General features: G+C 60.4%; 60 protein-coding genes and 2 tRNA genes (1 of these 62 running past the window's edge). 17 read left to right on the forward strand and 45 right to left on the reverse strand.

What is annotated here, in order from left to right; translation table 11 throughout:
* A protein-coding gene (gene hpsG / locus AB6M95_RS01305) for a (2S)-3-sulfopropanediol dehydratase (protein WP_371384923.1) crosses the window boundary here: on the forward strand, positions 1-1,090 show its final stretch. 1,382 nt of this gene lie to the left of the window's left edge; 1,090 of the gene's 2,472 nt are visible here — the last part of the coding sequence; the start codon falls outside the window, past its left edge; the stop codon is at positions 1,088-1,090.
* A gap of 87 nt (positions 1,091-1,177) precedes the next feature.
* The gene (hpsH, locus tag AB6M95_RS01310; RefSeq protein WP_371384924.1) at positions 1,178-2,101 is read left to right on the forward strand and encodes a (2S)-3-sulfopropanediol dehydratase activating enzyme; all 924 of its coding nucleotides are present in this window, start codon (positions 1,178-1,180) and stop codon (positions 2,099-2,101) included.
* A gap of 104 nt (positions 2,102-2,205) precedes the next feature.
* Here hpsH and AB6M95_RS01315 read toward each other — a convergent pair whose 3' ends face one another.
* On the reverse strand, positions 2,206-3,579 hold the full coding sequence (locus tag AB6M95_RS01315; RefSeq protein WP_371384925.1) for a sigma-54 interaction domain-containing protein: 1,374 nt from the start codon (positions 3,577-3,579) through the stop codon (positions 2,206-2,208).
* Between the two features lie 154 nt (positions 3,580-3,733).
* Between AB6M95_RS01315 and AB6M95_RS01320 the strand changes: the two genes are divergently transcribed.
* On the forward strand, positions 3,734-4,459 hold the full coding sequence (locus tag AB6M95_RS01320; protein ID WP_371384926.1) for a sulfite exporter TauE/SafE family protein: 726 nt from the start codon (positions 3,734-3,736) through the stop codon (positions 4,457-4,459).
* A 1,164-nt stretch (positions 4,460-5,623) separates the two neighbouring features.
* Here the strand turns inward: AB6M95_RS01320 and AB6M95_RS01325 are convergent.
* Together AB6M95_RS01325 and AB6M95_RS01330 are read right to left on the reverse strand one after the other, a co-directional pair.
* A complete protein-coding gene (locus AB6M95_RS01325) occupies positions 5,624-6,364 on the reverse strand; it encodes a hypothetical protein (protein WP_371384927.1) in 741 nt (246 codons plus the stop codon).
* Positions 6,365-6,367: 3 nt separating this feature from the next.
* Positions 6,368-7,447, reverse strand: a complete 1,080-nt coding sequence (locus AB6M95_RS01330) for a DUF4145 domain-containing protein (RefSeq protein ID WP_371384928.1) — start codon at positions 7,445-7,447, stop codon at positions 6,368-6,370.
* A 371-nt stretch (positions 7,448-7,818) separates the two neighbouring features.
* On the opposite strand from AB6M95_RS01330, the gene AB6M95_RS01335 reads away from it, so the two are divergent.
* Positions 7,819-8,373: a recombinase family protein gene (locus AB6M95_RS01335; protein WP_371384929.1), complete on the forward strand. Its 555-nt coding sequence runs from the start codon at positions 7,819-7,821 to the stop codon at positions 8,371-8,373.
* A gap of 158 nt (positions 8,374-8,531) precedes the next feature.
* Here the strand turns inward: AB6M95_RS01335 and AB6M95_RS01340 are convergent, their stop codons facing one another.
* On the reverse strand, positions 8,532-8,732 hold the full coding sequence (locus AB6M95_RS01340; RefSeq protein WP_371384930.1) for a helix-turn-helix domain-containing protein: 201 nt from the start codon (positions 8,730-8,732) through the stop codon (positions 8,532-8,534).
* 97 nt (positions 8,733-8,829) lie between these two features.
* Here AB6M95_RS01340 and AB6M95_RS01345 point away from each other — a divergent pair, with 97 nt between their 5' ends.
* Positions 8,830-9,180 (forward strand): hypothetical protein, encoded by a 351-nt coding sequence (locus AB6M95_RS01345; RefSeq protein WP_371384931.1) that lies wholly within the window; start codon positions 8,830-8,832, stop codon positions 9,178-9,180.
* A gap of 215 nt (positions 9,181-9,395) precedes the next feature.
* On the opposite strand, the gene AB6M95_RS01350 is transcribed toward AB6M95_RS01345, so the two are convergent.
* From AB6M95_RS01350 to AB6M95_RS01360, 3 genes are all read right to left on the reverse strand, one after another.
* Complete coding sequence (locus AB6M95_RS01350) at positions 9,396-9,731, reverse strand: hypothetical protein (RefSeq protein ID WP_371384932.1); 336 nt, start codon at positions 9,729-9,731, stop codon at positions 9,396-9,398.
* Positions 9,732-9,845: 114 nt separating this feature from the next.
* Positions 9,846-10,739 carry a DUF6602 domain-containing protein gene (locus tag AB6M95_RS01355; RefSeq protein ID WP_371384933.1) on the reverse strand — a complete coding sequence of 298 codons (894 nt, stop codon included), beginning with the start codon at positions 10,737-10,739 and terminating at the stop codon, positions 9,846-9,848.
* Between the two features lie 178 nt (positions 10,740-10,917).
* Positions 10,918-11,009: transfer RNA gene (locus tag AB6M95_RS01360), tRNA-Ser, on the reverse strand.
* 199 nt (positions 11,010-11,208) lie between these two features.
* Between AB6M95_RS01360 and AB6M95_RS01365 the strand changes: the two genes are divergently transcribed.
* Positions 11,209-11,640 carry a Fur family transcriptional regulator gene (locus AB6M95_RS01365; protein ID WP_371384934.1) on the forward strand — a complete coding sequence of 144 codons (432 nt, stop codon included), beginning with the start codon at positions 11,209-11,211 and terminating at the stop codon, positions 11,638-11,640.
* On the opposite strand, the gene AB6M95_RS01370 is transcribed toward AB6M95_RS01365, so the two are convergent.
* Positions 11,641-12,624, reverse strand: coding sequence for a PilZ domain-containing protein (locus tag AB6M95_RS01370; RefSeq protein WP_371384935.1), 984 nt, complete (start codon positions 12,622-12,624; stop codon positions 11,641-11,643).
* Positions 12,625-13,027: 403 nt separating this feature from the next.
* Here AB6M95_RS01370 and phnF point away from each other — a divergent pair, with 403 nt between their 5' ends.
* Complete coding sequence (phnF, locus tag AB6M95_RS01375; protein ID WP_371384936.1) at positions 13,028-13,801, forward strand: phosphonate metabolism transcriptional regulator PhnF; 774 nt, start codon at positions 13,028-13,030, stop codon at positions 13,799-13,801.
* On the opposite strand, the gene phnE is transcribed toward phnF, so the two are convergent.
* From phnE to AB6M95_RS01390, 3 genes are read right to left on the reverse strand one after another with little or no spacing between them, the layout of a single operon-like run.
* On the reverse strand, positions 13,802-14,641 hold the full coding sequence (phnE, locus tag AB6M95_RS01380; RefSeq protein ID WP_371384937.1) for a phosphonate ABC transporter, permease protein PhnE: 840 nt from the start codon (positions 14,639-14,641) through the stop codon (positions 13,802-13,804).
* Positions 14,634-15,428: a phosphonate ABC transporter ATP-binding protein gene (locus tag AB6M95_RS01385; RefSeq protein ID WP_371384938.1), complete on the reverse strand. Its 795-nt coding sequence runs from the start codon at positions 15,426-15,428 to the stop codon at positions 14,634-14,636. The genes phnE and AB6M95_RS01385 overlap by 8 nt, the downstream gene beginning before the upstream one ends.
* On the reverse strand, positions 15,428-16,309 hold the full coding sequence (locus AB6M95_RS01390) for a phosphate/phosphite/phosphonate ABC transporter substrate-binding protein (RefSeq protein WP_371384939.1): 882 nt from the start codon (positions 16,307-16,309) through the stop codon (positions 15,428-15,430). The genes AB6M95_RS01385 and AB6M95_RS01390 overlap by 1 nt, the downstream gene beginning before the upstream one ends.
* 303 nt (positions 16,310-16,612) lie before the next feature.
* Between AB6M95_RS01390 and AB6M95_RS01395 the strand changes: the two genes are divergently transcribed.
* A complete protein-coding gene (locus AB6M95_RS01395; protein WP_371384940.1) occupies positions 16,613-17,773 on the forward strand; it encodes an alpha-D-ribose 1-methylphosphonate 5-triphosphate diphosphatase in 1,161 nt (386 codons plus the stop codon).
* A gap of 31 nt (positions 17,774-17,804) precedes the next feature.
* On the opposite strand, the gene AB6M95_RS01400 is transcribed toward AB6M95_RS01395, so the two are convergent.
* The 10 genes from AB6M95_RS01400 to AB6M95_RS01445 all read right to left on the reverse strand — a co-directional run bounded on the left by AB6M95_RS01400 (position 17,805) and on the right by AB6M95_RS01445 (position 26,062).
* On the reverse strand, positions 17,805-18,146 hold the full coding sequence (locus AB6M95_RS01400; RefSeq protein WP_371384941.1) for a DsrE family protein: 342 nt from the start codon (positions 18,144-18,146) through the stop codon (positions 17,805-17,807).
* Between the two features lie 367 nt (positions 18,147-18,513).
* Positions 18,514-18,828, reverse strand: a complete 315-nt coding sequence (locus tag AB6M95_RS01405; RefSeq protein ID WP_371384942.1) for a hypothetical protein — start codon at positions 18,826-18,828, stop codon at positions 18,514-18,516.
* 1 nt (position 18,829) lies between these two features.
* Positions 18,830-20,188 (reverse strand): hypothetical protein, encoded by a 1,359-nt coding sequence (locus AB6M95_RS01410; protein WP_371384943.1) that lies wholly within the window; start codon positions 20,186-20,188, stop codon positions 18,830-18,832.
* Positions 20,185-20,526 carry a hypothetical protein gene (locus AB6M95_RS01415; RefSeq protein ID WP_371384944.1) on the reverse strand — a complete coding sequence of 114 codons (342 nt, stop codon included), beginning with the start codon at positions 20,524-20,526 and terminating at the stop codon, positions 20,185-20,187. The genes AB6M95_RS01410 and AB6M95_RS01415 overlap by 4 nt, the downstream gene beginning before the upstream one ends.
* Positions 20,526-20,804: a hypothetical protein gene (locus tag AB6M95_RS01420; RefSeq protein ID WP_371384945.1), complete on the reverse strand. Its 279-nt coding sequence runs from the start codon at positions 20,802-20,804 to the stop codon at positions 20,526-20,528. Before AB6M95_RS01420 ends, AB6M95_RS01415 begins: the two co-directional genes overlap by 1 nt.
* 9 nt (positions 20,805-20,813) lie before the next feature.
* Complete coding sequence (locus tag AB6M95_RS01425) at positions 20,814-21,245, reverse strand: hypothetical protein (RefSeq protein ID WP_371384946.1); 432 nt, start codon at positions 21,243-21,245, stop codon at positions 20,814-20,816.
* 27 nt (positions 21,246-21,272) lie between these two features.
* Entirely contained in the window at positions 21,273-22,202 is a 930-nt protein-coding gene (locus AB6M95_RS01430; protein ID WP_371384947.1) for a hypothetical protein, read from the reverse strand.
* Positions 22,202-24,163 carry a hypothetical protein gene (locus tag AB6M95_RS01435; protein WP_371384948.1) on the reverse strand — a complete coding sequence of 654 codons (1,962 nt, stop codon included), beginning with the start codon at positions 24,161-24,163 and terminating at the stop codon, positions 22,202-22,204. Before AB6M95_RS01435 ends, AB6M95_RS01430 begins: the two co-directional genes overlap by 1 nt.
* On the reverse strand, positions 24,163-25,215 hold the full coding sequence (locus AB6M95_RS01440) for a hypothetical protein (RefSeq protein WP_371384949.1): 1,053 nt from the start codon (positions 25,213-25,215) through the stop codon (positions 24,163-24,165). Before AB6M95_RS01440 ends, AB6M95_RS01435 begins: the two co-directional genes overlap by 1 nt.
* Before the next feature lie 10 nt (positions 25,216-25,225).
* A complete protein-coding gene (locus AB6M95_RS01445) occupies positions 25,226-26,062 on the reverse strand; it encodes a hypothetical protein (RefSeq protein ID WP_371384950.1) in 837 nt (278 codons plus the stop codon).
* A gap of 95 nt (positions 26,063-26,157) precedes the next feature.
* Here AB6M95_RS01445 and AB6M95_RS01450 point away from each other — a divergent pair, with 95 nt between their 5' ends.
* Positions 26,158-26,379, forward strand: coding sequence for a hypothetical protein (locus AB6M95_RS01450; protein ID WP_371384951.1), 222 nt, complete (start codon positions 26,158-26,160; stop codon positions 26,377-26,379).
* 6 nt (positions 26,380-26,385) lie between these two features.
* Here the strand turns inward: AB6M95_RS01450 and AB6M95_RS01455 are convergent, their stop codons facing one another.
* The 24 genes from AB6M95_RS01455 to AB6M95_RS01570 all read right to left on the reverse strand — a co-directional run bounded on the left by AB6M95_RS01455 (position 26,386) and on the right by AB6M95_RS01570 (position 43,566).
* Positions 26,386-27,426: a hypothetical protein gene (locus tag AB6M95_RS01455; protein WP_371384952.1), complete on the reverse strand. Its 1,041-nt coding sequence runs from the start codon at positions 27,424-27,426 to the stop codon at positions 26,386-26,388.
* A gap of 2 nt (positions 27,427-27,428) precedes the next feature.
* On the reverse strand, positions 27,429-28,949 hold the full coding sequence (locus AB6M95_RS01460) for a hypothetical protein (protein WP_371384953.1): 1,521 nt from the start codon (positions 28,947-28,949) through the stop codon (positions 27,429-27,431).
* A gap of 150 nt (positions 28,950-29,099) precedes the next feature.
* Entirely contained in the window at positions 29,100-29,723 is a 624-nt protein-coding gene (locus AB6M95_RS01465) for a hypothetical protein (RefSeq protein WP_371384954.1), read from the reverse strand.
* 2 nt (positions 29,724-29,725) lie between these two features.
* Positions 29,726-30,352, reverse strand: a complete 627-nt coding sequence (locus AB6M95_RS01470) for a phage adaptor protein (protein ID WP_371384955.1) — start codon at positions 30,350-30,352, stop codon at positions 29,726-29,728.
* Between the two features lie 10 nt (positions 30,353-30,362).
* Entirely contained in the window at positions 30,363-30,719 is a 357-nt protein-coding gene (locus AB6M95_RS01475; protein WP_371384956.1) for a hypothetical protein, read from the reverse strand.
* Positions 30,720-30,768: 49 nt separating this feature from the next.
* Positions 30,769-31,734, reverse strand: a complete 966-nt coding sequence (locus AB6M95_RS01480; protein WP_371384957.1) for an SU10 major capsid protein — start codon at positions 31,732-31,734, stop codon at positions 30,769-30,771.
* 12 nt (positions 31,735-31,746) lie between these two features.
* A complete protein-coding gene (locus AB6M95_RS01485; RefSeq protein ID WP_371384958.1) occupies positions 31,747-32,772 on the reverse strand; it encodes a hypothetical protein in 1,026 nt (341 codons plus the stop codon).
* A 159-nt stretch (positions 32,773-32,931) separates the two neighbouring features.
* Positions 32,932-34,956: a portal protein gene (locus AB6M95_RS01490; protein ID WP_371384959.1), complete on the reverse strand. Its 2,025-nt coding sequence runs from the start codon at positions 34,954-34,956 to the stop codon at positions 32,932-32,934.
* The gene (locus tag AB6M95_RS01495) at positions 34,953-36,521 is read right to left on the reverse strand and encodes a terminase large subunit (RefSeq protein ID WP_371384960.1); all 1,569 of its coding nucleotides are present in this window, start codon (positions 36,519-36,521) and stop codon (positions 34,953-34,955) included. The genes AB6M95_RS01490 and AB6M95_RS01495 overlap by 4 nt, the downstream gene beginning before the upstream one ends.
* Positions 36,514-36,912 carry a terminase small subunit-like protein gene (locus tag AB6M95_RS01500; RefSeq protein WP_371384961.1) on the reverse strand — a complete coding sequence of 133 codons (399 nt, stop codon included), beginning with the start codon at positions 36,910-36,912 and terminating at the stop codon, positions 36,514-36,516. Before AB6M95_RS01500 ends, AB6M95_RS01495 begins: the two co-directional genes overlap by 8 nt.
* A 3-nt stretch (positions 36,913-36,915) precedes the next feature.
* A complete protein-coding gene (locus AB6M95_RS01505) occupies positions 36,916-37,170 on the reverse strand; it encodes a hypothetical protein (RefSeq protein ID WP_371384962.1) in 255 nt (84 codons plus the stop codon).
* Positions 37,171-37,204: 34 nt separating this feature from the next.
* Positions 37,205-37,621, reverse strand: a complete 417-nt coding sequence (locus tag AB6M95_RS01510; protein ID WP_371384963.1) for a M15 family metallopeptidase domain-containing protein — start codon at positions 37,619-37,621, stop codon at positions 37,205-37,207.
* The gene (locus AB6M95_RS01515) at positions 37,621-38,067 is read right to left on the reverse strand and encodes a hypothetical protein (protein WP_371384964.1); all 447 of its coding nucleotides are present in this window, start codon (positions 38,065-38,067) and stop codon (positions 37,621-37,623) included. The genes AB6M95_RS01510 and AB6M95_RS01515 overlap by 1 nt, the downstream gene beginning before the upstream one ends.
* A gap of 405 nt (positions 38,068-38,472) precedes the next feature.
* Positions 38,473-38,697, reverse strand: a complete 225-nt coding sequence (locus AB6M95_RS01520) for a hypothetical protein (RefSeq protein ID WP_371384965.1) — start codon at positions 38,695-38,697, stop codon at positions 38,473-38,475.
* Positions 38,694-39,884 (reverse strand): hypothetical protein, encoded by a 1,191-nt coding sequence (locus AB6M95_RS01525; RefSeq protein WP_371384966.1) that lies wholly within the window; start codon positions 39,882-39,884, stop codon positions 38,694-38,696. The genes AB6M95_RS01520 and AB6M95_RS01525 overlap by 4 nt, the downstream gene beginning before the upstream one ends.
* Positions 39,881-40,114 carry a hypothetical protein gene (locus AB6M95_RS01530; protein ID WP_371384967.1) on the reverse strand — a complete coding sequence of 78 codons (234 nt, stop codon included), beginning with the start codon at positions 40,112-40,114 and terminating at the stop codon, positions 39,881-39,883. The genes AB6M95_RS01525 and AB6M95_RS01530 overlap by 4 nt, the downstream gene beginning before the upstream one ends.
* Positions 40,115-40,124: 10 nt before the next feature.
* Positions 40,125-40,201: transfer RNA gene (locus AB6M95_RS01535), tRNA-Pro, on the reverse strand.
* A 13-nt stretch (positions 40,202-40,214) separates the two neighbouring features.
* Entirely contained in the window at positions 40,215-40,619 is a 405-nt protein-coding gene (locus AB6M95_RS01540) for a RusA family crossover junction endodeoxyribonuclease (protein ID WP_371384968.1), read from the reverse strand.
* 286 nt (positions 40,620-40,905) lie between these two features.
* Positions 40,906-41,109: a hypothetical protein gene (locus AB6M95_RS01545; RefSeq protein ID WP_371384969.1), complete on the reverse strand. Its 204-nt coding sequence runs from the start codon at positions 41,107-41,109 to the stop codon at positions 40,906-40,908.
* Positions 41,109-41,381, reverse strand: a complete 273-nt coding sequence (locus AB6M95_RS01550; protein ID WP_371384970.1) for a hypothetical protein — start codon at positions 41,379-41,381, stop codon at positions 41,109-41,111. Before AB6M95_RS01550 ends, AB6M95_RS01545 begins: the two co-directional genes overlap by 1 nt.
* A gap of 53 nt (positions 41,382-41,434) precedes the next feature.
* Complete coding sequence (locus AB6M95_RS01555) at positions 41,435-42,043, reverse strand: DUF6475 domain-containing protein (RefSeq protein ID WP_371384971.1); 609 nt, start codon at positions 42,041-42,043, stop codon at positions 41,435-41,437.
* A gap of 5 nt (positions 42,044-42,048) precedes the next feature.
* Entirely contained in the window at positions 42,049-42,882 is an 834-nt protein-coding gene (locus AB6M95_RS01560; protein ID WP_371384972.1) for a hypothetical protein, read from the reverse strand.
* A 1-nt stretch (position 42,883) separates the two neighbouring features.
* On the reverse strand, positions 42,884-43,120 hold the full coding sequence (locus AB6M95_RS01565) for a hypothetical protein (RefSeq protein WP_371384973.1): 237 nt from the start codon (positions 43,118-43,120) through the stop codon (positions 42,884-42,886).
* Positions 43,121-43,131: 11 nt separating this feature from the next.
* Complete coding sequence (locus AB6M95_RS01570; RefSeq protein ID WP_371384974.1) at positions 43,132-43,566, reverse strand: phage regulatory CII family protein; 435 nt, start codon at positions 43,564-43,566, stop codon at positions 43,132-43,134.
* Between the two features lie 62 nt (positions 43,567-43,628).
* On the opposite strand from AB6M95_RS01570, the gene AB6M95_RS01575 reads away from it, so the two are divergent.
* The 8 genes from AB6M95_RS01575 (at position 43,629) to AB6M95_RS01610 (ending at position 49,080) form a co-directional block, all read left to right on the forward strand.
* Positions 43,629-43,898 (forward strand): hypothetical protein, encoded by a 270-nt coding sequence (locus tag AB6M95_RS01575; protein ID WP_371384975.1) that lies wholly within the window; start codon positions 43,629-43,631, stop codon positions 43,896-43,898.
* A 315-nt stretch (positions 43,899-44,213) separates the two neighbouring features.
* On the forward strand, positions 44,214-44,468 hold the full coding sequence (locus tag AB6M95_RS01580; RefSeq protein WP_371384976.1) for a hypothetical protein: 255 nt from the start codon (positions 44,214-44,216) through the stop codon (positions 44,466-44,468).
* Positions 44,469-44,919: 451 nt separating this feature from the next.
* Positions 44,920-45,201: a hypothetical protein gene (locus AB6M95_RS01585; RefSeq protein WP_371384977.1), complete on the forward strand. Its 282-nt coding sequence runs from the start codon at positions 44,920-44,922 to the stop codon at positions 45,199-45,201.
* 177 nt (positions 45,202-45,378) lie between these two features.
* Positions 45,379-45,642: a hypothetical protein gene (locus AB6M95_RS01590; RefSeq protein WP_371384978.1), complete on the forward strand. Its 264-nt coding sequence runs from the start codon at positions 45,379-45,381 to the stop codon at positions 45,640-45,642.
* 10 nt (positions 45,643-45,652) lie between these two features.
* On the forward strand, positions 45,653-46,282 hold the full coding sequence (locus AB6M95_RS01595) for a lambda-exonuclease family protein (RefSeq protein ID WP_371384983.1): 630 nt from the start codon (positions 45,653-45,655) through the stop codon (positions 46,280-46,282).
* 12 nt (positions 46,283-46,294) lie between these two features.
* A complete protein-coding gene (locus AB6M95_RS01600; protein ID WP_371384979.1) occupies positions 46,295-47,206 on the forward strand; it encodes a DUF1351 domain-containing protein in 912 nt (303 codons plus the stop codon).
* 70 nt (positions 47,207-47,276) lie between these two features.
* Positions 47,277-48,275, forward strand: a complete 999-nt coding sequence (locus AB6M95_RS01605) for a hypothetical protein (RefSeq protein WP_371384980.1) — start codon at positions 47,277-47,279, stop codon at positions 48,273-48,275.
* Between the two features lie 76 nt (positions 48,276-48,351).
* Entirely contained in the window at positions 48,352-49,080 is a 729-nt protein-coding gene (locus AB6M95_RS01610; protein WP_371384981.1) for a DUF5131 family protein, read from the forward strand.
* The last annotated feature ends 116 nt before the right edge of the window (positions 49,081-49,196 follow it).

Genomic DNA, 49,196 nt, shown 5'->3' on the forward strand with positions numbered 1-49,196 from the left:
CACCGAAGCCCGCATGCCCAACATCGAGACCTACACCTCCGGTTGCGTCTACATCAACTTCGCCACGGCCATGGAAATGACCATGCATAACGGCCGCATGCTCAAGTACGGCGATCAGGTCGTCGGCCTCGAGACCGGCGACGTGACCAAGATGCAGACCTGGGACGAGTTCTACGACGCCTACATCAAGCAGCACAACAATCTGCTCGTGAAGGCCTTCCGCCAGCAGTACATCGTCGACTGCCTGCGTCCCGAGCACTTCGCCACCCCGCTGGCTTCCGTCCTGCACGACCTGTGCATGAAGGAAGGCCTGGACCTGCAGAATCAGCACATCCCCGGCGGCCTGGAATACTCCTACTTCGAATTCCTGGGCTACGGCACCGTGGTCGATTGTCTGTCCGCCATCAAGAAGATCGTCTTCGAAGACAAGAAGCTGACCATGGATGAAGTGCTCAAGGCCATCTCCGCCAACTTCGAAGGCTACGAGGATGTCCGCGCCATCCTGCGTTCGGCACCCAGCTACGGCAACAACGACCCGTACGCCGACGCCATCGCCAAGGAAATCGACGCCGTCTGCCAGCGCTACGCCCAGAAGTACTCCGAAGAACGCGGCGTGAACCTGGATGTCCGTTACGTGCCCATCACTTCCCACGTACCCTTCGGCAAGGTGGTGTCCGCCCTGCCCAACGGCCGCGCAGCCTGGACCGCCCTTTCCGACGGTTCCTCCGCTTCCCACGGCGCCGACCACATGGGGCCGACCGCCGTCCTGATGTCCAACTACCACTCCAAGAACCGTGGCATGAAGAACCGTGCTTCCCGCCTGCTGAACGTCAAGCTCTCCCCGAAGGTCGTCGAGGGCGAGGCCGGCACCCAGAAGCTGGTGGACATGATCCGCACCTGGTGCGACCTGCACCTGTGGCACCTGCAGTTCAACATCATCAACAAGCAGACCTTGGTGGCGGCACAGAAGGATCCCGACAAGTACCGCAGCCTGCTCGTTCGCATCGCCGGATACTCCGCATACTTCTGCGACCTGTCCCGCGACCTGCAGAATGACATCATCAACCGTACCGAACACGAACAGATGTAGTTTGTGAAACCAAAGCGGGGGACGGCCCTTGCCCGTCCCCCGCTTTTTCTACGGAAAGACCAGCCACACCCTCAAAGGACCCAAGCAATGAGCGCCAACGAAGGCATCGTTTTCAATATCCAAAATTTTTCAGTCCACGACGGCTCCGGCATTCGCACCATCGTCTTCCTGAAGGGATGTCCCCTCCGTTGCGCATGGTGCAGCAATCCCGAATCGCAGCTTATGAAACCGCAGCTGGCCTTCAACCCGATGAAATGCCTGACCACCGAGAAATGTACCCGCTGCATCGACAACTGTCCCCAGGGGGCAATTACCCCCTCCGAGGACAAGCTCATTGCCATGGACCCGGCAAAATGCATCCAGTGCCACACCTGCGCCGAACACTGTGCGGCCAACGCGCTGAACGTCTATGGCAAGTTGAGAACCGTGAAGGAAGTCATCCGCGAGGTGGAAAAGGAAGCCGCCTTTTACGCCAGGTCCGGCGGCGGCATGACCCTGAGCGGCGGCGAAGCCATGTCCCAGCCGGGATTTTCCGTGGCCCTGCTCAAGGAAGCCAAGAGGCACCGCATCAAAACGGCCATGGAGACCTGCGCCTATGCGCACTATGACGATCTCAAGGCGGCCTGCGAGAACCTTGACGAGCTGATCATGGACATCAAGGCCATCGATGACGAGAAACACAAGAAGGGCACCGGGGTCAGCAACAAACGCATCCTCGAGAACATCCGGTGCGTGATCGACGAATTTCCCAACCTGCCCATCCTGATCCGCACCCCGGTCATCCCCGGGTTCAACGACACCGAAGTGGAAATCCGCAGTATCGTGGACTTCATTCCGGTACGGCCCAACATCACCTATGAGCTGTTGCCCTATCACCGCATGGGCCAGCCCAAATACGAATACCTCGGCATGGAGTTCCCCTACGCGGGCAAGGCCCTCGAAGAGGGCGTCATGGAAAGGCTGCGCGTCATCGAGCGGGAAGCCATCGAACGATTCAAGAAAGCACAATAACCGGTCGGCTGCGACCGCAGACGACCAGCCTCCTCCCCTAATAGACATGCCCCCGGTCATTGGACAGACCGGGGGCACGTCGGTTTCCAAGGTTCTTGCCGAAATTATTCGGCTTCGTATTTCTTGAGCTTGCGAAAGACCGTGGTCCGGTCCAGATTCAGTTCATCAGCCAGCTTGGCGATGTTGCCCACGCGTTTCATGCCGGTCTGGATAACGGCTTTCTCCACCTCCGCCAGAATCTCCTTCATGGACTTTCCGGAGACATCCAGGCCTCCGAGCCCGTCTCCGCCCGCCACGCGAATCTCGGCCGAAGGGGTAAAGGGCAGGTCCGTCACCTCGATCACGTTTTTCTTTGAGGTGACCACGCACCCGAGCACAAGATTCTCCAGCTCACGGACATTGCCGGGCCAGGAATGCTTGAGCAGGGCGTTTTCGGCCGCCTGGGAAAAGGTCACGTCGCGCCGGTACTTCTGGCAGAAAAATTTCAGGAAGACCCTGACCAGTGACAGGATGTCCGCCTTGCGTTTCCTGAGCGGCGGAATGTCGATCACCGCGACCTTGAGCCGGTAGTAGAGATCGCTGCGGAACCGGCCCGCCTCGACCTCCTTTTCCAGCTTCTTGTTGGTGGCGGCCACGATGCGCACGTTCACCTTCTGGGGGGCCGTGGCTCCTACCCGGACGATCTCACGGTCCTGCAACAGGCGCAGCAGCTTGGTCTGCATGAGCAGAGGCAGCTCGCCAATTTCATCCAGAAACAGCGTCCCACCCGAGGCGGCTTCGATGAGGCCCATCTTGCCGCCCTTGTTGCCACCGGAAAAGGTGCCGGGGGCATAACCGAACAGCTCGGTTTCAATGAGATTCTTGGGCATGCTTCCGCAATCGGCCTTGATGAACGGCCTGTCTGCATGGGGACTGAGCTTGTGCAGCCGCCGCGCGAACACATCCTTGCCCACCCCGGTCTCGCCCAGAAGCAGCACCGTTGCATCGGTTTCCGCGATAATGCTCAACTGGCCGAAGAGCTGCTTCATGGTCTTGCTCTGGACCATGGTCGGCATCTGGTCCACGGTCAGGTCCAGGCTCTGCATCTTCTGGTAGGCCTTGAGCAGTTCCTGTTGGGAAGCCAGTTGCTCGCGCAGCTCCGAGAGCTTGGTGACATCGCGGAGATAGGTGATCACCAGAGCGACATTGCCATCCTCGTCAAAGACGGGATGCCCGTCCAGGACCAGTTTCTGGCCGCTCCCCAGCTCCTGCACCTGGGTCTCAGGTTGTTTGCTGCGGAGGATGCCCGGATTCAGGACAACGTCGAACAGCCCCCGCCGGACAAGCTCATGCACGGACTTGCCCATGAGTTCGTTGCCGGGGATGCCGGTCAACTCCTCATGCCGTTTGTTCGAATACAGGATGATGCCGTCAGGATCGCTGATGGAAACAGCCTCGTCAAATGTCTCGATGATCTGAGACCAATATTTTTCAATCATAACAACCCTGATTTCTAAAGGGACGTTACAAAACGTCGCATAGACACGCTAACGTTCTTCAACAATTGGGGCCAACCTCGCACAAACCGTACACAGGGGCAAGCGGGCAATTTTCCCATATGGACTTTGGCAAAGTTATTGCTTAGCCGCGTCCATGCACGACTCCCTCTATTTCTTCCTCGCATGGTTTCTGGGCGGCCTCGTGAACAACCTCACCGGCTTTGGCGCGGCCCTGGTGGCGATACCCCTCATGGCAAATTCCGTACCACTCGAGACGGCCATTCCGGCATCCACACTGATTGTTCTGACCGTGAACCTGCAAATGGGCTGGAAATACCGCCACTACATGCATTGGCAGCGGATGGTATACCTGCTTGTCGGCGGCGTGGCGGGCACCGTGATCGGCATCCTGTTGCATACGGTGGCGGGCAACGGTGCTCTCAAATTGAGCATGGGTGTTTTCATTGCCGCCTACGCCGTCTACAGCCTCATGATGAAGCCCCACGCCCCCCGCGACCTGGGGCCGGGCTGGGGCGTGGGAGCCGGGTTTGCCTCCACGGCCCTCGGCGCGATCTTCGGGTTCAACGGACCGCCTCTGGCGCTTTATGTGTCCAAGGCGGGCTGGGCTCAGGAAGAGGCCAAGGGGCTGCTCGGGGCCTGCTTCATCATGACCGGCGCCATGATCTTCGCCGGTCAGCTCATGTCGGGCATGCATAACGCCCAGACCCTCGCCGGCTATCTGTTGGGATGCCCCGGAGCGCTTCTCGGGGGAACGCTGGGCCTTTTCCTTTCGCGGTTTCTCTCACAAAAAGCATATCAAAAAGGAGTCCTGATTCTGGTCTTCGGATCCGGCATGTACATCGTGTTATCCAGCCTCTAATCCGCCTGCCCACCCTGTAAGAACCGAGCTTCCCGTGCTTTTCCACCCTATCCGCTCAAATAAAGTTCAGTCCCTTTGGACAGACACTATGGATTACCGTCTTTTTTTCATATCATATTGAGTGACTTCAGACAGTTGCGCCTTCGCCCTGGAGGCGGACAAAAGCAATGAACTTGCCCAAACGGAAACAGCTAACTCGGCCATGATGGATGACAATGCGGTGTCTTCGGACCAGGGGGTCACCCCATCCATGCGGAACCTGCTGCTCAGCACCCCGGGCAACCTTGGCCTCACAGTGAAAGACGTCAAACGAATCATGATGACGACTCCGGGCATGCTCGCTCCGTTGAACGCAAATGACATTCAGAGGGTTGAACGCCAGACTCTGCCAGCTCCATAAGCCAGAAAACATATAACCGGCTGAAGAGGGTTTGCTTTGTTGGACCACTGAGCGACGGTTTTAAGGGGAACAGATGCACAGGCTATTTGAGTTTTGGAGTTTTGCGCGGCTTCCCCCCTCGGCCATCCCTTGAGCCGGAGTCGATTCTGCCATCCCTCTCGTCATCGCCTGTCGAAGTCACGACGCAAGCAAAGTCGTCGGGGCAAGGCCGGACCGCGAAGCGTCCGCCCGAAGGGCTTGGCCTTTCCCCGGAGGCTGCTCACGTCTCCCTCGCGGGGAAATCGGCGGGAGGTGTCGAAACGCCCCGGCCCTCTGTACCTCAATCCATGGAGAATCCCCATGAACCAAGATTCGCACAAGCTTACCGTACCCTATGGAGAGACGCCACTTTTCATCCACGGTCTGAGCGACCAGCCATTTGAGTACTCTCATATCCAGGCAGCCTGCTTGTCCTTCGCCTTGGCTGCCTTGACACAAGACCAACAAAAAAGCCCTCATTTTGAGGGCTTATGACACTTCTTGATAGGAAGTGATTCTTTAAACTGGCGGAGAGGGAGGGACACCCACCCATAAGCCCGACAACAGAACATAGGAATACACTTAACATGTTAAAATATAAGTAGATTTGCAACACATAAGATATAAAAAAATAAACCATGTTCGACTATGAAATGTCCCAATTATGTCCCAGTTGCGACGACAGGCATGCCTCAAATTCAATCCATCTTCAGAAGTTGGAATATGACGGCTAAACCGAAATCGAGTTACCTTTCCTCCAAAGAAGGCATGACGTATCCGCCATCTATGATGTCGACACCAATCCGCCAGCCCTCCCCCTTCTCCCTGAGTCGGGCATTGACCCAATCGGTTGGCACAGGGTCGATCCCTGCTTGAATAAAGATGACGTCATCCGGGAACATCGCCATATACTCACTGCGAATTTCTGTCAGAACCGAAAGCCTTCGGTCATATTCAGGGGCATTTGCCCCTCTTCCACCACAACCATATTTCCACATGTCAGTTGAACTGCCAATGCGTTGTGCTGGGCTTATGGCCCTACGACCACCACGCCCATCTGGCTGCCCAGCATTTCCACCATCGCCGCCAACTGCGATAGCATTGTCCCCAACAACCTCTGCGCTTCCTCCAGTACCTCCTTTCCCTTCACCAACACCGCCTTCTCCGCCTCTGCCACCGATTGCTACTGCATTATTACCAGTGACCTTTGCATTGCCTCCACGTCCGCCAGTGGCGACGTTGTGGAGGATTTCTTCGGTCTTGGACGGCCAGAAGGAAAGACCAACCATAAGCACTAATGACACCATCAAGATGATACCACTCACACCTGTTATGGCTTTCCAGCACCAGCTTGGCACGGGAGCTGGATCGAAGATGGCAGCGAGCAGTTTGGGGGCAGATACTGAGAGAGCTGCAAGGGCGATAGCGGTTATGACCCCGAATACCGTTAACAACTTTTCTGGTGTCATGATGTACCTCAGAGTCATCCATTATTTCGTTTTGGGGAACCGGGGAGGTGTGACCTTCTTCACTTCAGCAGCGGCAGCGGGCAGAATGTACTCTCGATAAACCATTGCTTCAATTGCAGACAACACCGTTTCTACCGTTTCCATTTTGGGTTTGAAACCACGGTGCGCAGAAGCACTCCCAACGTCGGTCAAGGTTAGGACAGTGTCTTTTTCGTCTGCACCGAGCTTTCCAGCCTTGATCATGGCCTTTACTTTGCCTTCAAAGCCTCCCGAAACGTCTCCAACCGCATGGGCCATGGTCCAGTCCAGCAGTGTTCTGGTCCCGATCATGGCAAGGATCAGATTGCCACTGTTGAGTGATGAATAAACTTCCTCGAATATCGAACGCAGCACATCATCGCTTAACGAGTATAGCCATTCTGGTGCGTCGTGTGAGCTTGGCGGTGGCCATGTTGTCACCTTGATCCCCGGAATCATGATTGTTTCACCCGTGACAGGGTCATAATCATAATCATCCCACTCAGAGAACCATAATTCGTGCCGAAAGCTTACGCCTTCACAGCCTTGGCATTGCACAATGGAGTATGTGTCCTGCCATGAAATAACGTCATCAGAGCCAGTGACTTTGAATTTGCCTCGAATGATCGAGTTTCGATCGCCACCACAGTTCTCGCAGTGACATTTAATAACGTCAGGTTCCTCTTTCTTTGGTGAGGCCATTTCAGTCTGCTCTTGTTTATGTTCAGAGGATATTTGTTCCCAGCCGTCTGGTGTCAAACTCAAGGAGTCCAAGGTTCCGTCCAAGTATCCTTGTTTCTTGACCTGACCAATCAAATTGCCAACACGACTGCCGTCCACAGCTCCAACAAATCCTGCCAGATGGTTGAGGTTGGGGAGGGGGACTGAGCCGAGGAAATCTTCACCTAGCGAATTAGCTACCCATGTTAAGAGAAGTTTGGTTTGGGACCGCACTCCCGGTAAAGGGGCAGCAAGAAGCTGATCAAGATTAGCACTTGTGACGAGTGGCCACTCAGATTCTTTTCGGGTGGATGTTCGCAATGCGTGGCTTAGTCTTGCCGCATTAAGTTTGTCGGCCTTCAACCGGCTTTCCAGCATTGTGACAGCTGTACGAGTGATCTCGTATTCTCCACACCGAGGACAATCCAATTGAATCCGTTCTCCTCGATCTCCACGTCCGTGATCAACAACATCACTCTGACAAATCGGACACTTCACTTGATTTCCTCGTGTGGTTGTTTGTTTAATCGTTTTTTATATCTTCACTCTATTCTGATGTCCACTGGCGAAATCCTTAACAGAAGTTCCAGATGGACACCCGGGTATACCCTATCTTAACACACTGAATCATATGCATTTAGCGTCAAGATAGGGTATTAAAACTTTTTTCTTGACATATTGTCAACCAAAGCCTAGGCTCTATCTTAACAAGATGCCAAACGGAGGTTGACACCATGGCAGGACAGGACATCGCCTATATCCGAGTGAGCACCCTGGAACAGAACACGGCCCGCCAACTCGACGGGATGACGTTCGACAAGACCTTTACCGACAAGGCCAGCGCCAAGAACACCAACCGCCCGGCTCTGCGTGACTGCCTGGAGTTCGTGCGCGAAGGTGATACCCTCCATATTCACTCCATAGATCGCCTCTGCCGCAATCTGCGCGATTGCCAGGAACTCCTGGACTCCCTGCTTGCCAAGGGTGTGTCGGTGCACTTCCACCGTGAGAACTTGATATTCACCGGCCAGGATGATTCCATGTCGAAGCTCATGCTCCAGATGATGGGAGCCTTTGCCGAGTTCGAGCGCAACTTACTGCGAGAACGCCAGGCCGAAGGGATAGCCAAGGCCAAGGCCGCCGGGAAGTACAAGGGCCGGAAGCGGGCGCTGGGAGCGGATCAGGTCGAAGAAATCAAGACACGCCTGGGCAAGGGTGAAAGCAAGGCTGCATTGGCCGCAGAGTTCGGCGTGAGTCGGCAAACGCTGTATGCGGCCCTGAGCCGCTGAACACCGCCGCAGAAGAAAAAGGCCTAAAATCGGGCAACCACTTCAAGACAAAACGCTCTTGATTCAAAGTGGTTGCCTCAACTTGTGGGCGCGCTGCGGGCAACCGGCGATACAACCAATGGGCAACCGAGGATAAGACCGCTGGGCCCAGATCGACCCTACTCCTGCGAAAACAAATCCTTCACCCTCACCCCAAGAACGTCCGCAATTCGCTCCAGGGTGTTGAGGGTACATTTCTCTATCAACTTCCCCCTGGCTCGATGAAGGGTGCCGGAAGAAAGGCCGGTTTCCTGGACCATTTTTCGGATTGAAATCCCTTTTTCATCCATCAACTCTTTGACTTTGCTTGTCATCACCATACGTTTCGTCCTTATGAGTTAATATATTGACACACAATCTGACAAATTGATATGAGTTAATATATTAAGTCATTGTGTGTTTAACTTAGGAGGATTCATGCAAGACGGATTAGCTACCTACAGTCTAAAACCGAGGGAAGCAGGCTGCATCCACTTAGACTCACTTTCTTGCCTGCTTAAGTATGTAAACGGCCAAGCCATTGAAGAAATGGATTCACCATTGATCGGGATCACGGAAGCCGCTTTGGCTCTTCTCGACAAAATACGAGAAGAGATTGCCGAGGAAATGGCTCCCCTCAGCGGCCTGAGCATTGTCCGCTACAATCGATCGGAAGAGAACATTCAAGCGGGCGTTGCCGACAAGTTCGTCAACTTTGAGGTCCGAGATGATGCCAATTTCCAGATCACAATGAAAAAGAGAGGCCATCAATGTTGGACACTGACTTAATCTCCGAACTGTACTCAATCCGGCAAGCTCTTCGCGCTCTCGGGGAGCATTTGGAGGAAAAGGACCAAGGCGGGGAAGCGTATACCGCCCTACTCATCAGCGAATCCATCCAGCGCATTGCCGAGAAGATGGATAACGAAGACTGGCGCGGGAAGGAGCGACACCCCCCTGACGTTCAGACAATCAACTAACAAGCAAGGCGGCCTAGGCCGCCTTTATTTATCTCCAAGAAGACGCTTGTAATAGTTGTCCACCTGTATGGCCAGGTTGCGGCGCTGGACCTCGGCCTCTTCCATAGTCTCCCAAGCATCAAATAGAATCTGTGGGTTTTCCCTTGGCAGCTCCTCATGGACGGAATCAGTTAGCAGCACAGGGAATCCCCAAAGAGGGATCTCGCTGCCATCGTCCTTCACCTCTTTTCCCATGCCGAGGAGGACTCCACCGATAATTTTAATATGGGCAATCGGCACCAAAGCACCACCAAGATTAATTAGATACTCAAGCTCAGGACAGTCTTCGTTTATACCCCATGGCTCAAATTTTGTTTCCATGACAGCCTCCTAAGGAGGCCATAGCATGAAGGACGATGAAGTAGTGAGGGGAAAAAAGGGGATGGATTTCCTACTAGCAACAAAGAAGAGAACAGAATTATTATATTTGAATGACTACTTATCTGGAATCAAGACCCCTTTAAGGTCTTCAACGTCCGAAAAATAGAACTCGGCAAACGTTTGAAAATTATATGGCATATACGACCTAATATCAAATGCCGGATGAATCCTGTGCCCATGTAAACGAACCCACAATTTCTCCAGGAAAAAAGTCAACACTTTTGCGGGATCAACCAATTCAATACCCCCTGGATATTTCACCACTACGCTACGACCATCTTCAAGCTGGCCGGTCTGAGAATGGTAAACATAGCTATCACCTCTATCAAAGAAAAGCCCAAAGTCTAGTAGGCAGGAAAGCAAAGAACCACCAATGTCTCTCGGGTCTTTTGCATGCTCATTGAACCAATCACACATTGTCGCCAAATTGTTCGTTTTAGAAGCATAGGCGAATAAACAACATTCTGGAGGTGTTGACTTAATTCCTTTTTCTTTCACTTGATTCTGCCAATAATAAGTCAACTCCGGAATATAATCCAAGGCATGAATACTCTTTGCATTCTCTATAGCCTCACCAAGAGTCGCTTTATTCAATGTTGTCTTCACTTCGATCGTTGCGTAGACTGTCTCTATTGGAAAAATCTTGTGGAAATACTTCGGATATTCCTTTGAATAAATCACGATATCAACTTGGCGGCTCATTTTACCGTGTCGGTCAACAAGCATCGAGTCGGTATCGACACCAAACTTTGCAGGCAAAAATTCTCTGATTACCCCAGCTAAGGCCTTTTCGTTTTCGGTCCCTCTGGTCCCTGAATGCTTGATGGCTTTCTTATGGAAAAGATAGTCCGACTGAAGCTTTTCATAAACGCTTACGAAATAGTCTTGCACATGCTCAACACCTATAAAGACATCGTCTTTCTTGGATTCCTCAGACGGTTGTGACATCGACTCTCTCCCAGCTTCATCGTTTTACCTCAAGGCCAAAACAAAACGCATACACAATACGCCTTCCCTCTATTCCGACAAGCTAAACAAAGTATTGTGTGGGGACTATTGTGGGGACAAAGGTTTTCATATAGACGGAAAAGGGCTTGTCTTTTGCGAGACAAGCCCTTGATATTACTGGCGGAGAGGGAGGGATTCGAACCCCCGGACGAGTTGCCCCGTCTCTGGTTTTCAAGACCAGCGCATTAAACCGAGCTCTGCCACCTCTCCGTTTGGGGTCGGCGCGGATTTCGGCGCCGATTTGCAGGAAACCGTTTGTAGAAAACCGTACCCTGGAATGTCAAGAAACAAAAGGGTATCGGACCGACGACGGGTATTCCCCGCCACTTTCATTCCTGTTTGACACCTTCTTTTGCTTCCCGTATGAAAAGAATTGACTGAAATTCAAACAAAACGACGGGATATCCCAATGAAAGCCCCGCAAGAAGTCTTTGCCGAATATCTGGCCCACGAGAACCTGAAGATGACGCCCCAGCGGCGGGTCATCCTCGATACCCTGCTCAAGAAGAACGACCACCTCTCCTCGGAGGAACTCTACGCGCTGGTCAAGAAACGGGACGCCTCCATCGGCCAGGCCACGGTCTACAGGACCCTCAAGCTCCTCAGCGATTCCGGGCTGATAGAGCCCCTGGACTTTGCGGACGGGGTGACCCGCTACGAGCCCTGCTACGGCAAGGACCACCACGACCACCTCATCTGCGAGAAATGCGGCAAGAATATCGAGATCGTCGACGAAGTCATCGAGCGCCGCCAGGAGCAGCTGGCCAAGGAGCACGGCTTCACCCTGATCCGCCACAAGATGTATCTCTACGGGCTGTGCCCGGAGTGCCGCAAGAAGTAGCTATTCCTCTATTTCGGCCAGGAACTGCGCCAGGGCCGGAATCTCGCCGTGCACGGAATGCCACGTGTAGCGGTCCTTCACCTTTTCTCCCTCGGCCGTGAACTGGATGCCCAGCCCGATGGCCCCGCCCCGGCCCGAAAACCGGCTGCGCACGGTGCCCATGGCCGTGAAGAACGAATACTTGCGCGTCTTGGGGCTCCAGATGCTGACCCGCAGGACCAGCTGGCTGCCGGGGTCCAGCGGGGGCATGCCGCCCTTGGGGTTGACGATGTACAGGCGCAGGCCGCCCGCCGAGATGTTCTCCACGGCCAGGCGGGTGCGAGCGTCGTAGCGGGCCGGATTGTTCACGGTCTGGAGGTCCGGCCGGAACATCCAGAAGGTCCGCGCCTTGCGGCCGCTCCACGCCTTGACCCGGACCGCCCCCTCGCGGGCGACCCGCTGGCGGGAGTGCCGCCGCCGCAGGATGAAGCGGTAGCGCACCGGCGTGAGCAGGCTCAGCTCCTTGATGACCACGCCCCGTTTCTCCACGTGCGCCACCAGGGTGGTGAAAGCGTTGATGCGCTTGCCCGAATAGGCGAACGGCCGGGTGAAGCAAATGACCTGCTGATGCTTGAGATGACTGAAGGTGGAGGTGGCGTCGAGCAGTTGGAGCTGCATCTTTCCCCCGGCCACGCTGGCCACGCGCGCGTTGCAGAGCTTCCGCCCGACCACGCCCCCGGAGTACAGGCAGACCTCGAGGACCACGGCCCTGGAGACCAGGTAGTTCTCCACGGCCCGGCGCTTGCGCCGACGCAGCAGGCGGGACGCCCAGCGCCCGACCACGTGCAGGATGAGCAGCCGGTAGCGCCACAGGACGTAGACCACGGCCATGGGAACGGCCACGGACAACGTCCGGGACAGCAGTTCCATGACGTCGAGGTGGCCGCCGCCGAAGGTGCGCTGCACCTCGCGCAGATAATTGGACTGGGCCAGGAATCGGACCATCTTCCCACCGGTTGCGGTTCAAGAGGTTGACGCTCGTTGCCTCTGTTGCGGACCCGCTGCAATTTCAATACCTTCCGGCATAACCGGAATCCGAACCGGGCGCGCCGCACTGCGGATCGCGTTCTCCCGGCGTGGCATCGGCACCTGCAACAAGCTTGAATATAACGGAATAGCGGTCTCGCTCCGAACGGGCCGGACAGACCTGCTCAAGCAACCACTTACTATCGTTTACCTTCATGCGCAAGTCAGGACGCCGGGACGCGCCGGCGCGGGGAATGGGGCCGGGGCCGGAAAAAGCCGGCTGCGCACGCCGGGGACAACGCCCCTGCGCCCGGCCCGTTGAGCGGTAAATCTTAACCTCCCCGATACAGACAAGAACGGGGTTTGCTGGCATTGCCAGTCCATGAGCGCACTCAATCCCCATGTGGACGATTCGGACAGGCGGTTCCTGCTGGACAGAAGCCAGCGCTCCCCGCTGTGGCGGCAGATCGCCTCTGCCCTGGAGCGGGAGATCGTCCGGGGGCATTTTTCGCAGGGCGAGCGGCTGCCGACCGAGAGCACGCTGGCCAAGTGGTACAGCGTCAACCGGCACACCGTGCGCCGCGCGCTGTCCCATCTCCAGGAGCGGGCCCTGGTCCGGTCCGAAAAGGGACGGGGAACCTTTGTCAGCGAGCACGTGGTGGAATACATGGTCTCGCGGCGCACCCGGTTCAGCGACAACCTGAACCGGCAGAACTATTCCCACGACGGCGTACTCATCGACCACCGGGTGGTGGAGGCGGGCGAAGCGGTGTCCCGGGCGCTCCAGATCCAGCCCACAGCGCAGGTCTCCATGCTCGAAATCCTGCGTAAGGCCGAAGGCCGCCCCCTGTCCCTGACCACCCACTACTTTCCCCGGCCGCGCTTCGCCGGGCTGCACGAGACCTTCCTCAAGACCGGCTCCATCACCCAATGCCTCAGCGCCCACGGCGTGGCCGACTACTTCCGCGAGGAAACGAGAATCCTCACCCGGCAGCCGACCACGGAAGAGGCGCGCCTGCTCGGCCTGACCAGGTACCGGCCGGTCCTGGAGACCCGCTCGGTCAACGTGGACGAGCTCGGCGTGCCCGTGGACTTCGGCATCACCCGCTACGGCGGGGGCAAGATCGAGCTGGTCATCAAGACCTTCCTGGACTGATCAGATGATCCGTCTCCTGAGGCGGGACGAAAGCTGCTCCACCAGCAGGACCAGGCAAAAGATCAGCAGGATGATGGTCGAGGCCTCGGAATACATGAACATGTCCATGGAGACCTTGAGCTCGATGCCGATGCCCCCCGCCCCGACCAGGCCGAGCACCACCGAGGAGCGCGTGGCCTTTTCCAGGCTGAACAGGGCCGTGTTCACGAAGGACGGCAGCGCGGCCGGGATCACGGCGCAGATGATCGTGCCCAACCGGCTCGCCCCGAGGGCCTCCAGCGCCTCCTGCGGCCCCTTGTCCACCTCCTCCATGGCCTCGGCGAAGAACCGGCCGCAGAACCCCATGGTGTCGACCATGATCGCCAGGGTGCCCGCGAACGGCCCCAACCCGACCATGACCACGAAGAACAGGGCCCAGATCAGGTCGGGCACGGTCCGGAACAGGGCGATGAGGTTTCTGGACAGGTAGTACAGGGCCCTGTTGGGCGTCTGGCTCTTGCTCGCCAGGATGCCCAGCACCAGGCTGAAGACCACCCCGAACACCGTGCCCACCAGGGCCATCTGCAACGTCTCGAGCAGGGACAGGGCCACCGCGTCCACGCGGCGAAAGGACGGCGGGAACATCTCGGAGACCAGGTCCACTATATACGGGAAGCCGCGCACGAATTCACTCAAGGAAAAGTTGATGTTGCGCATGGAAACGATGAAAAAGGCCAGCCCGGCCGCGTAGATGGCGAACGACAGCGCGCTCGGCCGGGGGAACCGGATGGGCAGCAGCGCCGGGTCCGTGGCCTGGCCGTCGAAGACGAATCGGTTTCCTTGGCGGGTCCGGTCAGCCATAGATCCTCCGCAGGGTTTCCTCGTTCAGGTCCGTGGACGCGCTGTCCATCTCGATGCGCCCGTCGCGCAGGCCGATGACCCGATCCGAGTACTCCAGGGCGTGGCGCACCGAGTGCGAGGTGTAGACCAGGGTCAGCCCCCGGCTGCGGATGAGCTCCACGAAGAGGCGCATGACCTCCTCACCCGCGTTGGGGTCGAGGCTGGCCACGGGCTCGTCCGCGAACATGATCCGGGGCCGCTGCATGAGCGCGCGGGCGATGGCCACCCGCTGGGACTGGCCGCCCGAGAGCTGGTCCACCCGCTGCTCGGCCACGTGGGACAGGCCGACCAGCTGCAGGCAGCGCATGGCCTCCTGGCGCTCGCCGTCCGTGGCCAGCATGTGCCACCAGACCCTCGGGCCGCGCTTGCGGCTCTGGGCCCCATGCAGGACGTTGGTCAGGGCGGTCAGGCGCGGCACCAGATTGTGCTTCTGGAAGACGAAACCGACCTGGCTGCGCAGCTTGCGCAGGCCGGACCGGTTCAGGGACAGGACGTCCGCCCCGCCCATCTCCACGACGCCCCCGGACGGCTCGATGAGCCGCAGCAGGCAGCGCAGGAAGGTGGACTTGCCCGCGCCGTTGGACCCCACCAGGGCCACGGCCTCGCCCTTGTCCACGGCCAGGTCCACGCCGTTCAGGATGGTCGTCCGGCCGAAGGACTTGACCAGCCCCTCGACACGGATCTCCCTGTGGTCACCGGAAAAAACCGCCGGGGAGATATCCCCGGCGGACGTATTGATCTTCAGCATCAGTCACCCACGAATTCCGAGTACTGGGGATAGCCGATGGTAGCGTACATGGCGCGCACGTAGTTGTAGTCCGCGTCCTTGACCTGCGGCAGGAAGACCATGCCCTTGTACTTCTGGTTGTCCTCTCCGGTCAGGATGGCGGCGATCATCTCGTCGGAATGGTCGGCAAAGGCGGCGCGCACCTTGGCGACCACGTCCTTGGGCACGTGGGGGCCGACCACGAGCACGTCATTGGGCAGGTCCGGGCCGCGCGCGATGACCTTGAAGGCCCCGGCGGGCAGCTGCTTGTCCCTGTTGCGCATCTTCAGGAACTTGTCGTTGGTGGTGGCGAAGGCGGCCACGTCGCCGCGCTTGAGGGCCTCGAAGCCGACCTTGTAGTCCACGTGCAGGGTCTTGACGTCCTTGAGGGGATCGAGCCCGTTGTCCTTGAGGATCTGCATGGGGGCCAGGTGCTTGGAGGTGGAGCCGACGTCGCCCATGGCCACCTTCCCGCCCTTGAGGTCGGGCACGGAGTTGACCCCGCTGGAGGCCAGGACGATGATCGAGCCGAAGTAGTCGGGCCGGGAGAAGCCGACCACGGGGTCGGCGTTGACGCGCTTCTTGAAGACCACGTACTCGGCCGGGCCGGTCAGGACGAAGTCCACGCGCTTGGACTTGAGGGCCTCCACGGCGGCGGTGCGGTTGTTGACGGGAAAGAACTCGAAATCATAGCCGGTCAGGCTGCCCAGCTTCTCCTTGAACACGCCGAACTCCCGCTGGAGCTCCTCCATGCCTTCCAAATCGGTGACGGCCAGCCGGACGGTCTCGGCGGCCAGGGCCCAGGCGCCCATGGCGCAGACCATGAGCAGGGCCATGAACAGGGTGACGATCGAACGTTTCATTGCTTCTCTCCATGATTTCCGGTTGCGCCGGCCCTTGCCGACGATCGATTGGGTCACAGAGTATGTCCGTCCGGTTACGCGCAGATTGCGGTTGAACGTACATAAGACGAACTTCCCATAGACAAATCAGCGACCTGTCTACTGCTTTACTTTTCCCGCCCACCTCGCCGAACATGGCCTCCGATCGGGGAAACTTGATGCGCCATTCCGGCAGGATAGCGCCTCGGGCGAACCATGCCGCGCGGCCGTCGCCAAAAGGCCGCGCGACCTTCATGCAGTCAAGACGACAAAGAGGAACGATACATGGATATGCGCATACGAAACGGACGCGTGCTGCTCCCGGACGGAGACGTGCGGCAGACGGACATCATGGTGGCCGACGGGACCATTCAAGAGATCGGCGGCTCCCGGAACGGGGGCCAAAGCGGGGAGAAGACCCTCGACGTCGGGGGCAGGCTGGTCCTGCCCGGTATCGTGGACCTGCACGGCGACGGCTTCGAGCGGCACATCATGCCGCGCGCGGGCGTCTCCTTCAGCCGCGCCCTGGGGCTGCTGGACACGGACCGGACCATGACGGCCAACGGCATCACCACCGCCTTCCACGGGCTGACCTGCTCCTGGGAGCCGGGGCTCAGAAGCCGCGAGGCCGCCCGCGCCTTCCTGGCCGACTTCAAGGCCGTGCGCGGCAGGCTCGGCTGCGACACCCGCCTGCACCTGCGCTTCGAGACCTACAACCTCCCGGCCCTGGACGAGGTCGAGGCCTGGATACTCGACGGGACCGTGGACATGCTCGCCTTCAACGACCATATCGACGCCATGTTCGGCAACCTGGACCGCTATTCCAAGATGTCCGGCTACCTGGACCGCACCGGCCTGAACCGGGAGGCGTTCATCAGCCTGATCACCGAGATCAAGGAACGCGCCGCGGCCGTGCCCGAGGGCATCCGCAAGCTGGCCGGGGCGGCGGCCGAGCGAAACATCCCCATGGCCTCCCACGACGACCCGGACCCGGACACGCGGTCCTGGTACGACGGACTGGGCTGCGCCATCTCCGAATTCCCCCTGGACGAGGACACGGCCCGCAGCGCGCGTGCCCTCGGCGGCGCGGTCATCCTGGGCGCGCCCAACGCGCTCAGGGGCAAGAGCCACATCGACCGGCTCATGGCCCGCGACGCCATCCGTATGGACCTGTGCGACGCCCTGACCTCGGACTACTTCTACCCTTCCCTGCTCCAGGCCGCCTTCGCCCTGGCCGGGGACAAGGTCTGCCCCTTCCCGGACGCCTGGCGGCTGGTCTCCGAAGGCCCGGCCCGCGCGGCAAAGCAGAGCGACCGAGGCGTGATCGAACCCGGCAGGCGCGCCGACCTGGTCATCGTGGACGACTCGGACCCGGCCCTGCCCTTCGCCGCCATGACCCTGCGCCAGGGAACCCCGGTCTTCAGCGCCAACGGCCTGGGCATGTAGCCCGCCAGTCACGCGCTGAAACAGGGCCCCCCTAGGGCTTCACGTAGGCGAAGCCCCTGCGCTGCAGCTCCACGATCTCCACCACCCCGGCGGGGACCACCTCGCAGCCGGGGCAGAGCCGTTCGGGGGCGATGTTGAAGTGCGTGAGCGCGTTGTTGCACACCTTGACCGCCGCGCCGAGGGCGAGCACCTCGTTCAGCTGCGCCGCGTGCTCGCCGTCCCGGTCCAGCAGGCGCACGCCCGGCCCGTTGACCACCAGGACCACGGCGGGTTTCTCACCGGGAAAGGCGTTCAGGTAGTTCTTGATGTTGCTGATGGCGATATCCAGGGCCTGGCTCTCATGATCGAAATGGAACAATACATCGTAATTCATATCTGTCGCCTCTTGCAGCCTTTCGGCCGCATTGTGGGTTGAGGGAATGTTGCCGGTCTTGCGTCTTTTTATCCCAAAGAGATGTCCTTGCAAAGACGCGCCCGCCGTGCGCAGGACGCAAAAAAGGGGTTACGTGAAATTCACGTAACCCCTTTGCATTCTGGCGGAGAAGGAGGGATTTGAACCCTCGTATGAGCTTTACACCCATAACACGCTTAGCAGGCGTGAACCATGCTTTTTGTAGGCATTAAAACACAGTGAGTTACAGAGTTTTTTGAACCTACTTTCGCCTCGTGCCCCCTTGTTTTCTCTTCATGCCCCCATCAAAGGGGGCACAAAAGGGGGCACAAGTTTCACAGTCTTCCCCCTAGTCCACACTCGCCGGTTCGATCAAAATATACCCGCCGTAGGTCGAGACGTTACCGAGCGCGTCGGTCACCTCAAGCTCGTGGTAGTACCTGCCAGGAGCAAGGGCGGTGTCGGACGACGAAAGCGAAACGGTTATTTCCGTCCCGCTGGTAACTGTCCCGGTCCTGTCCGCGCCGACAGTACCCGCCCCGGGGTAGGCGGCTATGCCGTGTGTCCATGAGGCCCCGGAGATATCGGTTGCGACTCCTCCCGTGGTCACGGTGAAAACCAAGTTGCGGGTATCCCCGGAGCGTATGGTTGCGTCGTAGCTCATTTTATCCCCCAAGTTCAAAAATTATAGCGGTGTCCACGGTCCTGTCGAATACGATGCCAGTTGAGATTGTCCTGTCGAACGTGATTGCGCTGGATGAAGATATTTCGGTGATGCCGTCGGGGTAGATTGTGACAGCGACAGCCCCGGTCAAATCGTCCAGCTGGGCAGAGATGACGGCGGAAGCCGGATTGAGCACACCTATGGAAACGTCCCCGGAGATATCCCCGAGGTACCCGGAGAACACCGCCGAAGCGTGGTTGTCCACCTCGACGGCTACTGCGCCGACAATGTCTGCCAGTCCTCCAGACAGAGCCACCGCACTGTCGTCCGATGAGTCCACGGCAACGCTTCCGCTGACATCCTCCAGTTGGCCGGAGACAAATGCGGAGACGGGGTTGGATACCTGCGCCGTGACGGCCCCGTCGATATCTCCGAGAGCCCCGGCGATGGCGGCGGCGGCATCCGGCTCTCCCCCGGCCACCACATACTCGTCGATGCCGATGTCCGGCGTGGTCGACCGCGCGTCGCCGTCCACGTCCGTCAGGCACTCGTATGCCTGGCCTGTAGTGTCCGCACCGGCATCGATCAGATCGGTGCTCGTGGCGTCGAGGTGGTAATCGTCATTGGCCGCGTCGACAAAAACAACCGTTGCGTTGGCGATGTGGCCGGACCCCGCGCCAGGGACGCTGGCATCGTCGGATGCGCAGTTGAGGCTGGCCGCGCTAAACGTGCCGGAATAATTGTAGGTGCTGCTCACGGACAGGCAGTTGACGGCCGCCGTTCCACCGCCCCTAAAACCGTAGTAGCATCCAGCGGCAGTGCATTGGACAGTATAACCAGCGCCGCCCAGGGCGAGCCCTGCAGAACCGTTTGCCGAGTAGCCTACGGCGAGACAATTGGAAACGCGATGTGTACCGCCACCAGCAAACCCACGTGCATAGGCGGCTGATGCCTCGCTCCATGTCGCGCACCGGTCGGCGTCTAGGCCACTGGGTGCCCATACAGCGTGACAATCAATCGCAGCGGCCAGCGATTTGATTTGGAGCCCGACGAGCCATACATTGGGCCGCACAATCAGGCCGAACGCATTGGTCGGCGTCGAGATGGTCACGTTGGTGACCAGGATGATCCCACGGAACTCGTGCGCCGTGTCTGCCCGGATAATCAGCGGAGATGTCTCCGATACAGTCAGCGTGGAAAAATCGACGGTCCCGGCCAGGGTCTCCGAGTCGTATACCGTGGCATCGATCCCGCCCGGGATGCTGGTGAGGTCGTCGCCATAGGTCGACGTCAGCCAAGCACGAAATGCCGGCAGGTCGACATGATCCTGACCTGCTCCGATGGTCCTGTAGACAGTCATCGCGCCACCACCTGGCTGGCGTCGATCTCGGGCACAGTCCACTCGCTGGCCCGGATGGCGTCGAGGTCGATGCCAAGGATGTCGAGGTCAACGCCGTGGGAATGGCGCAGGACCGTCCTCGCCCCCCGGCCGTCGTATGTGCCATCCGGCAGATAGACGTCGTAGTACTCCATCACAGGCTGGCTCCACATCCGCGCAGTGTCCAGATCGATGTCAACAGCCACGATCAGCAGGCCGTCCAGATAGTCTGCCCTGCCCCACTCCTGCACGGCCGGGTCGATGGTTGTCACTATGCCGCCACGTTCCGGGCCTGTCATCATGATCGCGATTTCAACCATCACGCTCTCCCGGTCATAAATCGTTTGGGGCGCGTCCTGCCGTCACCGATTCGCTCCCACTCCATGGACCGCGCACCCAGGCCGTGGATCAGCCGCACCGCCTCGCGCCGGTATTCCCGCCGCCACTGCCCCAGCATGCCCGACAGATGGGCCACGTGGCCACGGATCAGCACCGTGGCCACGACCTCGAACGGATCGCCGTACCGGGAGTGCTCAGGCCCGGCACGCAGAATGGCCACGACCGGGTCGGCGCAGATGGGCGTCAAGGTGACCGACATGGGCAGCCCCTAAGCGTTAGGCATCGTCAGCGTGGCCGAAGACAACGAGACAGTGGCTCCGGCCGCGATGGACGTGCCTCCACCGGAGATGGTCACCACGACCTCCTCGCCGTTATCAGTTGCCGTGGACAGGCGGGCGTCTAAATCGGCGATGTAGGTCCCGTCGCTATCCTCGAGTACGGCGAAGGTCGGCACGCCGGCATTCCCGGCAGTCACGCTGGACACCGCGGAGGCCGTCCAGATGCCGGACGCCGAGGAACCCGCAATCGGGTCAGCCATGATGAAATCCGCCAGGACATCACCGGACGGGGCTGTGCCTTTGGTGGCTGGTTTGGTGCCGCTGTAAATTTTGAGATGCGCGGCAGCGGTTCCGGCGTCAGCCAGGGTGGTGATTGCATCGCCAAGGGCGTTGCGCAGGATGGTGGAAACGCGAATGGTCATGGTCTATTCTCCTTTGTGATGCGCGTTTTATTGGTAGGCGTAGACGGCCGATACCCCGGTGACACCGGTCACATTGAGCGATACCGTAGTCGCGGTCGGGATCAAGATGGCCACGTTCGATGTATCCTGGCTGTCACCACTGCTCTGGGACGAGATGGTCCAGAAAGCGCCGCCGCCGAATGAGGACCCGGAAGTAACTGAAAATACCATTTGCGGATTCGTCCCGCTAACTCCGATGAACAAAGGCTTGCCGATCGTGAGGTCGGGTATTGTCCATGTCCCGGTTGCCGGAGTAGGCGACGATACAAGAGACACGACGCCATCGCCCTTGTCCACCCACGCGGGCACGCCGCCAGACGTTCCCAGCACCTTCGTGTCGTCAACAGGGGCTGCGAGCCGCGTGGGAACTCCGCCAGTCTCACCATAGGCGATATCCCCTTTGGTGGTGATCACATTTCCCGGCACACTGGTCAGGTCTTCCGCGCTCAGGGCAGGGAGCTTGCCGCCCGTCTGCACGGCGATCACGTCGCCATCTGCAGTGCCGATGTCGCTGTCCTTGAGCACCGTGCTCAGGTCCGGGATGGCGTCGGCGGCGTCCTGTGCGGACTGCGCCGACGCCGCGGCCTTAATGGCGTGGTGCTTGGCCGAATAAGCTCCCGTCTCGACGGCCACGTCCTCGGGGTTGTCGGCCCATTCCTGGGACTTGTCCCTGGCCGCCTCGGCAGCGGCCTGCGCAGTCTGTGCGGCGGTGGCGGCAGCGCTCACGTCACCGACCGCATCAAGGGCTTCGTCTATCTCGACATGCGACCGGCCGTCCTCGTTGTTGGCGTGGGCGTTCAGAGCAGTGAACAGGTCGTTGATGGCCACGTTGTTCTGCTCGGCCACACCTTCGCGGACGCTGGAGCCGCCCACGGAATCGTCGGGGATGGTCTGGGGGTTACGCGCGTATGCGGTCATTATTTCACCTCTACTTTTTTGACTTTGCCGTCTTGGTCCGTGATCCTGGTCACATCATTCCCTGTCCGAGTAAGGTACCAGACTAAATCGTTGGTCCTTTCCTTGTCCTTGGATGTTGACGCACGCTGAATAGCAATCGCGGCCAATCGGCCAAGGGCCTCTTTACCAGTGGTCGATCCGGATGCAACCTTCGTGGTGCTCCCGGCCAGCCACTTGACGAATTCAGGGTCCGTCATGAGTCTGGCTACCCGCCTGTTCACGGCAATTTTTGCGGCGACTGCGGACCCACCCCCGGCAGCGCCAAGAATAGTCGAGGAGAGGCTCATTCCGCCAACTCCTCCACCGAGTGCGCCCTTCCCGGCCCAGTCCAATATCGGCTTCCACAGATCGTCCCAGGCCGCGTTAACCGCAGTCTGGGAACTGTTGGCGTACTTCGACAAGCTCTTGAAAAACTCTGCGCTGTTGATCAGCTTGTCCAAATCCTTCCGGGCCGGACCGAATAGGATATCGGACATCCCGGGGGCATCCTGCTGCATCCTGGCATACCGGGTCAGGAACGTGGAGAAACTGAATCCCGATCCATCGGCGTTGGCCGCGCCAGGTGTGGGCATGGCCATTTCCCGGTATGCGCGCGCACGGAGAGCGGCCTGCGTTTCGGACGAAAGCATGTTCATGACCTTCATCATCCGTTCCGCAGCGGGCTTGCCGCCGCCGACTATCTGCCGATAGATTTTCTCCGGCTCGGGGTTCTTGATGATCTCGGCAGCCTCATCAAGCAGGCCGATCTCACCGAGTTTTTTGTCCCCCATGCCCCGTTTATACCAATCCTTTGCGGCGGCCCGCGCCTGCTTCGCGGCCTCCCCTCCGGCCTCCTCGGCGGCCGTACCGAGATCGCGGTCTGCTGCCCGCTCGAAAGTCATGCGCAAACGGTCGATATCATCCGCCTCATGGGCCAGTTTCTTGTACGACCCCCTGGCCGCCTTCTTGATCGAGTCAAGGGCCGATTTGCTGATATTGCCGTTCTCGTCCACGGATTTGAGGATCAACTTTGCCTCGCGTACCGCAGGGGCCATGGCGTTTTCTGCATAAGGGCTCTGCTTTGCGACAAAAAGGACCTTCTGTGCTTCGGAGACAATGTTTTTTGCTGGTATAGCCCCGCCTTCCGGGACGAAATCGCCGACCTTGTTCCACAGGTCGTCGCTGACATCTTTCCATTGCGTTCTGGCCGCGATGGCATCACGCTTCATCAACTGACCGATGTCGTATGGAGTCATGTCCGGCCCGAGAGATTCGGCGATACGGTTGCTCATCATCTCGCCTTGGGCCAGGTTGTGGGCATCAACCTCGCCGAATATTGACCCTGTACCGGGCTTCCCTCGCATCGACTGCGAGTAGGCGGCAGCCTCGGGATTCCCGAGCATACCGGCTTCCGGCTTGAATCCGTACTGTTCCAGCTTGGCGATGTCGTGCGAAGACACGGTGGCACCACCAAGGCGGCGTTTTACCATGCCTTTGATCGGGGCAAATGCTGGCTTGGCCATATCCAGGGCCTTGCCCACAATGGCGCCGCCGCCGAGGTCAACCGCCGCATCCGTAGCTGACCTTGCAGCCGATTCCCCGACAGAGGGCATCGTCTGCGGATACATCAGCCCGCGGATGTAGTCGTAAGTTTGCCCGCCAATGGCATTGCCGAGCGCGGCCCCGGCGGGCACGGTGACGACCTCCTCCGGGGTAAACGCCTGAGGACCAAGCTGTCCGCCGACAAAGGCTGCCCCGCCACCGAGCACCGATCCGGTTGCCTGAAAAACGCCCCGCAGCCAATCGCCATCGTCGTCTGGTCTTTTAGGTGTCTGCGGCGCTGCCCCCTGCCCCTGTCCGTACCGCTTGATGTAGGACCCGATCTCCGCCTCCGGGACACCAGCCTGCACCATGCGCTTTACGTTCTCCTTGAGGTCAGCCATCACTTGCCCCCATATTTGGTGATGAGCCTGTCTGCCTCAGAGTCGGCATTGGGCTGCCCGTCTCGGCCTCCGGAGAAATCGTAGGTGATCCGCTCCGGGGACATCCCGTATTGCGAAGCAAGACCGGAATAGAAGTCTTTCTTCCTGGAGAACGATTCAGCCTGATCCTGATAAATCCTTTGAGCTGTGCCAACGAAGTCCGCCCGCTGCTCAGGGGTCAGCCGTTCGCCACTGATGAGTTTGTTGTATTGTGCCCTGACCCGAGCGGGCACACCTGCCGCGTTCTGTGCCACGGCGAACTCCCCCTCGCGCACGACGCTGCCTGGGTCGAACATCTTCATGATGGAGAACACAAGCCCAATATCTCCGGCGGCCGACGGTTCCCGAGCGATGGATCTGATGGTGTCGAAGCTGCTCTGGATTTGCTTGAAATAGTTAGTCTCGGCGGAAAACTCTTTCCTCAGGTCGCGCTCTGCGTTGATGTCGATGCCGCCACCTTCGCCTCCGCCCATAAACCTGGGGGGAGCGCTCGGATCGGCCGGGTTGATCGCATAGATCCCGGGCCGTCCGTCAACGGTCATTTTCTTGAATTCGAAGTTCGGCCGCTTTTCCTGACCCGGATACATCGAATCAATCTGTTTTTTCGCCCCATACAGGCCCATCGCATCCTGCAACTTCTGCCTCGGGGTTTGGTAATCAGCCGCCCACCTGTACGCCTCCGGGCTCGCCGCCGTCAGGTCCGGGCCGCCGCCGAAGCCCCGCGCCCAGTTGTCGCCGGACGCGGCCATCATGCCGCCCACTGCCTGCGGGTGCTGGTACAGATAGCTGTCGGCCGTCCGCTGCCTGTCGAGCTGCGCAAGCTTTGACTGCTGCATCGCCTGGTTCTGCTGGGCGATGTCCATTTGCATCCGCGTGAACTGCTCCGCCAGGGCGTCCCTCTGCGCCTGCCGCTGGTCCAGCTCTTCCTGGCGCTTGCGCTCCCGAACCTTGTCCAGACCAGTCACCGCGCCGCCGAGGAACCCGGCAAGTCCGCTGCTCGTCATCATGCCCATATCGTGCCTCCTAGAAGATGGAGTCCCACAGGTTATCCATCAGGCCGCTGGTCGCCGACGAGGCGAGGTTCCCGATGGACCCCCAGATGGCCGCGTTGTTCTGTGCGTTTGCCTGGTCCTGGGCTGCCTGCAACTGCGAAGAGGCCACGGCCCCGGAGTTGCCCTGCCCGGCCAGTTGCATGGCCCGCTGGAAATTCTGCTCGTCGATGGTGTTCTGCCAGTTGAGTTCGTTGAGCGCCTGGTTGTAGTCCTGCTCAAGCAGCGAGTTGTTCCACTGCGCCTGCTGGTTCTGCTGGTCCAGGTTGTATTGCAGGGCGTTCTGGTTGTAGGCGTTCTGGTCCTGGGCGTTCGCCAGCCCGGCGGCCCACTGCGCTTTGTTCTGGTCGATCTGCTGCGCCTGGTCTTGGAGCCGGAGCCCGTACCCGGTGGCCACGGCGTTGGACAGGGCGTTCTGGGTGGCCTCGTTCTGCGCGCCCTGCGCCTGGCTCATCATGCCGCCTCCGGTGGACCCGTACAGGTCGCGCGCCGAATACTGGTCGTTGATCCCGGCCATGGCCTTGTTGTGCTGCGAGTAGATGGGCTGTTGCAGGCTCTGCGTCAGCTTGGCGTAGTCGCCGCCTTCCAGGCCGGAAACGGTGTTCATCTGCCCCGGCGCGGTGTAGTCGTAGTAGTTTGCCTGGGCCGGTCCCTGCATCTGGCTGGTGTAGCTCTGCGGGTACGCCTGCTGCCGTTGAAGCCCGGCCTGCATGATGTTGGAGCCGGTGCCCAGACCCTGCTTCTGCGCCGTGGTCGAGTCCATGGACCCCACTTCGGCGTCGGTTGCGTATGGATTGGTGGTCAGTGCCATTGGTCATTCCCTCCTGGGATTCTAGAAATCGCCATCCGATCTCTAGTTGAAATTTTTACGCGCTTCGTGTTAACCGCCGGGTAAAGGGGACAACCATGAAACGCATTCTCTTCCTCATACTCGCCGCGTCATTGCTCTTCGCCTGTGCGCCGAAGCAGCCCAAGACCATGGAACAACAGGCCGAGGAGGCCCGGGCCGAGGCGTACAAGAAGTCCGACGAAAAGGCCGAGAGCGGGGAGAAGCAGGAAGACCCCGGAAAGCCTAAGCGTGAGAGGAAAACGTCTCTCGGTGATATCTTGACCATCATCTCCTACTAGCCCTCATCAAACTGCTTGGTTTGCCAGCCAAGCCTGCCACATGGCGGCCAGGTTCGGTTCGCTGCCAGCCCCACTCGCCAGCGAGGCGGTCACAGCCTCAGGCCCGCTCATCATCCCGCCCACCGCGCTGCTTCCGTAACTGTCCTTTGCCCCTGCTGGGCCATACGGGTTCGTCTTTCCGACATAATTCAGGTCGCGTGCCTGGCTGATGAGGCCGACCGCATTCGACAGAGGTCCTGTGACCGGCACACCTGCCGCATCCATGACGTTCGAAACAAATCCCATCGCGTTCGGTGTAGTCGGGGAAATTTTTGTCGCCAGCGCCCCAACCCCCTTCTTCGCAGCCCTGGCTGCCAGCGGGCTCTCCGTCACCCCGTACACCTGCTCTGCCACCGCCGGGGCCAGCACGCCGATGCCAAGGCCCAGCGGGCTCATGCCCCATTCCGGGGTCTGCGCCTCGACCTCGCGCATGGTGTCCACGTCGTCCGCCTTCTTGGCGCCGAAGAAATCCCCGAGCATACCCATGAGGCCCGGGCTGCGGTGGGTGGCCCGGACGCCGCTCATGTCGTACCCGCGCTTTTCCAACTCGCCGACCAGACCCTTGTTCAGGGCGTCCAGGTCCTGCTTCTTGGCGTCCCAGCTCATGCCGGGCTTGCTGAATATGTCATCGTAGGCCGCGTCGAACGCCTTTTGGCGGTCTTCGGCTGCCGTCTTGATGTTCTTCTGCAAGTTCGAATAGTACCCGGCGTGGAACGGGCTCTGCTTGGAGTCGATGCCGTATGCCTGGAGCCCGAGCCCGCCGCTTGCCCGGTCCGCCGCCCGGTTCATGTTGTACCCGGCCGCCGTGGTCATCATGCCGCCCATAAGGGACGGCGCGCCGACCTGTGTCCAGCGGCCCGTCATCGGGTCCTGGGCCCACATGCTGTTCCGGTCGCTGTCGTTGCCGCGTCCGTCTCCGCCGCCCATGCCGTACCCGCCGGAATCGCGCCCTGCGCCCCCGCTCGGGTCGTTTCCGCCGTAATTCCCGCCACCGCCAAGACTCGGCATAGCTACCTCCCCACCACAACGAGTTTGGCGGCCAGCTCGGATATGCTCATCCGGCCGCCGTTCATGGTCCTGACCTGCAACATGATCCCGCTGTTGCGGAACTGCGCCCGGCACTCCCGGTTTTCCACCCGGCCACCGGCCAGGGGGAAATTCGCGTCGGCCAGTTCGTAGAGGGCGTCATGCAGCGAGTCGGCCCCGGACCCACGCACGAAGTCCACGGTCTGGAGAAGCCGTTTCGTCTGTTCGTCGCTGCCGTAGACCTCGATATTGTAGGTCCCGGACCACTCGAAATTCGTCTGGAGAATGACCTTGGTCAGCAGCAGGTCGCCGGGCCCGGTGATCATCTTGAACCGCGCCGCGGACACGACATCCACCTCTTCCCCGGGGGCCACCTCGTCCACGGCCTTGTTCTGGAGCTTGTAGAGGTACCCGGACTCCCCGGCCAGGTAGACGGCCCCGCCGAACTCGGCCACGGCGTAGATGTCCGTGCCGAACCCGATTTCCGTGAACCCGCCGAGCGGCGAGAACGTGTATATCTGGCTCCACCCGTTGGTCTTGGTGAGCAGCGTCCACACGGCGGCCATGCTCGGCAGTTTGACCATGCGCGGCTCGTCGGCAAGGTTGGCGAACCGCCCCAGGACAGCGTTTACCTTGGTCCCGATGGTCGGGTCCGTGGCGATGTCGCCATAGGCTTGCGTGGGGGCCAGGGCCTCAAATCCCTCGGAGTCGATGTAGTAGACATTCGATCCGAACCCGGTGATACAGTGCGGGCCTATGGCCGCGTTGGACAGGCTCAGGTCGTCGGCCGCCCAGGAGGATACCGGCGCGGCCATATCCAGCCGCCACAACTTCTTGCCGACCACCGCACCGTCGCTGCGGGCGACCTTGGACACGATCAGCGAACCGGACACCATGGCGAACCCGTTCACGGACATGCCGTCGCCGAACCCTGCGCGGATGGACACGGCACCGCCGTCCGTGGTGTCCCAATCTGTTTCATTTTCGGGGCCGCACATGTACACGGCGTCCAGGTCGTCAACCATGTTGCAGACCAGCCTGCCGCGCGCCGAAAAAACGATGGTCGCCTGCGGGCTGTTCTCGATCCGGTCCACCTTGGAGCCGTCCCAGGTGAGCAGGCCGCCGAAAGACCCGTCCGCCACGACCAGCTTGCCGTTGAACGTGGTCATGGTCGGCGTGTCCGTGTTGTTGAGCGGGGCCACGGTGACCCACTGTCCGGCGGAAAAGTCGTAGTGGTAGAGCACCCCGGCGGCCACGGCCACGAGGTATCCTTCGGAGTCCTTGCGCACGAACGGATAGAGGAACGTGATCGGTTCGCCGAGCGCGGTCGTGGAGGCCACGGCCAGCCCCTGGCGCGTGGTCAACTTCCCGGTGGACGGGTCGTAGACCACGTTGTAGGCTTGGGAAAGCTCGTTGTCCGCGATCTGCGACGGATGCAACGAAGCGTTCCACCCCCCGGTGGGCTGCATGATCAGCGGGACTTCTCTGCGATTGCCGATGAACATCTTGGGCTCCTGTTGACCGTTCTACAAAATTGCGATATTCTCTATTCAACAAAAGGTGAGACTATGCTGTGGCTTGGTATGCCACCCCGCGGGCCGGGCATTCCCGGACTTTGTCTCACAACGGGGCGCGCTTCACCGAAATGCGCCCCTTTACTTTTCCCCATCGTTCTTCCTCTCAAACTGCCGCCGGTTGCTCACGTGCGTGGACCGGATGCGATGCTTGCCGCCCTTCAACCGGGGATCGACGACCAGTGAGTTCGCCCAGGGCAGCTCGTTCATGATCAGCTTGAACCGGGGGTCGGTCGCCTCGGTCACGAGGTCCGGGTGCTCCAGCACGTGCTCGATGATGGCCGACACCTCGCGCGGATCCTTGAAATACTCGGGGTGCTTTTTGACCAGATGGCCGAGGTCGCCCCATACCTTTTCGCGCTTAAGGCCCAGCGTCTTGGCCAACCGCTCGCTCACCTCGAACCCCACGTCCCCGACAGTCTTTCCGCCGAACGTCCCGAGGGCGCCCTTTGGATTCATCATCCCACCAACAGGTGAGGCTACCGCACCCCAATCCATGACAGCCTGAGAAATTCTCTGTGGATCGACCGGCACGACCGTACCGTCGACCATGTACCCATTCCCGTAGTTGAATTGCCTGGATATCTCCCCCAGATTGGCCACGGAGCCCTTCAGCCCGGAATAGATCAGCGAGCGAGGCTGGCCGTCTTCCAATGGCTCGGTCAGGTAGGTATCCACCCGGTCGAGCATATCCATCATACCCATGCCTACACCCTCCCCCCGTTCCATCCGCGCGCCTTGAACACGGTCTGGCCCAGGTCGGCGTACATGGTCACGATCTTCTTCTCCATGTCGTCCATGAGCGCGATGTCCACGGATGTGTCGTAGCGGTCGATCTTGCGCGCCCGAAGCGCCACATACTCGCACAGGGCGTAGTCCAACTTGCCGCCCCACGGCATGGGGCTGGACAGCGTCAGGGCGTCCGGAACGGCGTTCACGTAGTAGCGCAGCCGCAGCGGGACATCGCCGACCGGCGCGGCCATGACCTCGATGGAACCGTCTTCCACGGAGTAGACCGCCGCATCCGTCGCCGAGACAATGGCGTCCAGCCGTTCGCCGTCCGCCTGGGTCAGTTGCTCATGGGTGTCCATGCGGGTCAGGCTGATGGGCGTGAGAAAGTCGGTCGGCAGCGTCAGAGAGGATTCCCCGGCCGCCAGGGTGTAGTCCTCCTCACCGCGCATGAACGGCAGCCGCTTCTGCTGCCCGAGAGCGTTGGCCCGGCGCACGGCCTGCTTCATGAACGCCAGCAGTTCGGCGTCTGTCCATCGGCTCTGTGTGCCGTCGTTCAGTTCGGTCCTGACGAGATCGGTGATGCGGTTCAGCACGTTGGCCATGGGACTGCTCCTACTTTATGATGATCAGCGGGCCGGTTCCGGCCGCATTGGCGTTGGCACAGTTGACCCTGGTCACGGTCATGAACTCAGGGTGCTCGGCCAGCCACTTCTTGAGGTCTTTTCCGGACAGGGTGTCCCCCGCCTTCTGCGCCTCGGTTTGCATGTCCAGGAACTCGATCAGCGGGATCTCTCCGATGACGCGGTGGTCGCGCTTGTCGGAGAATCCATTGTCGCCGAACTCGCGTTCGTAGTGGGCAGCCTCGCGAATCACGGCCGCGTCGTAGGAGGTCACGCGGGTCAGCTTCATTTTGTCGCTGTTGCCGATGACCCGGTTTTCCACGCTGATTAAATTTTCGAAGTCTGCCATCTGGTCACTCCTGACCGGGGAGAGGTCGGCCCTCTCCCCGGATGGTTGTCTACGCGGCGGGCTGCACGCGGGTCAGGTTGGTGATGGTGCCGACGCACTTCTTGGAGCGCACCTTGAGCATCTTGGACATGGTAAGCCGGTACTTCTCGGCGTCGCCGGTCTTGGCCAGCTTCTCGCGCTTGAGCGGGCGGAAGGTGGCGCAGGCCAGGCGGCCCTTCTCGTAGATCACCAGCTTGTCGTAGTAGACGTCCGGGTCGGGAGTGGTGTCCACGCTCGGGGCGATGAACCGCTCAGGCAGAACGGCCACGATGCCGAAGTCGGTTTCCAGGATGCGCACGGTCATCTTCAGGGACTTCTCGGAGGCGTTGGAGTTGATGACCAGGCGGCCGCCCTGAGTGAAGGCGGAAATCTTCCTCTTCTGGGAAGGCGGGGCCAGGACGCAATCCGGGTCGGCGCCCTGCTCCCACATCGACTGGAGAACGTCGTTCAGGATGTCCTCGATGATGTGGTTGGTCGCGGCCGGGGTGGCGTCGAAGTCGTAGGTGTTGCCGGTACCGGGGAAGTTGAGCACGCCGTCCATCTTGGCGGCCAGGGTGGTGGTCCCGGCCTGCTTGGTCTGGTTGATCAGGTTCCACTCCAGGTCGCGGGCCAGCTCCTTGGTCTTGAGGCCGGACTGGTACTTGATCTCGGACTTGCGGCCGTGCTTGTCGGTCTTCTCCAGGTCCTCGGAGATCATGAACGCCTTTTCCAGACGCTGGACGCGGTTGTCCAGCAGGGCGGGCGGGGTGATCGCCGTGGCGGTGGAGTCCGCACCTTCGACGTGGGCGTTGTCACCGGCATCGCCGAGGGTGTCTTCCAGCCATTCGGGATGCAGGGTCTTGACCTTGGCGCCCTGGCCGATGGAGGTCAGGAACGGGGTATCGGTCGGGGCCACGTTGGTGATCAGGGAGTCCACCTCTTCCGGGATGGACTTGTCGTAGTTGGTGGTTACGGTCTTGGTGACGATATCAGCCATGGTGAATACTCCTTAATCGGGATCGCCGAACAGCTCGCCGATGTCGGTCAGTGAGCCCTTGTAGGCTTTGACCCGCTTGCGGGCTTCCCTGCGCCGGGCGGTGGACTCGTTGGCCTGCGCGCTGCCACCGGCCCCTTCCAGGACGGGTGCGCGCTCGGTCACGGTGCGGCCCTTGGGCATGGCCCCGGCAACTTCACTCGCGGTCACGGCACCGGGCACGTCCGGCTTCTGCGCGGCCTTGACCACGCCCTCGCGGAGCGCGTTGTACCGGCGCATGTAGAAGTCCGGGTCGGCGTCCAGACGGGCGTAGAGGCGTCTCGCCTCGTCCTCGCCGAACCGCTCGGCCACGTCCTTGACTTCCTGCGCGATGGCCTGGTGCACGGTCGGATAGTGCTCGTCCCGCTGGACAAACGCTTTTGCCGTATCCCTGCGTTGCTGCTGCTGAGAGGCAGTAAACTGCTTCTGCATCTGCTCCATGCGCGGTGCCAGTTCCTGCAAGGCCGCCTGCTTCGCCTTCCACTCGATGAATTCGAGCGGGTCTTCGGGCGGCCGTTCGGTTCCCTGTTGCTGCTGGTTGCCGAACCCCAGGACGTGCGCGCGGAACGCGGGGTCGCGCTCCATCATCTGCATGATCTGCGCACCGCCTGCGGCCTTTTCCGTGGCGCGGGAAAGTTCCTGGGACTTGCGCGAAATGAACGCTTCCCGGTTCTTTTCCCAGGCAAGGGCCGCGCTCTGCGCCTCCGGGGGAAGCTCGGCGAACTGTTTTTTCGCCTCTTCGTCCCAATACGCGGGCAACTGCCGTTCCTGCCGCTCGCCTTCCGGCTGCTGCTGTTCGGGTTGAGCCCGCTCGGCCTGGGGTGCGGCTGCCTGCTCGGCCTGGCCGACGCCTTCATCGCCGTCTTCGTCTTCATCCCCGAACGCTTCACCGATCTGCATAGGGTCGCCGTCAAAAGGCTCGTCCAGTTCGGACTCCTCGCGCTCGTCGCGCTCCGCGGCTTCGTCAGCCTCGACCGCGTCAACGGTCCACTGATCTCCCATGGTCGTTCTCCTTGGTTATTCGTTGCGGCCGTCTAGGAGACGCGCCGTACCTTCTTCACTTCGCCGGAAAGTTCCGCCTGGGCCTTGGCCCCCTGCGAGATGTCGCCGTCGATCTTGCTCTCGATGGCCTCCAGGACCATGAGCTGTGACCGGCAGGCGCTAAATTTGTCCCGCTCCATCGGGGACAGGTGCAGGATGTTCCGCTCCAGGGCCTCCCGGTAGTCCTTGATGACCTTGTTGAAGTACCGGTTGCCCTTGAGCTTGCGGGCCTGCTCCCCTTGCTGGAATTGCGCCTCCAGGGATTCCCTGCGCGCCTGGTCCTGGTCCTGGTCCTTGCCCATTCATGCCTCCGGTGATTTGCTGCAGCTGCCCCTGCAGCTGCTGGATGGTCTGCTGCATTCTCTGCAACGTGTTGAACTCCTCGTCCGAGAACTGGAGGTCGTCCACGGACACGCCCATCAGCTTGCCGATCTTGCGCTCGGTGCGGATGAGATGTTCGGGACCGGCCACCCCGGCGGGGATCAGCGCCTTGGCCAACTTCTGAAAATGCTGTTCCAGGACCTGAGCCTGCTGCATGCGGTCCTGCGGGCCCACGCCGACCTCGATCTCGATGTCGTGGCGGCCCTGCAGGTCCTCCGGGGTGATCTGGACGGCGTCCTTGCCGATGAGCGTGAACGCCTCCTTTGGCGGCCACGTCTGGTTGATCCACATCATGTCCTTGAGGACCTTCTTGAGCGGACCGCCCAGAAGCTTGGCGTAAAACTTCTGCCGCTGCTGCCCGGCGTTCTGCAGGGCCATGGTCCCGGTCGCGGTCTTGCCCATGGAGTCGGCGGTCAACCCCTGATTCAGCGAGTTGACGCCGCTGGTGCGCTCGTAGTCCGTGCGCTTCATCTCGATGGCGTCCAGGATGGTCTTCCCGGGCGCGTCCGGCTTGACGTTGTCGTAAGACCCGGCCTGCAACGAAGGGTGCAGCAGTGTGTCGCCGATGGTCCGCTTGGCCCACTGGTTGGCGAACGTCGCATCGCTGGTGACCATGGTCCCGTAGGCCGCTTCGGCGCTGGCGTCGGTGAAGATGCGCTGCAGGTTGGTCATCTCGCGCTGGTCGCCTTCCAGGTGCAGGGGCAGGGGCGCGCCCTCGAAACGGAATGGGACGTTGAACAATTTACCGGCCCGGAACGGCGGGCGGCGGTACGGGCTCTCCTCGACGCTCAGAATGACCGTCCCGGTCTTGCGGATGATCACGTTCTCGAGCAGCCCGTCGCCGTCGATGTCGAGCCTTGTGTGTATCTCGTCCACGAATACGGTCATGCCCGGGCCAAGCCGTTCACTGCCCGTGTCGAAGGCGTTGCCTTCTATTCCGGCAACGTCCAAGTCGTCGGTCGTGTAGATGGCCTCCCACTCCTCGCGGAGTTCGGGCACGTCCAGGTCGTCGTGCTTTTCCTCTGCCGCCGCCGCGGCGGAACCCTTGCGATAGACCCCGGACCGCTCCTTGCGGGTGATCTCGTCGATGGTCTTGCGCGTCCGGTGGATGACCACGCGGGCGTCGTCGATGGACTTGGCGCCTGGGGAGATAAGGAACTCCCACGGCGGCAGGGCTTCCACCTTCGGCCCCCTGAAAATTTCCTCGCGCTTGACCATCTTGACGTTCTGGTAGGTGACGATCACGGTGCCGTCTTCCTGCATTGTCTCGACCTGGTCGAACTTGGCCGCCTGGTAGCCGTCCTGCTGGAGCATGGCGAACTGCACCTGGTTGAGCTCGTCGAATTCTTCCGACATCGTGTCGTACTGCTCGTCAAACCAGACCTTGATGACCCCGTTGTGGTAGCGCAGGGCCACTTCCATGTAGGTCAAAAGCTGGGTGGCGCCGTCCTGCTGGCTGAAAAGCTGGTTGCGCAGTAGCTTCTTGTTCTTCTCCGCGCGGTCGTTGTTCTCCATCAGGACCGTGAAAAAGTCGGGGTGCGTGAAGATGGCGTCCAGACCGGGCAACAGCCAGTTGATGGTGTCGAAGACCACGGCCGCGACATGCTGCGAAAAGCCGTCCTGCTCGTTGCCGAGCTTCTCCCGGTTGTACAGGTCGGAGCACCGCTTGCGCTCCTCGGAGAGTTGCCGTGCCCAGTCCTCGGCCTGGTCGATGTCGGGCTGGATGAGTTCCAGGATTTCTTCGTCGCTGATCTTGATCTTCATGCCAGTCTCCGGACTTTGGTGATGCCCATGTTGTGGATGCCGATACCGGCTCGGTCGTGGCGGTCCATGACCGGCTGCGCGAAGGTCAGGGCCAGGGCATCGCCCTCGTCCGGTGACCGCTGGCCGCGTTTCGCCATCTGCTCCTTGCTCTCGAGCAAAATTCTTTGCTGGTTATCGTAGGTGTAGCCGGGCGCGCACAGGTCGGATTGCAGGCTGTCGCTGTCCTCGATGCAGACCGGTTCGGCGTCGTTCTCGGTCCAGTCGCGCATTTCTCCCCACATCTCGGCGCGCTTGTTCACGTATCGATCGGGCCGGAACACTTCCTTGGAACCGAAGTTGACCGGGACGATCCACCTGCCGAACGGCATGTCCTTGACCTGGTCGTAAATGGGGCCGCCCAACCCGCCGATGTCGATGAACATCCAGTCCACCGGGTTCTCGGTCTCTTCGGTGAACAGCCTGACGATCTCGCCGATGATGGCCTTGGTGTCCGGCGTCTGGAAAACTCGCCCGGCCCAGGCCACGCGGCCCTGCCGGTTGTAGAAAGACGTGCGGTCGCCGCCTCTGGCCGGGTCCACGCCCACAATGCGCGCCCCGGACTGTTCCACATCCCGGCGCTTGCGGGCCGCGATGGCGGATTCCGGCTTGATGAACGAATCGTGGCCGGTGACCTGGAACGCTTCGGCCGCGCAACACGGGTACTCCTGCTTAAAAAGCACCTCGTCGCCCGCGAAATCGGACGCGATCTTGCTGCGTCTCCAGGCCAGGTGCCGCCAGGTCATACCCTCGCGCTCGTACAAGGCGAAAAGTTCTGATTCCTCGGCGGTGGGCTCCCATCCGTCCGGAAGGTCCACGGTGTACTCGTCCTGCCAGAACCAAGGCACGAAGATGGCGATGTACTCGCCTATTCCGGCCTCGGCCGCCTGCCACATGGGGTGGAACATCGGGTCAAACCCGTTGGCGGTGGATTCCAGGATGATCTCCTCGGCCTCGTTGGCCGCCTGGAACACGCCGGTCTGAATCTTCTGCGGGTTTTTCCAGAAGGCGACCTCGGAGCCGTGGAAAAAGTCTATGGTGTCCGAGCGGCCCACCTCGCCGTCGCCGCCCGCCGTGCCCAGCGAATAGGAGGAGTCCAGTTTGTCGAAGACCAGTTCCTTGCGGTTGGAGTAGGACGTGGACGGCGTGACCAGGGGGTTGTTGTTCTTGTGGAACCGCTTGACCATCTTGAACAGGTTGTTCGTGGCGTCATCCCGGTGGGTAAGGATGAAAGTGTTCACGCCTTTGCGGTGGGTGGTCTTGTGGTAGAACCGGCCGCCGACATAGGTCGAGCACCCCTGTTGCCGCCCTTTGAGGATGAGCGCGCGCACCTTGCCCTGCAGCTTCCACTGCTCATCCAGGCGGGCGTTGATAAATTCCTGTGCGAGGTTGAGCTTGAACGGGATGATCTTCTGCGGCTTGCCCTCGCTGACAACGGCCTTCTTGGCGCGAATCTTGAGACACTTCGCGGCGAAATGCCGGAAGTCGTCCCGCAGGCGCATGCGTATGGCCAGTTCGCGGTCAGTCATCCAGCGCCTCCAGGGCCTGTTCGTGGGTCAACGTGATCCCGCCGCTGTGCTCATGGTTGATCTTGTCGCCGTACACCTTGGGCCGCTGCTTCCCGGCCGCCCACTTGCGGGCGTCGATCTGGACGCGGGCCTTCTGCGGGTCCTTGGTGCTGTCGGCGATCTTGACCACCTCGTCGGCGAACGAATCCGCCTGGCACTCCCTCGCCCGGCGGTACATGTCCGGGAAGCCGTCCTCGGTGGCCGCCTCGGTGGCACCACACGCCCACTCGAACACGGTCCCCTTGTGGGGCATGTTCTTGCGGCGACAAATCTGGCGCAGCGACTTGCCTTCGGCTATCTCCCGGCAAATCGTCGTGGCGAGTTCGTGCGTGTAGGTGATTCCACCGGCCATGGCTCACTTCCTCGCCTTGATGATCGTCTTCACGTCTTCCTTGAGTTCCTGGATGTCTTCCCTGACCCCGCGGACCTCGGTCCTGACCTGGACCATCTCGGTCTTGAGCGCGCTGTTGTCCTTGACCTGGCACTCCAGAAACTCGACCCGGGTACTCAGGCTCACCCCGAATGCGATGACGATGGCGAACGACCCGAGAATGGACACGATGTTGGCCAGGTTGATTTTCTTGTCGAAGACGATCCCTTGTTCCGCCATGACTACCTCCAGCTCCGCTTCTTCGGGTTGGTCATCACTCACCCACCAACTCGAAATGAACGAGATCCTGAAAATCCTGATCCGTGACAGGTTCTCCGTCCTGGTCCCAATTGCCGCCCCAACGGAGCTTGATGCCGAGCGAGGCGGCGATACCGAGGATGAGCCCGGCCATATGGCAGCAATGGCGTTGATCGTAGGAGAGCTTACCGCCGACGAAGGGAGCCACGTCCACGGCCTTGGATGGGTATGAGTTGTGCTTGCCGTCCGGGAACTTGATCCGGCTCTTTCCCTCGCTGAAATATCTGTCTTGAGTTGCCTGGTCGCGGTGTCCCTCAGTCACGGTCATGTCCATGATGCCCTGCGCTATGGAGGCCTTCATGACGACCTGTAGACGCGGATCACAGGTGTTGAGCCGCGCGAGTGATGCCGATCCGAATTGATATTTGCCCACTACGGCCTCCACTTCGGTCTGACCTTGGCGATACGCTCAATCGTGACCTTCCCGGCCAAGCCGAGCATGGCCACGACCAGTTCAAGAAGGCCGTCGGCACTGGCCGGGAACGGGGGCATGGAGAACACGCCATTAGCCCACCCGGCCGACAACGCGGCTTTAGCCCAAATGATTGCGGCGATGAGATATTGTGGGACGAAATAGAAAAAGAGAGAGATGGCGCATACCCACCCGAGAGCATTATGCCACGACCATTTCCCGGCCGTTGCCGCCTCCACCTTGTTGATGTCGCGTTGGTCCTGGTGTGGCTTGTCGTCTATCTGGGCCATGAGGCGCTTGGCCTCTTCGCGCTCTTCGTCGGAGGTGAATAGGTTGTCCAGAACGCCACCGACCGAATCGACCACCTTTGCGGCCCCGCCGCCAAAGAGTGTTGACCAGATGCCCATCCTCTACGCTCCCCCGTACAAGGCCCAGGCCGTGGCCCTCTCCCACACCAACGAAATGCGCCGGGCAACTCGCTTGGAGCACCCGACGCATCGCAGACGGCAGTAAACATGCCCGGAGTTGAACCGGTGCTGCATGCCTGAGCGGATGGTGGAGAAGATCGCCATTGCCTGTCCCTTTGCCTTCGTGGTGGTCCGGTCGAGCCTCCTGGTGTCGTACTGCCGAGCCTGAGCAAGTGCAGCCGGTCAGGGCCAAAACACGGACCCCTTTTTAATGGCTGCAATTCTACCATTGGTTTTCGGGGGTTGTTCGAGAATGCACGGTAGATGCACGGTAGATGCACGGTAGATGTCCCCTTGACAGGGTGTTTTTCGGGCACAAAAAAAGCCCCCTTTCGGGGGCTCTCGCTACGGCTTCGAGTTCGCCAGGTTCCCGGGGCACCGCGTGGGCTCCGACTCTGGTTGCGCGTACAGCCAATCGGACAACTGCCACGCCTCGGCATATGCGCCTTTGTCCGTCATTCGGATGGGCGCGCCGCGTTCCTTCCACGACTTGGCCTTGCGCACGTCGACGTCGTAGTATTTGGCGATGCCCGCCCAGGTCCAGAGGGGAACGGGGATGCGTCCGCTCATGCCGCCCGCTCCTTGAAGTCCACAAGCACGATCCCAGGCGCGGCCTCACCGTCGCCCGTCACCTTGTACCGGCCCGTTTCCTTCACCCCCAGGTCGCGCAGAAACCCGGTCGCGGATATGACCCGAGTGTTGCCGTCCTGGACACGCAGCTTGACGCTGTGCGCGTCCGTGGGCTCGTCTAGCGGCACCAGGGCCGGCACCTTGGCCTTGGCGTCCGAGTAAACGTCCACGTACTTGGCCTTGGTCAGCCCGAACTGGAGGACTGTCACGGCGTTGAGCGCCAAATCCACGCCCTTGGCGTTCTTGCGCACGGCCGCGAAAGGCTGGTTGGTGGAGGTCGTTCGGTGCGGGACATGTCGAGTCAGGGTCAGGCCGCCGATCTGCAAGGACCGCCCCGTCCAGTCCGGTCCTGCTCCGAGGTCCAGCCCCATAAAGACAGGCTTGTCCCGGCCGCTGACTTCGACATGTTGGCAAGGCCCGGTGCACACGCAGTTGTCGCACGCCTTGGGCTCTTCCGGCTGTTCCTGCGGGATGCCATGCCGGGCCTCGTCGATCTCACGGTCGCTCGGTCCTCTGATCACTCGCAGCGCGCGGATATGGTCCGCGGCATATGCCGGGGGCTCGATTTCCCACCAGGCCTCGGTTCCACCGTCGCTCACGATCAGCCGCCCGTCCCGGGAGTACCGATAGCACCCGCTGCACAAGCCACGGGCGACAATCTTCTTGTCATCCCGCCCGCACCCGATACAGGCAACCTTCTCCGGTTCGACCGGTTCATGGTAGTCCTCGGCCTTTGGCTCGTCGGCCAGGGCGTGCTCGGGCACCGGGATCAGCCACACCCATTCGTCGCCTTCTCGGACCAGTCCACCAGCCGTCTTGTGCTGGGAGCACTTGCCGCAGAGCCCACCGCTCAGGGCATACGGCCCGCGGCCACAACATTCGCAGTTCCCACGTTTCGCCACGGCCTTAACCTCCTTCGGCAGCCGCTCGGCCACCGTCTTGATGAGCGCGCCGTACTCGGTGCACCGCTCGCACTGGTTGATCTTGTGGGGCTGGTTCCCGGTGGTGCTCCAACCGCCCACCCTGGCCCGGTTGGCCTCACACTGCTCGGGCGTGATCCTGGCCCGGATATGCGGGCATTCGAACGTGTGGCGCTCCTGCCACTCCTGGATTTCAGCGTCGGTCACTTGTACTCCTCCTGCAGGGCGCGAACGCCCGTTGCGATGAGGTCGAGCAGTTCGTCATTGACCCGGGCCACGCCCTCGTCGTCGTTTGCGGCAGCAGCGACCTCGCCGTGCTCTTCGGCGATGATAGCCAGGGCCTCGAATATCCCTCCGCCGTGCGGGGTGAACTCGGGATGTTCTCGCCGGGCACGCTCAAGCCTGGCCTGTATCCGCTGCATGGTGATCTCTTGCACTGGTTCTCCTTGGTCGGGGCGGAGGGATTCGAACCCCCGGCATCCTGCTCCCAAAGCAGGCGCGCTACCTGACTGCGCCACGCCCCGGTTAGTTGCCTTCCTACCCCGCCATCCGCAACACTTCGAGCTCCCGAACCTCGACCAGAACATGCCCGCCCTTGGCCACGGCCCCGCGCACCACCCGCAGGTCGTCAATCTGGGAGTCGTCGCCCCAAAGCCCGGCATGCGTGAGCGCGTCGAGCAGCCCCTTGTTGAAATTGTCCAGGTCCCGCTTGCGCCGATCCGGCGGGCTCAGTGTGACCTTCACGGACAGCCGCCCGCCCAGGAGCGTGTTGGTCAGGTGGGCGACACAACATTCGCCCACAACCTGGTCACGGTACGCCCGGCCCTTCTCGCTGATGAGCGTGCGGACGCCCTTGCCCATGCGAATGGACCGGTAATACTGGTTCGTGCTCGGCGGGAACGGCAGCTTGATCGTGATTGACGAATTTCCGTTTTGAGACATTTTCTAGACTCCCGGGCTACGGTGATGCGGTTTTTTGATCGAAAATCATTTCTAGGGGGACTGAGGCCGCGAATCCGGCCCAATGCGTCTACTTGCCAAACCCCTTTCTGCGCCAGTAGTCGCGAACCTGCCCAATCCAGGGGCACTCGCCCATGTACCGGATCTTGCCGGGGGTAGCCCCACGCTTGCGATCCCAGCACACCCGACCGAAACACAGGTCCTCACCGGGCGCCAGGCACGGCAGCTTGGCGCGATGCTCTTTCGTGTCGCAGGGCTTGGCCGCCATCTAGTCGCGCTCCATAGGCTCATACTCGTAGTCGATGCACACCTGGCCGTTATCCAGGTACGGGCCTTTGATCTTGCGGTAGTCCATCGGGGCGTGCAGTTGCGCGTTGTGCGCCTTGATCTCGAGCGCGGCCGCCTTGATGAGTCGGGCCAGCTTCCGTGGCTTGCCGCAACGGGCGGTGAAAATGCCGTATTCTGCCTGCATCACGCCTCCTCCGCCTGGCGGTAGAGTTCTCCGGCCTTAAGGCAGTACTGCAAACTCCTAGATACAAACATGGTTCGCTTGGGACCGCCCTGCATTTGAATCCCCTCGTTCATCAACGCCCAGGCCGCCCGCTGGTACCGGTACGCCTTTTCGAGCAGTAGGACGCGCCGTGCCTGCATTTTCATCAGCGGCAGACCTTCCCTCACGGTCAGACCGCCGGGATCTATTTCACTGGCAATCAACTCCAGTGCCTGTTCTCGTATTTTGCTCACGTTCTCGTCTCCTTTTTCGCGTATTGGTCGGGTTTTCAGCATTGCTCAACAGGCTAGGCGGCCGACAACTTCTTCTTGTCGTTCAAGCTATCGACGATGCCAGCCACGGCCTTCTGCCCTTCGTGGTTGCCTTCCAGGGCCAAATATTTCTGGTCGCCGATGAGTTCTACGCGGCTGCTCGTTCCGATGCCTCGCATCTCCTTCGTGCTCTCGACTCCGGCCGCCTTGAACTGCGTGTAGCGCTCGACGAAATCGCGGATGAACCACTTCACGTCCTCGTCCCTGGTCCGGCACACGTTCAGCCACCCGCCGAATCCCTGACGGACTACGGCGTTGGTCACCGGGTTCAGGAAGCGGACGTTGGCGTAAACGCCATACCGCCGGATCGCGAGAAGCACGGCATCTGCCTCGAGGGCCGCTTCCACCTTGGCGTCTTCCTGGCTGCCCTCGATGAATTCCAGCAGCTCCACGGGCTTCGGGAAAAAGCGGAGTTTGGTGGCCGCCTGTCGAAAAGCCTTGAGCACGGATCCGATGTCGTGCTCGGCCATGGTCGAGTGGTAGAGCCTGGTCAGCGCCTTGGAGGCGTCCCGGTTGTGCAGCTCGGCCAGGGCCCTGAACGCAGTGAGGAAGCGGGCCCGCTCCTGTTCGTTGTCCCAATCCATGCCGGTCACTCCTCCATGAGTTCTTTGAAAACGCGGTCGTTGTGTTCGCGCACGGCCTGCCCACGCAGGGAGTAGCCGCCTGTCCTCGGTTGATTGGGCTCGGGGCGCTTGAACGGCTTGTTCCTCCAGGCCCTGGTCCTGATGAATTTGGTGAAGCTGGGGGCGAACCCGTCTTTCCACTGGTCGTCGGTTTGCGAGAGTTCGATTATCCGGTCACGGATGATGGGGATGTCCTCGACAAGCATGCCGCGGTCTTCCATGTCGCACCATGCGCACCATGCCTCGTCTTCGTTCACCGGTCCGCAGGTGTAGACGCCCAGACACGCCTTGAAGACGCGATGGGAAGGCCTACCCTTGCTCGGGTAAGGGGTCTTCTTGGGGCCCTGTTTTTTCTGTGGCTCCGATTCGCTTGCTCGGGGTCCGTCGTCAGTCTGGGGATCAACGCGCGTGCGCGCGCTATCTCTCTCTCTCTTCTTCTCTTCCTCTTCCTCTTCCTCTTGCTTGTAAGCCGCTTGCAAGTTGCGAGTATGGTTGTCCTTAAATTCCTGCATCTTAGGCAAACAAACTTTGATACCTTTTTCTGAAAAGGTCGCAGAAAGCAGCCGAGCTTTTTCCAAAAAGGTCAGCACCTTTTTGAATTTTTTAGGGTAAATGCCGGTGAGTTTGCGCCACCCACCGGCGGATGTTTCAAGCTCAGGGACGCCGTTCGCTTTGTACTGATCGGCCACCACTTCGCAGATGATCCACCACATGCCGTACCCCTCAATGCCGAACTCCTCGACAAGGGCAATCAGCTTAGGGTCGCGGTGCGCGTCTGACATGTGCTTGAACCACTTCATGCTACGCCACCTCCTCCAACGGCAGCGGGGCCTGCCCGGCCCGAAGCGCCTGGTTCTGATTCCTGAGTATCTGCATCTGCGTGGTCATGAGGGTTATCCTCGCGTTGGCTTTTTCGAGTTCTTCCCGGGTCTGGTCCAAATCGCGCCTGGTGCGCAGGGACTCGTTCAGGAGCGTTTCGTACCGCTCCTTCCACCGCGTGCGGGGCGGTATCTCGAGTCCGTGCGCGTCCCTGGCCATGGATTTTCCCGTCAACCGGCCTTGCGGAGCATGCCTCTGCGGTACAGGACGAAATTTACCTCAAGTTCGTTGATGGCCTGGTGCATCTTGCGGTTGACGCTCTCCAGGCTCTCGTTTTCCATCATCGACTTGTGGTAAGACGCCAGTGCGGGAAGATCGTCCAGGAGCTCTTCGCACAGGTTTTCCTTATCCGGCTGGACATTGTGCATGGGGACGATCCGAAACCCGACCTCATAGGCCAGTTGCCTGAGCGGGGAAACGTCGTTGCACTGGCGCATGATCTCGGCCTGGAGGTCCACGCCAAACTTGCAACCGTCGTCGTCCGGGTTCAGCTCGCGCAAAAGCGTGGTGTAGGACTTGCGGAGATTCAGAGCGACGGTCTTGGCCGGGACTCCGGAATTGACGAGCATGTCGCGGTATATTTCGGTGAGAGTGGGTGTAGACATCGCTAAATATTACCTCCGCGATAATAGTTGAAACTCGTGTGTGGGTTGTCTTTTCTGGTTGCATGGACGCAAAACTGAACATCCACTTCAAGCGGCAGAAGGACGGCTCGGTCCTGGCCACGGCGGTCATGACGGAGACGGGCGCGGGGAAGCCCGGTTTTTATCGGGTGAAGCTGTCCCCGGACGTGGACCCACTGGCGGCCTACAACGAGGTGGCGGCCAGGGCGATCAGCTACATTCTGGGCAAGAGGGCCGATCCCGAGGGCGCGCCGGGCGGAGAAGGCGGAAAAAAGGGAACGCTGATCCGGTTCCAGGGAGCGTTGCCGACATGATGTCATGCGGCCTTCTTCGGCTCCTCGCCGAGTAATTGCAGTGCCTTGTCCAGGCGCCAGGGGGGGAGCGTGCCCTTTCTCCTGGCCTGAGCGTAGGTAGTAACATGGCGATAACCGAGCGCACGGGCCGCAGCGCTGTGCGATCCAAACGCCTCCCTCAGACGTTGAAAAATCTGTTCGTGTTCTTTCATATGACCAATTTATGCGAAAATCGCAAAGCGGTCAATTGCGAATTTAGATAAGGCCAATACGGAGGCTGCCGTGGTATCAAAAAGGATGTCAAAATATGAGGATATAGGGGATACCCTGGAACGCATGCTGGTGGAAGAAATCGCAGACAGGGCCGATAAGGCGGGCCATTCACAGGCCGCGTTCGCAAGGATCGCGTTCGGTGAAAATGGCACCAGCGTAGGTAGATGGGCAAAAATTCGGGGCGCTACGGGCGGCAACAAGCCGCAGTCGCTTCGTGTCTTTGAAGCGTTTGCGGCCGCCGCCGCCCTAAGCATCTCCCTTAATGAGCTGGTTTATAAGGTCGAGCGTGAATATCATCTAAGGACTCAGCGAGACTAGCCGCAGTCCTGGCAAGCGCTTTGAGCAGAAAAGCGCATCCAGCATCAATACCTTCGTTCCCGGAAATAAAATCTAGCGCCGAGGCCATGTCGCACAAGGTGATAACCGCACCTAGCTGGTCTGGCCCACTCTTGAACTCCTCTTCCATAACAACTCTCCTTTTCCAGTAACAATTTTCCGCCAGGTTCCCCTGTGCAACCTTTGTTCCGCATTTGACTATGCGATTTTAGCACACTTTGTTGTTGACTCAATTGCGAAATTCGCATAGCTTTGATTCAACACGACGCCACAGAGCGACCCGGAACAGCCTGCGCCAAGGGCCAGCGAGTACGGGGAGCGAGGGGCGGAGTGGACGCCAGGAGTACCGAGCACGGAAAGCGCAAGCGATCGACGGCAGGGAAAGGCGGAATGGGAACAGGGTTTAACGACAGGGAAACAAGAGAGGACAACCATGGCTATCAGCAATCTCGCAGTCATCAACGGCACATGCCCCACAGGGTCGGCGTCCAACGTGCCCGGCTATTTCGACGACGAAGAGGCCAGCTTCATCAGGTGGCGCAACGAGCAGGAGAGAAAAAACCTCCAGCGCATAGGTGAACTGATCGAGGAAGCGGGCATGGGATACCTCTACGAAGACGAGCACACCCAGCGCCTCAAGCTCGACGAAGTGCGCGCGGCGGCGGCCGAGATCGTCAGGCGTTGCGACGACTGGTACGAGCTGGACCGGCTCTAATAATTTCAGAGCGAAGCCATACCAACCACCCATCCCACCGTCGACTTGTCAGGCCACCGTGTGGTCGGCGGGCGAACCTTGAAACGGGGCCAGGTCCAGAGTTTGACCTCACATGCCAGGTGACCGGCGACCTGGGGGCCGAAACGCCGGGAAATTTCAACCACGGAGGACACGACCATGACAACGACTTTCTTGCAGACCATCGACAAGCGGCCCAGGACCAGCGACGGGACCACGGTTTGCGAACGTTGCGGCGAGATTATCCCCGCGGGCGACCGCTACCAGCAGGAAACCGTGGTCACGTCCGGCGGAAACGTCGAAATCGACGTGTGCATGCACTGCCTGACCGCCAAGGACGGTAATGACTGGCTGGCGGCGTTCACCGTGGTGGCTGTCGTAGCTATTCTGATCTCGGCTGCCGCTGCCGGATTTGGTGGATAGAGCCGTGACCATGACCCGCGAACAATGGCTGGCCGAGCGCAAGCTGGGCATAGGCGGAAGCGATGCGGCCGCCGTCCTGGGCCTGAGCCCCTGGCGGACCAACGTGGAACTCTGGGAAGAGAAGACCGGCCGCCGCGAAGGCCAGGACATGTCCGACAACGCCTACGTGCAGTATGGTGTGGCGGCTGAACCCCTGATCCGGGCCATGTTCGCGCTCGATTACCCCGAGTACGAAGTCAGGCACGATGCGAACCTCTCCAAGACACACGGCCTGTACCCGCAACTCCGCGCGTCCCTGGACGGCGAATTGATCGAACGCGCCACGGGCCGCCCCGGGGTCCTCGAAATCAAGGCCGCATTCATCAACAGCCGGGCGGACAGGGACAAGTGGAAGAACGTCGTCCCCCAGCACTACTACGTCCAGGTGCTCCACAACATGTACGTGACCGAAGCCGACTTCGGCGTCCTGAAAGCCCGACTCGTCAGCAATTGGGACGGCCTGTTCGTCTCTGAAAAAACCTACGTCTTCGAACGCGCCGACCATGAGGCCAGCATCACCTATTTGGTTGAGAGAGAGCTCGCCTTCTGGCGCGACGTCGAAGCCGACAAGCGGCCGGACTTGATCCTGCCGGAAATTTAAGGAGGACACCTCATGACCATGGAATTGAAGATTATCAGTCCGGCAGAGGACGGATTTGTGAAGTCCATCGACTTCAACTTCGACGAGCTCAAGGGCGAACTGACAAGCCGGCTTGAGAAGTACCAGGGCCTCGCCTACACCGACGACACGATCCAGGACGCCAAGAAGGACCGAGCCACCCTGAACAAGTTCAAGAAGGCCCTGAACGACAAGAAGCTGGAAATCAAGCGCCGGTGTCTTGAACCTTACACCAACTTCGAAGACAGGATCAAAGAGCTCATCGCCCTGGTGGACCAGCCGGTCCTGGCCATCGACTCCCAGGTAAAGGGCTACGAGGAGCGCAAGCGCACCGAGAAGCAACAGACCATTCAGGCCGTGTGGGACGTCCAGGAGTCCGACGTGAAGTCAATGGTAACGCTGGCGAACGTCTTCGACCAGCGGTGGCTGAACGTCACCTACTCCATGGCCCAGATCGAACAGGAAATCACCGACTTCCTCAAGAAGGTCGAGGAAGAACTGAACCTCATCTACGACCTGAAGACCGAGCACGAAGACCAGGTGGTCCGCACTTACCTGAAGGGCTTCAACCTCTCCCAGGCCCTGGCCGAAGACAAGGCCCTCAAGGATGCGGCGGCCAAGCAGGAGGCGTACCGCAAGCAGCGCGAAGAAGCCAAGGCCGCGGCCGAAGCAGAGGAAAAGGCGCGGCATGAAGCCGCCGCCCAGGCCGCGCCCGAACCGCCCGCCCAGCCGGAACAGCCCCGGCAGTCCGCGCCCGCCGCTGCGCCCCAGGCCAAGCCCGAACCCGTCACTATCTGCATCGACTTCCGCGTGTGGGCCACCAACGACCAGTTGACCGGACTGCGCGACTACATGAACGCCAACGGCATCAAGTACGGCCGCGTCGAAGACCGTCAGGCCGCGTAAAGGAGAACCGACCATGAATCAGCAACGCCAAAGCATCTCCGGGGCACAGTCCTACGCGCACGGAGGAGAAGTGGCCACTCAAACAAACGTCAGCATCGGCATGATGGACTCGCAGTCGTACGCCCTGACCAGAAGCATCGCGAAGGATCTCGCCGCGTCCGACCTGGTACCGCAGCGCTTCAAAGGCAACGCTCCCAACTGCATGATCGCCCTGAACATGTCAGCCCGTATCGGCGCAGACCCCATGATGGTCATGCAGAATCTCTACGTCGTACACGGAACCCCGGGGTGGTCCAGCCAGTTTCTCATCGCCACCTTCAACCACAATCCGAAATTTTCGGCTCTGCGCTACGAGTTCAAGGGGAGTGAGGGCGCGGATGGTTGGGCCTGCAGGGCATGGGCCATCGAGAAGGAAACCAACGAAAAGCTCTACGGCGCGTGGGTGTCCATCGGCTTGGCCAAGAAAGAAGGATGGTACGGGAAAAACGGATCCAAGTGGCAGACCATGCCCCAGCAGATGCTCATGTATCGGTCCGCGTCCTGGTTCATCCGGGCATACGCTCCGGAAATTGCCATGGGACTGCAAACCGCCGAAGAGGTGTCCGACACCATTGACCTCGAACGCCAGCCCAGCGGGACCTACTCCCAGAAGCAGACGCTTGTTGATGAAAGAAACACCCAACAGCCCATAGACAATACCACGCAGCCCGAAGACCCCGAGGCCGCATTCTTCGGCGGCTCAGCGTCCCAGGACGAGCCCCCCGCCGAACAGCAGGAACAGCCTGCCGAAGAACAGGGCGCGGGTATCGACCCCACCGACGAGATCGCCGTGGCCGAGTTCGTCCTCTCCGGTGAAGACCTGGGAGCCTACAAGGACGCCAACGCCGCCGAGAAAAAGAAGAAGTGCCTGGGCTACATCCAGTCCTTCGGCGCTCAGGTTGCGGACGCCGAACGGCTCGTCGGCAAGGGCTACGCGCAGTGGACCACCAAGGACCGCGCCGCCCTGCTCGGGGCCTACAGCCAGTTGGCCAACGGCGCCGACCCGGCCGAGGTCTTCCCGACCGCATAACATCGCCCTGTAACCGCGGGCCGGGGGCCATTCCCACGGCAGTCCTCACCCCGGCCCGCAAAAAGGAGACAAAACAATGACCACCGACGCGACCAACCCCATGATCAAGGAACGCCATATCAAGATGCGGCTCAAGCACCAGCTGACAACCGAAGAAAAACGCGAACTGGCGGAATCCATGGCCGACAACCAGGCAAAACTCGAAGAACTCGAGGACGAAAAGAAGGCCGTGGCCTCCGACTACAAATCCCGTATCGAAACCGTGCAGGGCGAGATCCGGCGTGAATCGAACACCTACCGCCAGGGATGGGACCTTCGCGACATCCAGTGCTGTGAAGTCCAGAACTTCTCCAAAGGGACCGTGACCGTCAACCGCCTGGACACCGTCGAGAGCCAGGATCAGGCCGACCTGCGCATCCCCATCCTGCTCGACACCCCGGCAGCCGTCCGATTCGTGAGCGTGGAGCCGATGCTTGGTCCGGTGGATATGTGGCACATTACCGTACCCTATGGTCACGGTGAAGAGGCAATATGGAACGTCCTCGAAAAGGAGTGGGACGACGATTATCTGACTCGTGGCCCGGCCCTGGATTGGGTCATCTGCGGCGGCGAGACGGGCCCCGGTGCCCGGCCCATGTGGTTGGAGTGGGTTCTCGATCTGCTGGTGCAGTGCAAGAAGGCTGGAGTCCCTTTTTTCTTCAAGAGGTGGGGCAGCTACAAAGGCCCCGACGACTGGAAGATTCCCGGAGGCGAAAAGATCGGCGGCGAGATCGTGCGCGAATTTCCGACAACTCATGGAGGGTAGTCAGATGAAGATAGGTTGCATGCCTTTCGCCGCTCCTCTTGTCCGGGCGATTTTGGAAGGCACAAAGACGCAGACCCGCCGCGTAGTCAAACTGGATATAGCCAGAGACAACCGTT

The organism is Pseudodesulfovibrio karagichevae (assembly GCF_041414475.1).
GTDB lineage: Bacteria > Desulfobacterota > Desulfovibrionia > Desulfovibrionales > Desulfovibrionaceae > Pseudodesulfovibrio > Pseudodesulfovibrio karagichevae.

What these genes read in the sequence shown, in the direction of transcription:
- hpsH (WP_371384924.1), top strand. Translation starts at nt 1,178, where the DNA reads ATGAGCGCCAACGAAGGCATCGTTTTCAATATCCAAAATTTTTCAGTC.
- AB6M95_RS01315 (WP_371384925.1), bottom strand. Translation starts at nt 3,579, where the DNA reads ATGATTGAAAAATATTGGTCTCAGATCATCGAGACATTTGACGAGGCT.
- AB6M95_RS01320 (WP_371384926.1), top strand. Translation starts at nt 3,734, where the DNA reads ATGCACGACTCCCTCTATTTCTTCCTCGCATGGTTTCTGGGCGGCCTC.
- AB6M95_RS01325 (WP_371384927.1), bottom strand. Translation starts at nt 6,364, where the DNA reads ATGACTCTGAGGTACATCATGACACCAGAAAAGTTGTTAACGGTATTC.
- AB6M95_RS01335 (WP_371384929.1), top strand. Translation starts at nt 7,819, where the DNA reads ATGGCAGGACAGGACATCGCCTATATCCGAGTGAGCACCCTGGAACAG.
- AB6M95_RS01340 (WP_371384930.1), bottom strand. Translation starts at nt 8,732, where the DNA reads ATGGTGATGACAAGCAAAGTCAAAGAGTTGATGGATGAAAAAGGGATT.
- AB6M95_RS01345 (WP_371384931.1), top strand. Translation starts at nt 8,830, where the DNA reads ATGCAAGACGGATTAGCTACCTACAGTCTAAAACCGAGGGAAGCAGGC.
- AB6M95_RS01350 (WP_371384932.1), bottom strand. Translation starts at nt 9,731, where the DNA reads ATGGAAACAAAATTTGAGCCATGGGGTATAAACGAAGACTGTCCTGAG.
- AB6M95_RS01355 (WP_371384933.1), bottom strand. Translation starts at nt 10,739, where the DNA reads ATGTCACAACCGTCTGAGGAATCCAAGAAAGACGATGTCTTTATAGGT.
- AB6M95_RS01365 (WP_371384934.1), top strand. Translation starts at nt 11,209, where the DNA reads ATGAAAGCCCCGCAAGAAGTCTTTGCCGAATATCTGGCCCACGAGAAC.
- AB6M95_RS01370 (WP_371384935.1), bottom strand. Translation starts at nt 12,624, where the DNA reads ATGGTCCGATTCCTGGCCCAGTCCAATTATCTGCGCGAGGTGCAGCGC.
- phnF (WP_371384936.1), top strand. Translation starts at nt 13,028, where the DNA reads ATGAGCGCACTCAATCCCCATGTGGACGATTCGGACAGGCGGTTCCTG.
- phnE (WP_371384937.1), bottom strand. Translation starts at nt 14,641, where the DNA reads ATGGCTGACCGGACCCGCCAAGGAAACCGATTCGTCTTCGACGGCCAG.
- AB6M95_RS01385 (WP_371384938.1), bottom strand. Translation starts at nt 15,428, where the DNA reads ATGCTGAAGATCAATACGTCCGCCGGGGATATCTCCCCGGCGGTTTTT.
- AB6M95_RS01390 (WP_371384939.1), bottom strand. Translation starts at nt 16,309, where the DNA reads ATGAAACGTTCGATCGTCACCCTGTTCATGGCCCTGCTCATGGTCTGC.
- AB6M95_RS01395 (WP_371384940.1), top strand. Translation starts at nt 16,613, where the DNA reads ATGGATATGCGCATACGAAACGGACGCGTGCTGCTCCCGGACGGAGAC.
- AB6M95_RS01400 (WP_371384941.1), bottom strand. Translation starts at nt 18,146, where the DNA reads ATGAATTACGATGTATTGTTCCATTTCGATCATGAGAGCCAGGCCCTG.
- AB6M95_RS01405 (WP_371384942.1), bottom strand. Translation starts at nt 18,828, where the DNA reads ATGAGCTACGACGCAACCATACGCTCCGGGGATACCCGCAACTTGGTT.
- AB6M95_RS01410 (WP_371384943.1), bottom strand. Translation starts at nt 20,188, where the DNA reads ATGACTGTCTACAGGACCATCGGAGCAGGTCAGGATCATGTCGACCTG.
- AB6M95_RS01415 (WP_371384944.1), bottom strand. Translation starts at nt 20,526, where the DNA reads ATGGTTGAAATCGCGATCATGATGACAGGCCCGGAACGTGGCGGCATA.
- AB6M95_RS01420 (WP_371384945.1), bottom strand. Translation starts at nt 20,804, where the DNA reads ATGTCGGTCACCTTGACGCCCATCTGCGCCGACCCGGTCGTGGCCATT.
- AB6M95_RS01425 (WP_371384946.1), bottom strand. Translation starts at nt 21,245, where the DNA reads ATGACCATTCGCGTTTCCACCATCCTGCGCAACGCCCTTGGCGATGCA.
- AB6M95_RS01430 (WP_371384947.1), bottom strand. Translation starts at nt 22,202, where the DNA reads ATGACCGCATACGCGCGTAACCCCCAGACCATCCCCGACGATTCCGTG.
- AB6M95_RS01435 (WP_371384948.1), bottom strand. Translation starts at nt 24,163, where the DNA reads ATGGCTGACCTCAAGGAGAACGTAAAGCGCATGGTGCAGGCTGGTGTC.
- AB6M95_RS01440 (WP_371384949.1), bottom strand. Translation starts at nt 25,215, where the DNA reads ATGGGCATGATGACGAGCAGCGGACTTGCCGGGTTCCTCGGCGGCGCG.
- AB6M95_RS01445 (WP_371384950.1), bottom strand. Translation starts at nt 26,062, where the DNA reads ATGGCACTGACCACCAATCCATACGCAACCGACGCCGAAGTGGGGTCC.
- AB6M95_RS01450 (WP_371384951.1), top strand. Translation starts at nt 26,158, where the DNA reads ATGAAACGCATTCTCTTCCTCATACTCGCCGCGTCATTGCTCTTCGCC.
- AB6M95_RS01455 (WP_371384952.1), bottom strand. Translation starts at nt 27,426, where the DNA reads ATGCCGAGTCTTGGCGGTGGCGGGAATTACGGCGGAAACGACCCGAGC.
- AB6M95_RS01460 (WP_371384953.1), bottom strand. Translation starts at nt 28,949, where the DNA reads ATGTTCATCGGCAATCGCAGAGAAGTCCCGCTGATCATGCAGCCCACC.
- AB6M95_RS01465 (WP_371384954.1), bottom strand. Translation starts at nt 29,723, where the DNA reads ATGGGTATGATGGATATGCTCGACCGGGTGGATACCTACCTGACCGAG.
- AB6M95_RS01470 (WP_371384955.1), bottom strand. Translation starts at nt 30,352, where the DNA reads ATGGCCAACGTGCTGAACCGCATCACCGATCTCGTCAGGACCGAACTG.
- AB6M95_RS01475 (WP_371384956.1), bottom strand. Translation starts at nt 30,719, where the DNA reads ATGGCAGACTTCGAAAATTTAATCAGCGTGGAAAACCGGGTCATCGGC.
- AB6M95_RS01480 (WP_371384957.1), bottom strand. Translation starts at nt 31,734, where the DNA reads ATGGCTGATATCGTCACCAAGACCGTAACCACCAACTACGACAAGTCC.
- AB6M95_RS01485 (WP_371384958.1), bottom strand. Translation starts at nt 32,772, where the DNA reads ATGGGAGATCAGTGGACCGTTGACGCGGTCGAGGCTGACGAAGCCGCG.
- AB6M95_RS01490 (WP_371384959.1), bottom strand. Translation starts at nt 34,956, where the DNA reads ATGAAGATCAAGATCAGCGACGAAGAAATCCTGGAACTCATCCAGCCC.
- AB6M95_RS01495 (WP_371384960.1), bottom strand. Translation starts at nt 36,521, where the DNA reads ATGACTGACCGCGAACTGGCCATACGCATGCGCCTGCGGGACGACTTC.
- AB6M95_RS01500 (WP_371384961.1), bottom strand. Translation starts at nt 36,912, where the DNA reads ATGGCCGGTGGAATCACCTACACGCACGAACTCGCCACGACGATTTGC.
- AB6M95_RS01505 (WP_371384962.1), bottom strand. Translation starts at nt 37,170, where the DNA reads ATGGCGGAACAAGGGATCGTCTTCGACAAGAAAATCAACCTGGCCAAC.
- AB6M95_RS01515 (WP_371384964.1), bottom strand. Translation starts at nt 38,067, where the DNA reads ATGGGCATCTGGTCAACACTCTTTGGCGGCGGGGCCGCAAAGGTGGTC.
- AB6M95_RS01520 (WP_371384965.1), bottom strand. Translation starts at nt 38,697, where the DNA reads ATGAGCGGACGCATCCCCGTTCCCCTCTGGACCTGGGCGGGCATCGCC.
- AB6M95_RS01540 (WP_371384968.1), bottom strand. Translation starts at nt 40,619, where the DNA reads ATGTCTCAAAACGGAAATTCGTCAATCACGATCAAGCTGCCGTTCCCG.
- AB6M95_RS01545 (WP_371384969.1), bottom strand. Translation starts at nt 41,109, where the DNA reads ATGCAGGCAGAATACGGCATTTTCACCGCCCGTTGCGGCAAGCCACGG.
- AB6M95_RS01555 (WP_371384971.1), bottom strand. Translation starts at nt 42,043, where the DNA reads ATGGATTGGGACAACGAACAGGAGCGGGCCCGCTTCCTCACTGCGTTC.
- AB6M95_RS01560 (WP_371384972.1), bottom strand. Translation starts at nt 42,882, where the DNA reads ATGAAGTGGTTCAAGCACATGTCAGACGCGCACCGCGACCCTAAGCTG.
- AB6M95_RS01565 (WP_371384973.1), bottom strand. Translation starts at nt 43,120, where the DNA reads ATGGCCAGGGACGCGCACGGACTCGAGATACCGCCCCGCACGCGGTGG.
- AB6M95_RS01570 (WP_371384974.1), bottom strand. Translation starts at nt 43,566, where the DNA reads ATGTCTACACCCACTCTCACCGAAATATACCGCGACATGCTCGTCAAT.
- AB6M95_RS01575 (WP_371384975.1), top strand. Translation starts at nt 43,629, where the DNA reads ATGGACGCAAAACTGAACATCCACTTCAAGCGGCAGAAGGACGGCTCG.
- AB6M95_RS01580 (WP_371384976.1), top strand. Translation starts at nt 44,214, where the DNA reads ATGCTGGTGGAAGAAATCGCAGACAGGGCCGATAAGGCGGGCCATTCA.
- AB6M95_RS01585 (WP_371384977.1), top strand. Translation starts at nt 44,920, where the DNA reads ATGGCTATCAGCAATCTCGCAGTCATCAACGGCACATGCCCCACAGGG.
- AB6M95_RS01590 (WP_371384978.1), top strand. Translation starts at nt 45,379, where the DNA reads ATGACAACGACTTTCTTGCAGACCATCGACAAGCGGCCCAGGACCAGC.
- AB6M95_RS01595 (WP_371384983.1), top strand. Translation starts at nt 45,653, where the DNA reads ATGACCCGCGAACAATGGCTGGCCGAGCGCAAGCTGGGCATAGGCGGA.
- AB6M95_RS01600 (WP_371384979.1), top strand. Translation starts at nt 46,295, where the DNA reads ATGACCATGGAATTGAAGATTATCAGTCCGGCAGAGGACGGATTTGTG.
- AB6M95_RS01610 (WP_371384981.1), top strand. Translation starts at nt 48,352, where the DNA reads ATGACCACCGACGCGACCAACCCCATGATCAAGGAACGCCATATCAAG.